The 57,671-nt window shown below is 42.6% G+C and carries 50 protein-coding genes and 1 pseudogene (2 of these 51 cut by a window edge); 32 read left to right on the top strand and 19 right to left on the bottom strand.

What is annotated here, in order from left to right:
• The 4 genes from ACHUFI_RS14930 to ACHUFI_RS14915 all read right to left on the bottom strand — a co-directional run.
• Nucleotides 1-1,727, bottom strand: the 5' portion of a protein-coding gene (locus tag ACHUFI_RS14930; protein WP_394250468.1) for a sensor domain-containing diguanylate cyclase. Its footprint begins 175 nt before the window's first position; only the first 1,727 of its 1,902 coding nucleotides appear in the window; the start codon lies at nt 1,725-1,727; its stop codon lies beyond the left edge, outside the window.
• 171 nt (nt 1,728-1,898) lie between these two features.
• The gene (locus ACHUFI_RS14925; RefSeq protein WP_394250466.1) at nt 1,899-3,647 is read right to left on the bottom strand and encodes a formate--tetrahydrofolate ligase; all 1,749 of its coding nucleotides are present in this window, start codon (nt 3,645-3,647) and stop codon (nt 1,899-1,901) included.
• 212 nt (nt 3,648-3,859) lie between these two features.
• Nucleotides 3,860-5,164: an inosine/guanosine kinase gene (locus ACHUFI_RS14920; RefSeq protein WP_394250464.1), complete on the bottom strand. Its 1,305-nt coding sequence runs from the start codon at nt 5,162-5,164 to the stop codon at nt 3,860-3,862.
• A gap of 123 nt (nt 5,165-5,287) precedes the next feature.
• A complete protein-coding gene (locus tag ACHUFI_RS14915; RefSeq protein WP_394250462.1) occupies nt 5,288-5,764 on the bottom strand; it encodes a CreA family protein in 477 nt (158 codons plus the stop codon).
• Nucleotides 5,765-6,027: 263 nt separating this feature from the next.
• On the opposite strand from ACHUFI_RS14915, the gene ACHUFI_RS14910 reads away from it, so the two are divergent.
• The 3 genes from ACHUFI_RS14910 to ACHUFI_RS14900 all read left to right on the top strand — a co-directional run bounded on the left by ACHUFI_RS14910 (nt 6,028) and on the right by ACHUFI_RS14900 (nt 9,224).
• On the top strand, nt 6,028-6,519 hold the full coding sequence (locus tag ACHUFI_RS14910) for a hypothetical protein (RefSeq protein ID WP_394250460.1): 492 nt from the start codon (nt 6,028-6,030) through the stop codon (nt 6,517-6,519).
• Between the two features lie 65 nt (nt 6,520-6,584).
• Nucleotides 6,585-8,351 carry an HD domain-containing phosphohydrolase gene (locus ACHUFI_RS14905; RefSeq protein ID WP_394250458.1) on the top strand — a complete coding sequence of 589 codons (1,767 nt, stop codon included), beginning with the start codon at nt 6,585-6,587 and terminating at the stop codon, nt 8,349-8,351.
• 168 nt (nt 8,352-8,519) lie between these two features.
• Complete coding sequence (locus tag ACHUFI_RS14900) at nt 8,520-9,224, top strand: HAD-IA family hydrolase (protein ID WP_394250456.1); 705 nt, start codon at nt 8,520-8,522, stop codon at nt 9,222-9,224.
• Here the strand turns inward: ACHUFI_RS14900 and ACHUFI_RS14895 are convergent.
• Entirely contained in the window at nt 9,169-9,378 is a 210-nt protein-coding gene (locus ACHUFI_RS14895; protein ID WP_394250454.1) for a hypothetical protein, read from the bottom strand. The two genes, ACHUFI_RS14900 and ACHUFI_RS14895, sit on opposite strands and share 56 nt — an antisense overlap.
• A 167-nt stretch (nt 9,379-9,545) precedes the next feature.
• Here ACHUFI_RS14895 and ACHUFI_RS14890 point away from each other — a divergent pair, with 167 nt between their 5' ends.
• Both ACHUFI_RS14890 and ACHUFI_RS14885 read left to right on the top strand, forming a co-directional pair.
• The gene (locus ACHUFI_RS14890) at nt 9,546-10,676 is read left to right on the top strand and encodes an efflux RND transporter periplasmic adaptor subunit (protein WP_394250452.1); all 1,131 of its coding nucleotides are present in this window, start codon (nt 9,546-9,548) and stop codon (nt 10,674-10,676) included.
• 11 nt (nt 10,677-10,687) lie between these two features.
• Nucleotides 10,688-13,750, top strand: coding sequence for an efflux RND transporter permease subunit (locus ACHUFI_RS14885; RefSeq protein WP_394250450.1), 3,063 nt, complete (start codon nt 10,688-10,690; stop codon nt 13,748-13,750).
• A 57-nt stretch (nt 13,751-13,807) separates the two neighbouring features.
• Here the strand turns inward: ACHUFI_RS14885 and ACHUFI_RS14880 are convergent, their stop codons facing one another.
• A complete protein-coding gene (locus ACHUFI_RS14880) occupies nt 13,808-15,235 on the bottom strand; it encodes a methyl-accepting chemotaxis protein (RefSeq protein WP_394250448.1) in 1,428 nt (475 codons plus the stop codon).
• A 135-nt stretch (nt 15,236-15,370) separates the two neighbouring features.
• Nucleotides 15,371-16,594, bottom strand: coding sequence for an aromatic amino acid transport family protein (locus ACHUFI_RS14875; RefSeq protein WP_394250446.1), 1,224 nt, complete (start codon nt 16,592-16,594; stop codon nt 15,371-15,373).
• 351 nt (nt 16,595-16,945) lie between these two features.
• On the opposite strand from ACHUFI_RS14875, the gene ACHUFI_RS14870 reads away from it, so the two are divergent.
• The 3 genes from ACHUFI_RS14870 to ACHUFI_RS14860 all read left to right on the top strand — a co-directional run bounded on the left by ACHUFI_RS14870 (nt 16,946) and on the right by ACHUFI_RS14860 (nt 19,079).
• Nucleotides 16,946-17,074, top strand: a complete 129-nt coding sequence (locus ACHUFI_RS14870) for a hypothetical protein (protein ID WP_394250444.1) — start codon at nt 16,946-16,948, stop codon at nt 17,072-17,074.
• A gap of 83 nt (nt 17,075-17,157) precedes the next feature.
• Nucleotides 17,158-17,751, top strand: coding sequence for an acyl carrier protein phosphodiesterase (locus ACHUFI_RS14865; RefSeq protein ID WP_394250442.1), 594 nt, complete (start codon nt 17,158-17,160; stop codon nt 17,749-17,751).
• 53 nt (nt 17,752-17,804) lie between these two features.
• A complete protein-coding gene (locus ACHUFI_RS14860) occupies nt 17,805-19,079 on the top strand; it encodes a DEAD/DEAH box helicase (RefSeq protein ID WP_394250440.1) in 1,275 nt (424 codons plus the stop codon).
• A 15-nt stretch (nt 19,080-19,094) separates the two neighbouring features.
• Here ACHUFI_RS14860 and ACHUFI_RS14855 read toward each other — a convergent pair whose 3' ends face one another.
• Nucleotides 19,095-19,826, bottom strand: a complete 732-nt coding sequence (locus ACHUFI_RS14855; protein WP_394250438.1) for a TetR/AcrR family transcriptional regulator — start codon at nt 19,824-19,826, stop codon at nt 19,095-19,097.
• 163 nt (nt 19,827-19,989) lie between these two features.
• Between ACHUFI_RS14855 and ACHUFI_RS14850 the strand changes: the two genes are divergently transcribed.
• Genes ACHUFI_RS14850 through ACHUFI_RS14840 form a run of 3 tightly spaced genes read left to right on the top strand, consistent with a single transcriptional unit; the run spans nt 19,990 to nt 25,171 of the window.
• Complete coding sequence (locus tag ACHUFI_RS14850) at nt 19,990-21,063, top strand: efflux RND transporter periplasmic adaptor subunit (protein WP_394250436.1); 1,074 nt, start codon at nt 19,990-19,992, stop codon at nt 21,061-21,063.
• Entirely contained in the window at nt 21,063-22,118 is a 1,056-nt protein-coding gene (locus tag ACHUFI_RS14845; protein ID WP_394250434.1) for an efflux RND transporter periplasmic adaptor subunit, read from the top strand. The genes ACHUFI_RS14850 and ACHUFI_RS14845 overlap by 1 nt, the downstream gene beginning before the upstream one ends.
• Nucleotides 22,115-25,171: an efflux RND transporter permease subunit gene (locus ACHUFI_RS14840; RefSeq protein ID WP_394250432.1), complete on the top strand. Its 3,057-nt coding sequence runs from the start codon at nt 22,115-22,117 to the stop codon at nt 25,169-25,171. The genes ACHUFI_RS14845 and ACHUFI_RS14840 overlap by 4 nt, the downstream gene beginning before the upstream one ends.
• Before the next feature lie 99 nt (nt 25,172-25,270).
• Here the strand turns inward: ACHUFI_RS14840 and ACHUFI_RS14835 are convergent, their stop codons facing one another.
• Entirely contained in the window at nt 25,271-26,008 is a 738-nt protein-coding gene (locus tag ACHUFI_RS14835) for an EAL domain-containing protein (protein WP_394250430.1), read from the bottom strand.
• A gap of 580 nt (nt 26,009-26,588) precedes the next feature.
• Nucleotides 26,589-27,221, bottom strand: a complete 633-nt coding sequence (locus ACHUFI_RS14830) for a hypothetical protein (protein ID WP_394250428.1) — start codon at nt 27,219-27,221, stop codon at nt 26,589-26,591.
• Between the two features lie 190 nt (nt 27,222-27,411).
• Here ACHUFI_RS14830 and ACHUFI_RS14825 point away from each other — a divergent pair, with 190 nt between their 5' ends.
• From ACHUFI_RS14825 to ACHUFI_RS14815, 3 genes are all read left to right on the top strand, one after another.
• Entirely contained in the window at nt 27,412-27,657 is a 246-nt protein-coding gene (locus ACHUFI_RS14825; RefSeq protein ID WP_394250426.1) for a DUF2164 domain-containing protein, read from the top strand.
• 167 nt (nt 27,658-27,824) lie between these two features.
• On the top strand, nt 27,825-28,364 hold the full coding sequence (locus tag ACHUFI_RS14820; protein WP_394250424.1) for a cytochrome b: 540 nt from the start codon (nt 27,825-27,827) through the stop codon (nt 28,362-28,364).
• Nucleotides 28,361-28,930: a YceI family protein gene (locus tag ACHUFI_RS14815; protein ID WP_394250422.1), complete on the top strand. Its 570-nt coding sequence runs from the start codon at nt 28,361-28,363 to the stop codon at nt 28,928-28,930. The genes ACHUFI_RS14820 and ACHUFI_RS14815 overlap by 4 nt, the downstream gene beginning before the upstream one ends.
• Nucleotides 28,931-29,743: 813 nt before the next feature.
• Here ACHUFI_RS14815 and focA read toward each other — a convergent pair.
• Nucleotides 29,744-31,195 carry a formate transporter FocA gene (focA, locus tag ACHUFI_RS14810; RefSeq protein WP_394250420.1) on the bottom strand — a complete coding sequence of 484 codons (1,452 nt, stop codon included), beginning with the start codon at nt 31,193-31,195 and terminating at the stop codon, nt 29,744-29,746.
• 249 nt (nt 31,196-31,444) lie between these two features.
• Between focA and ACHUFI_RS14805 the strand changes: the two genes are divergently transcribed.
• Entirely contained in the window at nt 31,445-32,350 is a 906-nt protein-coding gene (locus ACHUFI_RS14805) for a LysR substrate-binding domain-containing protein (protein ID WP_394250418.1), read from the top strand.
• Between the two features lie 179 nt (nt 32,351-32,529).
• Nucleotides 32,530-33,036, top strand: coding sequence for a DUF1097 domain-containing protein (locus tag ACHUFI_RS14800; RefSeq protein ID WP_394250416.1), 507 nt, complete (start codon nt 32,530-32,532; stop codon nt 33,034-33,036).
• Nucleotides 33,037-33,149: 113 nt separating this feature from the next.
• Here the strand turns inward: ACHUFI_RS14800 and ACHUFI_RS14795 are convergent, their stop codons facing one another.
• On the bottom strand, nt 33,150-33,674 hold the full coding sequence (locus ACHUFI_RS14795; protein ID WP_394250519.1) for an ATP-dependent nuclease: 525 nt from the start codon (nt 33,672-33,674) through the stop codon (nt 33,150-33,152).
• A 60-nt stretch (nt 33,675-33,734) separates the two neighbouring features.
• Nucleotides 33,735-34,742: pseudogene (locus ACHUFI_RS14790) on the bottom strand (DUF2813 domain-containing protein); the annotation flags it as partial.
• 295 nt (nt 34,743-35,037) lie between these two features.
• Between ACHUFI_RS14790 and ACHUFI_RS14785 the strand changes: the two are divergent.
• The 6 genes from ACHUFI_RS14785 (at nt 35,038) to ACHUFI_RS14760 (ending at nt 41,569) form a co-directional block, all read left to right on the top strand.
• Nucleotides 35,038-36,780, top strand: a complete 1,743-nt coding sequence (locus ACHUFI_RS14785) for a bifunctional metallophosphatase/5'-nucleotidase (protein WP_394250414.1) — start codon at nt 35,038-35,040, stop codon at nt 36,778-36,780.
• Between the two features lie 479 nt (nt 36,781-37,259).
• Nucleotides 37,260-38,264 carry a TerC/Alx family metal homeostasis membrane protein gene (locus ACHUFI_RS14780; RefSeq protein ID WP_394250516.1) on the top strand — a complete coding sequence of 335 codons (1,005 nt, stop codon included), beginning with the start codon at nt 37,260-37,262 and terminating at the stop codon, nt 38,262-38,264.
• A gap of 314 nt (nt 38,265-38,578) precedes the next feature.
• Nucleotides 38,579-38,770, top strand: coding sequence for a hypothetical protein (locus ACHUFI_RS14775; protein ID WP_137357463.1), 192 nt, complete (start codon nt 38,579-38,581; stop codon nt 38,768-38,770).
• Between the two features lie 165 nt (nt 38,771-38,935).
• Nucleotides 38,936-39,637 (top strand): DUF1223 domain-containing protein, encoded by a 702-nt coding sequence (locus ACHUFI_RS14770; RefSeq protein WP_394250412.1) that lies wholly within the window; start codon nt 38,936-38,938, stop codon nt 39,635-39,637.
• 135 nt (nt 39,638-39,772) lie between these two features.
• The gene (locus tag ACHUFI_RS14765; RefSeq protein WP_394250410.1) at nt 39,773-40,252 is read left to right on the top strand and encodes an aminoacyl-tRNA deacylase; all 480 of its coding nucleotides are present in this window, start codon (nt 39,773-39,775) and stop codon (nt 40,250-40,252) included.
• A gap of 39 nt (nt 40,253-40,291) precedes the next feature.
• The gene (locus ACHUFI_RS14760) at nt 40,292-41,569 is read left to right on the top strand and encodes a monovalent cation:proton antiporter-2 (CPA2) family protein (RefSeq protein ID WP_394250408.1); all 1,278 of its coding nucleotides are present in this window, start codon (nt 40,292-40,294) and stop codon (nt 41,567-41,569) included.
• A 64-nt stretch (nt 41,570-41,633) separates the two neighbouring features.
• Here ACHUFI_RS14760 and ACHUFI_RS14755 read toward each other — a convergent pair whose 3' ends face one another.
• The 3 genes from ACHUFI_RS14755 to ACHUFI_RS14745 form a co-directional block, all read right to left on the bottom strand.
• Nucleotides 41,634-42,191 (bottom strand): PhnA domain-containing protein, encoded by a 558-nt coding sequence (locus ACHUFI_RS14755; RefSeq protein ID WP_394250406.1) that lies wholly within the window; start codon nt 42,189-42,191, stop codon nt 41,634-41,636.
• Nucleotides 42,192-42,413: 222 nt separating this feature from the next.
• Nucleotides 42,414-44,822 carry a VolA/Pla-1 family phospholipase gene (locus ACHUFI_RS14750; RefSeq protein WP_394250404.1) on the bottom strand — a complete coding sequence of 803 codons (2,409 nt, stop codon included), beginning with the start codon at nt 44,820-44,822 and terminating at the stop codon, nt 42,414-42,416.
• 13 nt (nt 44,823-44,835) lie between these two features.
• Entirely contained in the window at nt 44,836-46,092 is a 1,257-nt protein-coding gene (locus ACHUFI_RS14745) for an outer membrane protein transport protein (RefSeq protein WP_394250402.1), read from the bottom strand.
• 358 nt (nt 46,093-46,450) lie between these two features.
• Here ACHUFI_RS14745 and ACHUFI_RS14740 point away from each other — a divergent pair, with 358 nt between their 5' ends.
• On the top strand, nt 46,451-47,533 hold the full coding sequence (locus ACHUFI_RS14740; protein ID WP_394250400.1) for a site-2 protease family protein: 1,083 nt from the start codon (nt 46,451-46,453) through the stop codon (nt 47,531-47,533).
• Nucleotides 47,534-47,607: 74 nt separating this feature from the next.
• On the opposite strand, the gene ACHUFI_RS14735 is transcribed toward ACHUFI_RS14740, so the two are convergent.
• Nucleotides 47,608-48,399 (bottom strand): M48 family metallopeptidase, encoded by a 792-nt coding sequence (locus tag ACHUFI_RS14735; protein WP_394250398.1) that lies wholly within the window; start codon nt 48,397-48,399, stop codon nt 47,608-47,610.
• Between the two features lie 82 nt (nt 48,400-48,481).
• Here ACHUFI_RS14735 and ACHUFI_RS14730 point away from each other — a divergent pair, with 82 nt between their 5' ends.
• From ACHUFI_RS14730 to ACHUFI_RS14710, 5 genes are all read left to right on the top strand, one after another.
• Nucleotides 48,482-48,907 carry a hotdog fold thioesterase gene (locus ACHUFI_RS14730; protein WP_394250396.1) on the top strand — a complete coding sequence of 142 codons (426 nt, stop codon included), beginning with the start codon at nt 48,482-48,484 and terminating at the stop codon, nt 48,905-48,907.
• A gap of 33 nt (nt 48,908-48,940) precedes the next feature.
• Nucleotides 48,941-49,174 carry a DUF3389 domain-containing protein gene (locus ACHUFI_RS14725; protein ID WP_394250394.1) on the top strand — a complete coding sequence of 78 codons (234 nt, stop codon included), beginning with the start codon at nt 48,941-48,943 and terminating at the stop codon, nt 49,172-49,174.
• A 100-nt stretch (nt 49,175-49,274) separates the two neighbouring features.
• Nucleotides 49,275-50,969 carry an SgrR family transcriptional regulator gene (locus tag ACHUFI_RS14720; protein ID WP_394250392.1) on the top strand — a complete coding sequence of 565 codons (1,695 nt, stop codon included), beginning with the start codon at nt 49,275-49,277 and terminating at the stop codon, nt 50,967-50,969.
• Nucleotides 50,966-51,841, top strand: a complete 876-nt coding sequence (locus ACHUFI_RS14715; protein WP_394250390.1) for a DMT family transporter — start codon at nt 50,966-50,968, stop codon at nt 51,839-51,841. The genes ACHUFI_RS14720 and ACHUFI_RS14715 overlap by 4 nt, the downstream gene beginning before the upstream one ends.
• Before the next feature lie 10 nt (nt 51,842-51,851).
• Complete coding sequence (locus tag ACHUFI_RS14710) at nt 51,852-52,103, top strand: hypothetical protein (RefSeq protein WP_394250388.1); 252 nt, start codon at nt 51,852-51,854, stop codon at nt 52,101-52,103.
• A gap of 68 nt (nt 52,104-52,171) precedes the next feature.
• On the opposite strand, the gene ACHUFI_RS14705 is transcribed toward ACHUFI_RS14710, so the two are convergent.
• Nucleotides 52,172-53,809, bottom strand: a complete 1,638-nt coding sequence (locus ACHUFI_RS14705) for a glycoside hydrolase family 13 protein (protein WP_394250386.1) — start codon at nt 53,807-53,809, stop codon at nt 52,172-52,174.
• A gap of 190 nt (nt 53,810-53,999) precedes the next feature.
• On the opposite strand from ACHUFI_RS14705, the gene ACHUFI_RS14700 reads away from it, so the two are divergent.
• The 4 genes from ACHUFI_RS14700 (at nt 54,000) to ACHUFI_RS14685 (ending at nt 57,235) form a co-directional block, all read left to right on the top strand.
• Entirely contained in the window at nt 54,000-54,935 is a 936-nt protein-coding gene (locus tag ACHUFI_RS14700) for a LysR family transcriptional regulator (RefSeq protein WP_394250384.1), read from the top strand.
• Nucleotides 54,928-55,257, top strand: coding sequence for a divalent-cation tolerance protein CutA (gene cutA / locus ACHUFI_RS14695; RefSeq protein WP_394250382.1), 330 nt, complete (start codon nt 54,928-54,930; stop codon nt 55,255-55,257). Before ACHUFI_RS14700 ends, cutA begins: the two co-directional genes overlap by 8 nt.
• Before the next feature lie 371 nt (nt 55,258-55,628).
• Entirely contained in the window at nt 55,629-56,468 is an 840-nt protein-coding gene (locus ACHUFI_RS14690; protein ID WP_394250380.1) for an isopenicillin N synthase family dioxygenase, read from the top strand.
• Between the two features lie 149 nt (nt 56,469-56,617).
• Complete coding sequence (locus ACHUFI_RS14685; RefSeq protein ID WP_394250378.1) at nt 56,618-57,235, top strand: DNA-J related domain-containing protein; 618 nt, start codon at nt 56,618-56,620, stop codon at nt 57,233-57,235.
• A 108-nt stretch (nt 57,236-57,343) separates the two neighbouring features.
• On the opposite strand, the gene mrdA is transcribed toward ACHUFI_RS14685, so the two are convergent.
• Nucleotides 57,344-57,671: the 3' portion of a penicillin-binding protein 2 gene (mrdA, locus tag ACHUFI_RS14680; RefSeq protein WP_394250376.1), read on the bottom strand. The gene runs 1,550 nt beyond the window's last position; 328 of the gene's 1,878 nt are visible here — the last part of the coding sequence; its start codon lies off the right edge, out of view; it ends in the stop codon at nt 57,344-57,346.

Below are 57,671 nucleotides of genomic sequence, written 5' to 3'. Positions count from 1 at the left end.
GTTCTTAAACGGTTAAGAACATAATTTGCTTCGCCAACCGCCGTGTGAGGGAGAATGAGTCCAAACTCTTCACCGCCTATACGAGCCACAAAATCGGTTTCTCGACATTCTCTTAAAAGTACTTGTGCGACTGTTTTAATGACCTTGTCACCGTAGTCGTGACCGTGTTCATCATTAATTCGTTTGAAATGGTCAATGTCGACTATCGCAAGGCAAGAGATCTCTTTATCAGGGTATCGACCACTTAAATTGGATTGTTCTCTAAGCTCAATATCAAATTTACGACGGTTCCAACAACCCGCTAGCGAGTCCTTTTCACTAAGTTCTCTTAGTTGATCTTCTAGCTCTTTACGCTTGGAAATGTCGACAAAGGATGCGACATAAAACTGAATGACTCCATCTTTGTCCATGATGGTTTGTATGCGTAGAATTTCGGTGATCAATGAACCGTCTTTACGTCGGTTTACGACTTCGCCTTCCCAAATCCCATCCTGTTGAATCACCTTCCACATATTGACATAGAATTCTTGGTTGTATCGACCGGAAGCGAAAATGGAAGGTTGTTTGCCTTTTACTTCTTCAAGGGTGTAACCGCTAGCTCTAGTAAATTCTTGATTAACTTGAATGATTCTGTTGTTTCTATCAGTGATAACCAGTGCCGACATGCCATTCATCGCCGCTTTCGCTAACTGGCTTTCAATGCTGTTTTTGTTATGGCGGTAGTTCCACCACACAAATATCACTGATATCCCAACGATTATGATGAATAGTCCAAAGGCTTGTTCGTAAGTGGAAAGCAGTTCTTTATCGTAATTATCTTTTAGTTTGGAATCCGTCACTTTCAAAACCATGTACAGTGGATCATGGAACTGAGAAATAGCGGAACTGACATCTGAGTAAAAGTACCAATAATTACCATCAAAGTAACTTCCAGAATCATTTAAGAGGATGCTTTTCCAGAGGTTAGGATGGGTGACTGATAGGGTGTTAGCACGGCGCTCATCCAGTAAATGGCCAAAAGCGTTATCTAAATTTTCAGACATTACAACGTAACCACGCTCGTTAATCAGAGTGGGCAGTGCGCGGTTACTTCTGTCGTATTTTAATCGGGAATAGATTTCTTGCATATCTAGGTTCGCGACAAAATACCCAAGTCGTCTTCCTCTAGATTCGACTGGTGTGATAATTCTTAGTGCCGGGATAATAGGTTGTACGATCGAGCCATTTTCAATTTCTAGATCTAAACCAAAAGAAACGACCTCACGCGACTTTAGCGTTTTAGCTTTCTGAAAATAGTCTCGATTTGACTTGTCCTGTAACTGACTTGGCGCGATAACCGTCGTGATATTGTCTTCGTGGTTAACGCGAATAACCTCAAAACCATCGTTATTGATAAAGCGCAACTGGGAATAATATTTTTGGCCACGAGCAAGCATGGTCCATAGATCTTGGACCGACTCAAAGTTAACAGGATCAGGATTTTCGATTGCGCGTATGAGTGTTTTAGAGCGAGCAATAGTAGGAACTGAGGTCGAAATTTGGCGTATGATGTTCGATAGTTCATGGTAACTGTATTCAACTTGATTGTAGTGAGTTTGCTGAATACTGTCGTTGTACTGCGTGCCAATGCGTTTAAGTTCAGCTGAAATGTATAAAGCAGGTACGATTCCTAAGGCAAATAACGTACAGACAAATTGTCCAGAAAGCTTAGCAAGTTTAATTTTCATATTTCCCTCATAGAGCTAGGGAAATAGTACAGTTTCATATGGTTTTTTAATGTGATCTTCTCCTCAATAAGTTATTCATCTACTTGTTAGGAGATACTTATGTGCTTCAAAACATGAAGGCAGAGTCGTTTACACTGTAAATAGCCAGATAAACGACTCTGCCAAATGCTATTAGCTTAAGCCAATGATGTTGCCTTGTTCGTCTATATCGAGAGACATAAACGCTGGTTTATCTGGTAAGCCTGGCATGGTCATTACATTTCCGCACAGAGCATAAATGAATCCTGCTCCGGCACACAGCTTGAGCTCTCTTATATGAACCTCAAACCCTTTAGGCGCACCTTTGATATGTCCTTCCGTAGATATTGAAAGCGGCGTTTTTGCGAAGCATACCGCGAGTTCTCCATATCCTTGTTCAGACATCATGGCCAATTGGGATTGTGCCGATTCAGAGAGGGTGATGCTCGAAGCGCCATATCCAATTTCGCTGACTGCCATCAGCTTTTCCGGAAGTGATTGTTCAAGGCGGTATAAGGGATTGAAACAATTTGGTTTTTCACATGCCTTGAGTACCTTTTCTGCGAGCTTGGATACACCATCACCACCGTTGGCAAAGGCTTCACTTATTTCTACTTCCACTTCCGAGTCGTATTGTTTTATCCATTCGGCTAACAATGCAAGCTCTTGGTTTGAATCTTGTGGGAATCGATTAATCGCAACGACTGCTGGGATCCCGTACTTATTCACGTTGTCGATATGCCACTTCAAGTTTTCGAAACCCGCAAGTAGAGCATCATTGTCATCCAGAAATAGGGCTTCAGGCAACGCCATTCCAGGCTTAAGGTCATACAGTCCTGAGTTGGCTTTTAGTCCACGAAGTGTCGTTACGATTACCGCGCAGTCTGGCGCTTTACCTGATGCTTGAGCTTTGATATTACAGGCTTTTTCGAAACCCATATCTGAGCCAAATCCACCTTCAGTGACCACATAATCTGAGAGTTTTAACGCGATTCTATCTGCAATAATAGAGGAATTGCCATGAGCGATGTTTGCAAACGGACCCGCATGAATCAGCGTAGGTACACCTTCAAGGGTTTGCATTAAGGTGGGTTTGATGGATTCTTTCATCGTAACTGCCATCGCACCAGCAACTTGGAGATCTTCTGTTGTAATTGGCGAGTCATCAAAATCGTAACCAATGACTATTTGTCCAATTCGAGTCCTTAAATCTGGCAGATCGTGGGCTAGGGCAAGTATGGCCATGAGCTCTGATGCCGCAGAGATATCGAAACCATCTTGTCGCTCATATCCATTAACCGTTTTCCCCTGGGAATTAAGGCCTACATCAACCATACGTAGGGCGCGGTCATTATGGTCAAGAACACGTTTCCACGTGACGTTATTGGGGTCGATACGTAGTGCCTTAAGTCCAGAGCGCTTTTCAAAGGCTTCATACCCTTGGCGTTGTTCATGGTAGATCCTTGCATCTATCGCTGCGGAAGCGAGGTTATGAGCAGCGGTGACCGCATGGATATCTCCGGTCAAATGCAGATTGAGTTCATCCATTGGTGCGACCTGAGAGTAGCCACCGCCTGCAGCCCCTCCTTTCACACCAAAAACTGGCCCCATTGAAGGCTGACGTATGCATGCCATGACTGAGCGATTTAGTTTTGCTAAGCCTTGAGATAAACCAATGGTAGTGACGGTTTTACCTTCACCTAACGGAGTTGGGGTGATTGCGGTAACAACAATCAGTTTACCGTTTGACTGGTTTTCTAGCCGCTTGAGGCAAGAAAGCGAAACTTTAGCTTTATTCTTTCCGTAAGTTTCAAATTCAGATTCGTTGAGTCCACATGAGTGCGCGATTTGAGAAATTGGCGAGAGTGGTGTGTTACGGCAAATATCAATGTCAGATAGCATAAATACTCCCTATGCAGGCTAACTTAAGTTAGGTAAACGTTTGCTTCGTGATAATACTGGCGAAATTGGCTTTGTAAAGTTAGAAGTGTAGTTAGATGTGCTGTAAGGTAGCAGATCTACGCTTACATTGCGCGAGATCAAATCCGTTATGTGCCGATAGCCACAAAGCAAAAAAGGCTGCATAAAATGCAGCCTTTTGAAGAAGCGTATGATTAACGATCCCAGTAGGTTTCTTCTAAGCTATCTTCTCTTTCAGGTAATGCGCGAGAGAGACGAGGAGAGTGCTGAGTCAACACTTCATAGCTCACGCGGTTCGCGTACTTACAAATTTGCGAAAGTGAAGAGTACGTCAAACACGTCTGTTCATGCTTTTCTGAGTTTGGAACGTTAACTTGATGGTAGCTGTTAGCCGCCATGTCATGCAGGAGCGCAGACAAAGCACCGTCACCCGCACCGTTAGTATTTTTAATCTCTAATGGACCACCAAGGTAAGGGCCGATGTGCGAGTAAACTTTAACTGGGTTCGTGCAATCAGATTTACGCATAGCGCGGCTGAATTCGTACTTGTTGAATTCAGGGATGTTACCAGGAAGAAGGGGTAACGTCGTTTCACGTTTATGTGCTTCTTCCGTGTAACCTGCCATATAAAGGCCAATGGGGCCGGCAGTGCAAAGTACTAAATCAACCCACTCTAACGCTTTATTGGATGCAAGAAGTGGATCCTTTTCGCCTGTTAAAGCTTCACCTTCTTCTTCGTTCATCGCAACTATAGTCACGTTTTCTTTTAAATAGTTTTGCCACCATTCAGCATTGCCTTCGATGACATATTTGGTACCAAGTGTTAATACAACAGGTACATTATGCGACTTAGCGTATTCAATGGCTTTTTGAACGGCTTGTGGCATTGGATCTTCAGGCTTACCACGCATCAAGTATGAAGACACAACTAACGCTGAGGCTTTTTCGAACACTTTTTCTGGAATGCTTTCAGGCTTAAGCTGATTCATTTGACCTTCGTTAATTGCGAAGGTTCGCTCGCCATCTTCAGAGATAAGTGTGTAGCAACGACCAATTGGGCCATCTACTGTCTGAAGGTGATTCAAATTCATGCGCGAAGAAGTACGGCATAAATAGCGGTATCCATAAGATCCGACTTCAATATTCTTAGACATTACGCCTAATAACACTGATTTGCTGTCAGCAAGTACCGAGTAATTGTGAAGGGTATTGCCAATGGTATCACCTGGATACTGGTGAGTAATTAAACCACGCTCTACAAGTTCTTCATATAAAGCATCGGCTTTGCTCTCTTCTAGCACTAAAGAGTGGCCTTTACTCAGTTCATACTTTTCTAAGAACTCATTGTCTACACGAGCTTCGATATCAACAATCGTTTGACCAACACCAACAATGGTAGGGCGGTGCAACATTGGAGTTTGTTGAATCTGATTGACCAATGGATCACGGGCGTGAGTAGGGAAGTAGTGCTTAGATTTACGCTGACCAGGAAACTTCATATGAAAAAAGATAGTGGGAAAATTTTGCCGCATGATATCACAAAATTTCCGACTATCTTTCATTTTTATTACATTTGAGTTCACTTGGGCAGCGAATAACCAAATGAACTCATATTTATGACTTTACTGCTGATTTACTGCCGCTGTTGGCTCGACATATGCTTTAGTTCCCCATAGAGGGACCGTTGATAAGCTATGCTTAAAGCTACCAGAAGTCTCTTTCGTTGAATACGATAGGTACATAAGGGTTTGGTTCGCAGGATCGTATATACGGCGGATCTTCATCGCTTTAAAGAAAACACTTTTCGACTTCTTAAAGACGACTTCGCCGGACTTACTTTTGTCTATGTCGGCAAGCATCTCTGGTGTGATTTCGCCAGTTTGACGGCAAGAAATTGAGCTGTCGCTTGGATCCGCAAGGCTAAAGTCGGCCTCAATACTTGCTACGTGGCAAGTCACGCCAGGAACTTCTGGATCAACGAGTGTGTTAAGTTTGATATCTTTCATCGTGAACATGCCTAGAGACACGTCGCCAACTTCATTGTCTGAACAACCAGTGATTAACGCGATAAGTCCAACAGCAAGTAGCGCTTTTTTCATGAAATAGTTCCTTTATGTGGAAAGTTCTAACGATTGTATGAAAGATTATGCTCAGATGATATGAGTTTGCGTTTATTATCAAAAATTTAATCGAGTGATAATTAAAGTGATTTAGGTTGGGATTTAAAATGAAAAAATTAAAAGGCTTGTTGGTTATCTTGATGGTCTGTATGCTTTTTGGCTGTAGTTCGGCTCCTAAGTCGAACATTTGCCTTCCAAATAATTGCGATATTTGGGGCTAAAATCTAATAGGTAATAAAAGAATGAATAACGAAATACCTGCAATTGCCAAACTAAAAACAGATTGGCTTGTTAGTCATGTTGACGTCGCCTTTCCGGCTAAAGAGACACTCTTAGGCAAGCAGCTCTACCTTGACTCACTAACTCACAAAACACTTCAACCATTTACTCCTAACACCTCCACCGCCCCATCACTCGAAATCTTCCTCGTTGATTTTCATAAAATGACCGTCATGTTTGCACTAAGTCAAAGCTCAATGTTTAAAAATGACGGCGACAAAGCAAACGTCTTAGAGTTCTTTACTCAAATCATCTTGTCAGATGAGCATAACCTTTATTTGGCGATGACAGGAGGGGAGGTGGTTGGCTCTGCAATATCAACTTTCGCTTCAGGTGACTTGTTGGTTTCCGACCTCGTCTATAAAGGCGGTGAAGTGGCTGATCTAGCATCTCGTGTCATTGAAGTTTGGGAGCAAGATCATACTTCAACGCCTAATTATTGGCTTGAGTTATAAAACTAGAGGCACAAGCCGTATTCAATAGAGTAAACTTCGAACTTCTTAATTTCTCGAGTTTACTCATGAAAAAGCTGTGCCGATTCGTTCTACTTTTTGTCAGTGTTATCTCGAATCCTGCAATCGCCGACTCTAATATGTGGAAGATGAAGCGAGTGCTGGTTTTACACTCCTACGAACCTTCTTATCAATGGACCGCTGATTTTCAAAAAGGCATTGACCTTGGTTTTCGCAGTGCAGCTGTCCCTACTAAGCTGTCTATCGAATATCTTGATTCTAAGCGAGTCAATAACGAGAAATATGAAGCTAAATTTAAGCAATACCTAGAAGAGAAATACAAACACTATTCTTTCGATGGCGTTATTGTTACTGACGATAAGGCGATTCAATTTTTAGAACATCTTGCCCCACTGATAAAACGTGATACACCAGTCGTTGCCGCTGGTATCAATGACTCTTCTAAAAACTTAATCCGAATAACTGATAGAGGCACGGTGATTTATGAGAAGGATGACATCGAAAGTAACATCAAGCTGATCACTAAAGTCCAACCAAAGCTCCAAACTCTTTACTATTTGGCTGACCGAAGTTTGACGTCAGAGCTTATCTATAACGAAATAACAAACAAGCTAAAACTATTTCCTCAAATCAATGTAATTGCCCTTAGAGATGAACGCCTATCTGATGTGGCTGACTTACTGTCTCATGCTTCACTAAATGATGCGGTGTTGCTTACTCACTACAATACCGAACTGGCCTTAGGCAACTACTACACCTATCGCCAAATCGCACAAACGATTGGTGAAAAAAGCGCGGCACCTGTATTCACCCTGTGGGAATTCTTTATACAAGGAGGGATTTTAGGTGGGTATGTGAATCGCTCAGAGAATCTTGGTGTCGAAGCGGTTATTGCATTAGGGCAATACATCAATCTAGAGTTAGAGCCGTCATTGTCTGCAGGTAGCAATAAACGCTTAGTATTTGATTATGATGCGCTTCAAAGGTTAGGTATGCGTCAGTCACGCATTCCGAAAGATAGTGTGCTATTGAATGAACCACCTTCCTTTATTAAGGAAAACCTAAGGCTGTTAATTATCGGTGGTGCGGTAATTTTATTTTTAAGCACGATTATTCTGATGCAATCCATCACCTTAAAGCAAAAGAAACAACTCGCGGTTAAAAACAAGAAGATATTACGCCTGCAAAAGCGAACATTAAGCGTACAAAAAGAGATGATTCACGTGCTAGGCGAGGCGATAGAATCACGCTCCGGTGAAACCGGTAATCACGTAAAACGTGTCGCCATGCTGTCGGCTAGATTAGCTAAGTTAAAAGGCTTAAGTCATCGAGATGTCGAACTGATTGAAATCATCAGCCCTATGCATGATGTCGGTAAGATTACTGTTCCTGAATCCATACTTGATAAGCCCGGCCGTCTTACCGAAGAGGAATGGGTTATTATGAAGCAGCATACCACTGCAGGTTATGATCTTTTGAATACCAGTTCTGGTGACATTACTAACTTGGCTGCGGTCATTGCTTACGAACATCATGAGAGATGGGATGGCAAAGGGTACCCTAATGGTAAATCAGGTGAAGATATCCATTTATTTGCGCGAATCACTGCTGTAGCCGATGTATTTGATGCACTACTAAGCGCCCGCTGTTATAAGGCACCGTGGTCACTTGACCAAGTGAAAGCGTTATTTGAGCGAGAAGCTGGCTACCAATTTGACCCTCAATTAAGCCGTATCTTACTGCACAACATTGATGAATTTGTTGCTATCAGAGAAGCCTACCCAGACCATAACAACATTCAGAAAACAGCGTAAGATCTCAGTTTTATTATCGAAATTGTTGATAGAAACTAACCATATTAGTGATCTCGTGCATATTTCGCGAAGATAAATAAGTGTCTATCTAAGAACTGTTACCTTACGCCTACCATTAAAGCATTTATCAATTACTATAAATTCTAAGCTTAATGGTTGAGTGATTGTATGGAATTGGAACAAGTTAAATGCGTTATTTTTGATTGTGATGGCACGCTGGTGGATAGCGAAAAGCTATGTTGCCAAGCACTTGTTCAAGTGTTTTCTACATTCAATTGTGAGTTAACACTTGAAGAATGTATGAGCCATTTCAAAGGTGGCAAACTCGCTGACATTCTGCTGGAAACGCAATCTCGACTAGGGCTATATATTTCATTAGATATTCTTGAGCCTCTTTATCGAGAAAACGTACAAAAACTTTTCCAAAGCCACTTAAAGCCAATGCCTGGCGCAAAAGAGCTTCTTCATTTTCTTGAAGAGGAAGGTATCGAGTTTTGCGTAGCGTCTAATGCGCCAAAAGACCGTATTGAGTTGTCCCTAGAAATGACGGGCTTAGCTGATCATTTTAAAGGTAAGGTTTTTTCTGCATTTGATGCGAATAGTTGGAAGCCTGAGCCGGATTTAATCAACTACACCGCGATGAATATGGGGTTTCTTACTCACGAATGCATCTATATTGATGACACTCCAAAAGGAGTGGAAGCAGGCATTAGAGCTGGAATCAAAACATTTAGGCTGTGCTTAGAAGGAAGAAAAACCGAAGAGGTAGACGCTTCGGTTTTAAATATTAATCGATTAGTTGAGCTTCAAAGTTGGATCAATGACAGGCTCTACTTACCGCGTACATCGAACTCTGTGGTTGAGGCGCTATAGGCGCAACTAACCCTCGAGTGATAAGTGTTAAATGTTCTGTGTGAAAACCGCATGAAGCGCATGTGAACTTCTCGCCACTTTCTGAAATCAAATATTCATCGTGTTGGCATAGCGGACAAGTTAGTGTGTTTGGTGCAGTATTAGTATTTTTCATTATGTCACCTGGCAGCAATAAGATAGAGCGAAATTATATAAGCACTTTAAGATTACCTTCATGCTCGAATGTTAGACAGTTTTCTCAGTTAACATTACGTTTTTTGAGAGTGACTTCACTCATCTCCTGACGAATTAGCGAAATCACATACAGTTTGGTATACTGGAATGATGTACCATAAATTATCTGGTGACAATGTGAAACGCTTAACCTCTTTTATTCTTCTCTTATTAATTGCTGGTTGCGAAAAACAACCTGACGTTTCTGAACCTGCACAAGACCAAGTCGTCCGAAGTGTGAAGTTTTTGGAAGCGGTTTTCGATTCGCACACTCAATACCGTGAGCTCACCGGTGTTGTAAAAAGTGCTCAAACTTCCCCTATTAGTTTCAAAGTGAACGGCACGGTTAGTCACCTTTTAGTTGCTAAAGGGCAGAAAGTCGAAAAAGGCCAAGTTCTTGCTCAACTTGAAACGAATGACTTGACTCTTGCCCTCAAAAAGTCGAACGCATCGTATGGCGCATCGAAGGCGGCTAGGTTACAGGCTGAAGATAAATACCGTCGCTCTGCGACATTAAATGAAAAAGGGTTTGTCTCGGACTCAGAACTCAACAGCATAAAAGCGGATTTTGATGCTAAGCAACAACAAGAAAATTTAGCTCAAACCGACTTAGCGAACGCGGAACTTAATTTAGAGAGGGCTAAGCTCTTTGCACCTTTCGCGGGACAAGTTAGCCAAGTATTCATTGATAACTACACGAAAGTAAACTCAGGCCAAAAGATCATCGAGCTAGTGAATGACTACGCTTATGAAGTCGATTTCTTGGTTCCTGAATCGTTGATCCAAGAGTTTTCGTTTGGTGAAAACGTACAAGTAAAGATCCCTGCGTTAAATAACACAATTTTTCTCGGCCAAATTTCAGAGATAGGTGCCGTAGTTCAGAAAGGGAATGCTTACGCCGTTACTTTATTGCTTGAAGAGCCAACCCCGAGCTTACGAAATGGTATGTCAGCAAACATTCAATTTAACATCGGTTCAACGAGCCAGGATGTGGTTTTGCTTCCTTTAGATGCATTTGACTTTGGTGATCGCTCACACAATCAAAGCTCAAATAGTGCGGCTATCTACATCGTTCGACCAGATACAATGACACTAGAAAAACGTTACGTAGAAACGAAGCGCAACATCAACAGCAAAGTCGTCGTGTTGAACAATTTGAACGAAGGCGAATGGGTTGTGACAGCCGGTGTCCCTTACCTTTATGAAGGTCAGCAAGTCACGTTGTGGCAAGGACTATAAGGCAGTTAGCAATGCATAAAATAACCGAACTTGCCCTCAAACATGAACGATTTACCCAAGTATTTCTCGTGATGTTACTGTTACTTGGGATTAATACATTCAAGAACGCTCCGAGTAAAGAGGACCCTGAGATTCTGATCCGAAGTGCCGTTGTCATCGCTCAGTTTCCGGGAATGTCCCCTGATAGAATCGAAAACTTCATAACTAAGCCGTTAGAAAGAAAAATAAAACAAATACCGGAAGTGACCGAAATTAAATCTTGGTCTCGTACTGGAGTGTCTCAAATTACCGTCACGGTTCATGATAAGTACTTTGATTTACAGCCTATTTGGGATTCGTTGAGAAACCGAATGGATAGCATGAAGTCACAGTTACCTGATGGTACTGTTGGCCCTATGGTCAATGACGAATTTGGTCGCGTTTATTCTGCAACTATCGCTTTGTCTGGTGATGGATTTGAAGAACGGGAATTGAGAAAGACAGCGGAAGAGCTTCAAGACCGATTAAGCAGTGTTGAAACCGTTTCACAGGTAGAACTATATGGTGTTAACCAAGAGCGCATTTGGATTAAGGCCAAGAACGGTGCACTAGAAAACGAGAAATTTCAATTCCGTCAAATTGTCAGTACATTGCAAGCGCGTAATGTCGTTCTTCCTGGCGGCAACATCCAAACTGATACCCTTCAAATTGAAATTGAGCCAACAGGCAACTTTAACACTGTAGAGGAGATCCTCGATCTTGACTTACAAGAAAGAGAATCAGGGAATAGTGTCTACCTAAGAGATCTTGCTGACGTTGAACGAGGTTACGAAGACCCGTTTAATACACCAGTCTATTTCAACGGTGAGCGCAGCATTATTATTGCCGCATCCATGGCTTCAGGGAGTCAAAGTGAACACTTTGGGGAAAAAGTCTTAGATTTTATTGCGCAAAGTGAAGCACAACTCCCAATTGGAATGAATTTGGATCTTGCGACATTCCAACCTCAAAAAGTCAAACAATCGGTAAGTTCAGCAACCTCAAACTTAATGCAAACTATTGCTGTAGTGCTTGCGGTAGTCATGGTGTTTTTAGGGTTACGAATGGGGTTGATCGTTGGAAGTATCGTTCCTCTGACCATTCTGATGACTGTAATTGGCATGTCGATTTGGGGAGTTGAACTTCAGCGAATGTCCATTGCAGCGATCATTATTTCGTTAGGCCTCTTGGTTGATAATGGGATCGTAATTGCTGAGTTTATTAAGAGCAAAGTCAGCGAAGGGGTAACCAGAGTAGACGCTGCGATTATGGCTTCTAAGTCAATGGCAACCCCACTGTTAACGTCATCGCTTACGACCATTTTGGCGTTTATGCCACTGCTACTAGCGCAAGACGTGACAGGGGAATATCTACGTTCACTGTCCCAAGTCATTACAGTTGCACTGCTTTCATCATGGTTCTTGTGTCTGTTTGCAACACCGGTAATGTGTGTGTGGTTCATAAAACCAAGTCCAAAATCCGAATTGAACAAACCAGACTCAGCGTTTAAAAACACCTATCGAAAGGTTATCAGTGCACTACTAGGCGCAAGGTTCATTACGTTGTTAACGGTAGTCTCTATATTTGCGGTCGCACTGTATGGGTTCAAGTTTGTTACTGTTCAATTTATGCCAGGCTCAGAACGAAACCAATTTTTGGTGTTCGTCGACTTACCTGCTGGTACCAGAGTTGAAGAAACCGATCGGGTTACAACAAGGTTGAATCAATGGTTACTAGATAAAGAAGCAAACCCTGAAGTGACTAGCACCGTAAGGTACGTTGGCGACGGTGGACCACGGTTCTTCTTAGCTTTATCTCCTGTAGATCGTGCGCCAAACCGAGCATTTATTGTTGTGAACACCACGGACTTTGATGCGGCGGCTGAAATGGTCAAAAAAACCAATAAATTCATCATTGAACAGTTGCCAGAAGCGAGTGGTCAAGCTAAGCGAATGTGGCTTGGGGGAACCGAACTTGGTTTGGTGGAATATCAAGTGGCGGGTAAAGACATTGACGTAATTAAGAATGTTGCGCGAGAAATTGAAACCGCGCTAAGGAAGGTACCCGGAGCGGTCGGGGTGGCGAACGACTGGGAAAACGATGTACCTAAGTTGATCCTGAATATAGACCAAGCTCAAGCGTTACGTGCTGGTGTGACGAGCCGCGACATAGCAACAAGCTTAGACAGCTACTTACGTGGTAATCAGGTCACCAGTTTCCGAGACGATGAAGATGTTATTCCTGTATTGGTTGGAGCCTCTGATGAAGAAAAAGTACTCGATAAGTTGTTCACGACCCAAATCATCGCGTCTGGTGGTGGTGAGGCGTTACCACTGATCCAATTCGCAACCATTGAGGCAACGAGCGAACCTTCCGTCATTCGCCGCTATAACTTGGAGCGAACGGTGACGGTCAGTGTTAAGCATGAAAGTTTGCAGGCAAGTGAGCTAAACAAACTTGTACAGCCAACATTTGATAGCATTGAAATTCCGCCGGGTTATGAAATTACTTTAGGCGGCGAGCTGAAAGGAGCGAGCAAAGCGAATGGCGCGCTTTTTGGTTACTTGCCGCAATGCTTCGGCGTAATGATTTTGTTACTTTTACTTCAATTTAACTCAATCCGTCGCCCGGCGATTATTTTGCTCACAATACCTTTGTCACTGATTGGCGCTGTAAGTGGTCTATTGATTATGGATGCGTATTTCACGTTCCCTGCAATGTTAGGCATTTTTAGTCTGGCAGGTATTATCATTAATAACGGAATCGTGTTGATTGATTGTATCGAGCAAAACAGGGAGAAGGGCGCTGAGATTAAAGATGCGATTGTTGAAGCTTGTGTGACTCGTTTACGTCCTATTGTGATGACAACACTCACTACAATTCTTGGTTTGATACCGCTTGCTATATCAGGCGGTGAGTTCTGGTATTCAATGTCGATAGTAATGATCTTTGGGATGGCAGTTGGTACGTTACTGACGCTCGGCGTAGTACCAGTACTTTATAGCCTATTCTTTAGAGAGCCAAAAGCTAAGGCACAGTTAGCGACTCAAGTTTAGAATCAAACAAAAAAGAGGACTCATTTGAGTCCTCTTTTTCATTTAAGTACTTAAAGATTACGCAGTGCGATAGCGCTCTAATGTGCTTGATAAAGACTGAGACGCTTTCGTTAGATTAGAAACACCAATTGATGAATCTCTCGCGACATCTCGAATGGTGTTAGATTGATTTCTAATATCGTTAAGCTCTGCTGCAATGCTGTTTGCGACATTACTTTGCTCATCGGCAGACGTCGCTATCTGAATGCTCATATCCATTAACGAGCGTGCAGAATCCGCAATCGAGGTAACATCAGAACCAATGTCAGCAATCAACTCGCTACTTGTTTGCGCTTGATGTACGGTCTCGTTAGTAATGTTGGCAATGGTTTTACTTTCACTCTGCAGCTTTTCAATCATCGACTGAATTTCAACGGTTGCCGCTTGAGTACGACTTGCTAACGTGCGTACTTCATCTGCTACGACAGCAAATCCACGACCTTGCTCACCTGCTCGCGCCGCTTCAATCGCAGCGTTCAAAGCCAATAGGTTTGTTTGCTCTGAGATAGCGTTGATCGTTGTAACGACATCGTTAATTTGGCTGGTGTTTTCATTAAGCGTCGTAACCGAAGTCGACGTTTGCTCAATGTAGGAGGATAGTGTGTTTATCTCTGAAATGGCCTTTTGAACTTTTGCATGGCTTGTATCAATGTGCTGAGTATCTTCCTCGGTTTGAGCCGTTGCACGTTGAGAAATGCCGGACACTTCTTGAGCAGAGGCGGTCATTTGATCCATTGCCGTCGCGACTGAATCTAGAGACGCGTGTTGGCTTGAAATCTGTTGTTCGCTCAACTTCATTTCTTGCTCAAAAGAGGCAGAAGTTTCACTTAATGTACTAGCGTTAGAGTTAACGTTGTTCACTAGCTCACTGAGTGTGTCCATCGACTTATCTAAAGCACAACCGATTGTACCAAACTCGTCACGCCCCGGATGAAAGCCTAAACGAGAAGTAAGATCACCTTCACCGATTTTTTCGGTCGTCGTGTATAGCACCCATAGAGCACCACCTAAGAATGTCGCTACCCAATATACGAATACACCAAACGGAATTGCCCAAAGGTAAGATAATAAGAATGAATACAAGGCCGCTTGTTTTTGCTCGTCAAGATCACTCGGCCTAGTAGATAGGGCGTAGTATTGACCATCTTGACCTTTCGCTGATACCGAAACCGTACCGTTACTAATATTTGAAGGCGTGGAGGTTGCAGCTTTTCTAAGCAGTGGATGATTCTCTGGGGAAACACCTTCAACGCTCAGTATACCTGACAGCTGATATTCGGCGTTTTGGATAGCTTGTTGCTGGATTTGTTCTACTGTACCGAAGTAACGTGACCCAGCAACAAAACTAATAGCGGTAACAAAAAGCAGGAAAATGACCCACATTTTGTCGTTGATAGACATTTTAATGAACAAACGATCTATCGTTCTAAACTCTACTTCTTTCATGTTTACCCCTTGAAAGTTTATATAATGGGTACTTTATATATAGACACTCAATAAAAACGAGACAAGGGGCAATAAAATATGAAAAAGACAGTAACTAAGTTTTAATAAATGTGACAGAGATCGGTAGCAATATCACTAACCGAGCGATGGGATGAGTCCCATTGAAATTAGTACCTGACAACCAATAATCAAGAGCCCAATACCGCCGGTTAAAAACAGTGCTTGGTTACCGCCGCGAACTTGGTAAGCCTGTTGGTCATTCACTTGGTGTACTTCGAAGGACTGGCTTCTCACTTTGTAGACCATCAATGCAGGCAATAATACTGCCAATACGGCTAATGCGATCGCAGCATAACCAAGCGCCATGATGAAACCTTGCGGGTAAAAGAGGGCAAAGCCAAGTGGTGGCAAGAAAGTGATTAAAGCCGTTTTGATTCGTTTCGAAGAACCTAAACGCTCACTAAGTGAATCACCCATAAATTCAAATAACCCCAAGCTCACGCCAATAAAAGAAGTGAGTAGTGCTAGGTCTGCGAACACGCCCACAATATGACTTAAGTTAGAGACTTGAACGGTTTGAGACAGTGAAACTAAAAGCGCCCCTAAGCTTGAGTCCATTAACAATTGCTCTTGGCTAACGACACCCAGTGTCACTGATTGCCAGAACACATAAATGATCAAAGGAAGCGCTGAACCAACGATCATTACTTTACGTAACGAACGTACGTTACCGTCTAGGTATTTAACAATCGATGGGATGCTTCCATGGAAGCCGAAAGAAGTAAAAACAACTGGGATAGCAGAAACAATTAACCCTTGTTGAAGTGGCATGCTCAGTAGGTACTGTGAGGTAATGTTCGGAGCGAGAAAGCTCAAAACCAAAACCATAGCGATTAACTTACAAGTGAAAAGTACGCGGTTAACCTTATCAACGCTATGTGTACCGATCGCAACTATGATTCCGACAATTAATGTAAATGCGATTGTCGTGATCGTACCGTTTAATTCCATTCCTGCGATATCAGCAATTCTCTGATTAAATTGCGCTCCGCCACCTGCTATGTATGCCGCACACAGGGCGTAGAATAGAAACATCACCGCGAAACTCGCGACGAACTTCCCTTTGGGTCCCAATATTTTTTCCGCCAACGTATGTAACGTCGCACTACTATCTGCATATTGGTGTAGCTCGACCATTAATAGTGCGGTAAACGCCATCAGAATCCATAAGCCAAACATAATAAACAATGATGTTGTAAAGCCGATTCCAGCAGACGCGAGGGGCAGAGCGAGCATACCAGCACCAATTGTAGTGCCAGCTATGATCAAAGTACTTCCTAAAACCTTTGATTTAGACATGTGTATATTATTCTTTACGTAGTGAGGTTGACTTAGTGTTATTCGTTACGTTTTGTATTCAATAGTAACCTTTAACACTGGATTTGGAGCATTCTGCTTAATAATAATCTTAAAATCAATCGATTGTTCAATATAATATACATGGTGTGTTTATTTTATTTTACAGTTAGTGTGGAAAAGAAAGAGATTACCCATAGCAAACGTTTACTTATGACGCCGGTCATATATGCGACTTGAACCCCTTTATTTATGACATCAAATTGTCATATACAGTAGGTACTAATGGCATATTACCAATTGGATTTCACACGATTTGGATACTTAGTTTTATAAAGGAATAGAGAGGTCTATATGAGTGACCATTACGCTAACGAAGAAAACCTAGAACTACTCGACGCTATGGAAATCGGTTGCAACTTAGCAGAGTACGAACAATTGGCATCAACAGAAACTCAAGAAATATTTGTGACTAACGAATAACCGAACAGAGTCGTATTACCTATCACATACCTCATTAAAGTAAGCTATTATTCACCGTATTCACGCGACTTTAATGAGGCAAAATGAATTATCTTGCACATTTACATATCGCCCAGCACTGCAACAGTAACCTAGCGGGTAACCTACTGGGCGATTTCGTAAAAGGTGACCCAAACAAACAATTTGCGTCTGATTTAAGTGACGGAATTAAGCTACATCGATATGTAGACCGTTTCACCGATTCTCACCCCGTAGCCAAACACTGCAAATCTTTATTTCCGGACGAAACCCGTCGGTTTTCACCGATAGCGTTAGATGTCTTTTGGGACCACTTTCTTGCAAAGCATTGGAAACAGTTTCACGAATCTGAGCTGGCTGAATTTTGCGTTCGCACTCACCAAGAAATCGACAAACAGATGGAGCCTCATTGGCCCGACAATTTTAAGTTTGTTCATGACAAAATGTGGCAGGGTCGATGGCTCGAAAGTTACCAACACCTCGGGTCAATTGAGCTTGTGCTTTCTAGAATGTCCCAGAGAAGACCAAGGCTTGCCCCACTAGAATCGTGCTACCCAGTGCTAGAACAAAAATATGAATTGCTACAACGTCACTTTTTTGAATTATATCCAGACATTTTGGACAGTGCGCGCCAATTCAACCGACAAAATAGTGCCTGATATAATCAGGTTTGCTACAATCCGCGCCTATTCAAATTTGAGCTTTAAAAACTATGTCAGAATCCATCAAGCCTTTTAATCAACTTGGTTTATCCGATCAGTTACTTGAAACGTTGTCAGAACTAAATTTTACTAAACCGACAAGCGTTCAAGAACAAGCAATACCTCTAGTGTTAGAAGGCAAAGATGTTCTGGCTGGTGCGCAAACCGGCACGGGTAAAACGGCTGCATTTGGCTTACCGATAATACAGCGTCTAATCGAGTCAAAAGACAACGTTATCCCTAACCCAAAACTCGTCAGAGCCTTAGTTCTTGTTCCGACTCGTGAACTCGCACAACAAGTTTTTGATAACTTAGTCAGTTACTCAAATGGAACTGGCTTAAAAATCGTTGTTGCTTATGGTGGAACCAGCATGAAAGTTCAAACTGACAACTTAAAGCAGGGAGCCGATATTTTAGTTGCAACACCTGGTCGCCTCATTGACCACATGTTCACTAAAAACATCATGCTAAGCCAAACTGAAACCTTGGTATTGGATGAAGCCGATCGCATGTTAGACATGGGCTTTATGCCAGACATCAAGCGCATACTTAAGCGCATGAATGAAGCTCGTCAAACTCTGTTCTTTTCTGCTACGTTCGATAACAAGATTAAGTCGATCGCTCATCGTATGATGGAGTCGCCAGAAGAAATTCAAGTAACTCCAACCAATAGCACCGCTGACACCGTTACTCAAGTTGTGTATCCAGTAGATAAAAAGCGCAAAAGCGAATTATTGGCCTATCTCATTGGTTCGAAGAACTGGCAGCAAGTTCTGGTGTTTACAAAAACCAAACAAGGCACTGACGCATTAGTTAAAGAGCTTAAACTTGATGGGATCAAAGCAGCATCAATTAATGGTGATAAGAGCCAAGGCGCCCGTCAGAAGGCGTTAGACGATTTCAAATCAGGAAAAGTTAGGGCACTAATTGCTACCGATGTAGCAGCTCGTGGGCTAGACATTCAGCAACTCGAACAAGTTGTTAATTTTGATATGCCTTACAAAGCAGAAGACTATGTACATCGAATCGGACGTACCGGACGCGCAGGTAACTCTGGTCTTGCGGTATCTTTGATGAGCCGAGATGAAGAATACTTGTTAGAAGCGATCGAAACATTGCTCGATAAGCGCTTACCGCAAGAATGGTTGACGGGTTTTGAGCCTAGTTTGATTGAAGAGGTCGAGAATGACCGTTCGCCAAGACGTAAGGGCCGCTCCGCGGACAAAAGAAAGATGAAAGCAAAGCTTAAAATTCATCAAGGTCGCGGCCAATCCAAAAGAAGATAACCAAGAAAAAGCGGACTAACAGTCCGCTTCTTTATTACATTTCCATTCACACTCGACGTTATAAACTAACTCTTCCAGTGTTTCAGGGTGCAATACCCACTCATCAGAAATCGAAAATACGTGAGTCATTTGGTTATTGAACATTTCCCAATGCTTCATGACGCAGACATCAAGATCATCGGTTTCAGAACTCCACGTGTCTTTTAAGAACGGAGTCATACATACGGCAGCATTGGCATACATGATCACCTGCCACTTAATCTCATAGATGTTGATTGCTTTGTCTGGGTATTCGTTGTTATATCGATCAGCCAACTCAGCAATGATTGCTTCGGTATCGCCAACTTGGTCGATAAAGTAATCAAACAGAGCATCCTCTTGACGAACTGCATCAGCGATAAGTTGCATCGGGCGCTTTGTATAAATCATGTTGGAAAACAAGCGCATTACAAATAAGTAAAGCGATACATTCGGCGTCACGCCTTTAGGTAACTCATTGACGATATGTGCAATATACTTTTGAAAATAAACATGCAGATTATCGCTAATGCTGTGCCATATCTTTTCTTTACTGCCAAAATGGTGACGAATCAAGCTGTGTGAAACACCGGCTTTCTCACTAATGTTTCTGAGAGACACTCTTTCATATCCAAGATCGCAGAACATACCCGCCGCGACGGACAGTATTTGATACTTCGTTTCTTCTGCAGCCTTAGCACTTCGTCTGCCTTGTTTTTTTTCTGTCATATCAACCTTTAAATCAAACCTAGATTGTTTTTACCAGATTCTACACTCTTTTTGTCAGAATAAAAAATACTGTACTCGTGGAAAGTAAATCTTGTGTAAATCTTCAAAATACATATACTGCACGACTGTGTAGTAAATAATAATTACAAATTGGAGATTTGCAATGAAACCTTCGTTGTCTATCAAATGGATATTTTCGGCTGCTGCAGTACTTGCGCTCATAAGTACGCTAAGTGGATGTAATAAAGTGCAGTCGGAAGAAACGGACTTAGTCATTAAGCCTGTAAAAACGATTCAAGTTCCCAAGTTAGGGGATCTTAATTTCGACAGCTTTATCGCAAATATTGATGCGACTGAGCGTGCATCTTTGTCGTTCCAAGTATCAGGAGAGATCGAAGCTATTCCTGTTCGGATGGGGCAGGAAGTTCGTAAAGGTGAGTTGTTAGCTAAGCTAGACCCAACGGACTACCAAGTGGCGGTAGATGCGGCAAAAGCGCAATATGAGTTATCCAAGTCTCAGTATGAACGTTCGAAAGAACTGTATAGCAAAAAGCTAGTTAGCGCGGATAGTTTCGACCAAGCACAAAATGCGTACACGGCAGCAGATGTGGCATATCAACAAGCGGCGACCAATCTTAGCTATACCAAGTTATACGCGCCATATGATGGCGTCGTTTCGATGGTATTCAGTAAAGAGTCTCAAGTAGTCGCGAATAAACAAGCTGTATTAAATATCGTTGATGACAAACAAATGGATGCCACTTTTTCTATTCCTGTTTCCAAGCTCCAAAACCAAAGCCTTAATGAGCTAATTGGTTCAACTATGTGGGTTGTAATGGACAGCCACCAAGACATTCAGATTCCAGCCGTTTTCAAAGAGATTTCTACACAGCCAAACCGAGATACCAATAGCTTTCAAGCCGTTGTTTCAATCGATCAAATCGATGGGATTAACCTGCTACCGGGCATGACAGCGCAGGTAAACATCTTAAAACCTAATCAAGACCTTGGGTTCGAGTTAACCGAATCTGCGTGGATCAATAAGTCAGAAACGGAAGGTGAACTTTGGATGTTACAACCGAATGATTTAACCGTATCAAAAATAAAAGTGTCACTTAACGATAATGGGCGAGTGATCGGAGGCGTGTCAGCGGGAGACCAGTTAGTGGTAGCGGGTGCCGATACATTAGTTGAAGGCCAACAGGTGACGACATGGAAACGCGAGGGCGGAATCTAATGAAACTATCTCGATTATCTCTAGTTCTTGGCTCATTACTCGTATTACAAGCGTGCAATTCAGACATTCAACACCGAGAAGCAAACCCATTGACGGTTTCCACTTATGAGGTTGGCGAGCCGGAAGTTAACCAAATCAGAAAGTTTAATGGGCAAGTGATGCCTGCTGAGCTGACACCCTTATCGTTTCGACTTTCGGGTGAACTCAAACGAGTTTTTGTAGAGTCCGGTGACAGTGTCACTGAAGGGCAGGTTGTCGCGCAATTGGTTGACACTAAGTTGCAGCAAGAATTAGTAGACGCGAAGTCTCGTTATGAATTGGCAACCAAGCAATTGAAACGTGCAAAAGAGCTGTACCAGAACAAGATGGTATCAAAAGCCGAATTGGATGAGTTGAGCGCAAATTTCACTCTTTCAAAAGTCAATTTGAAGAAAGCGTCGCTTGACGTTGAATACACAAAGTTGAAAGCCCCATTTAGTGGAATCGTCTCTGATGTTGATAAGAAAAACTATGAGAACGTAGCACCAGGAGAAACGGTAATTAGCTTATATGACGATTCAAAAGTTTACGTTCGAGTTAATGTTTCAGATTCTGTTTTAGCGAGATTCAATCCCGATATTAAATCCGATCGTTATAAGCCATTAGCGCAGTTTTCGGGTTTGAATGAAGAGTTCCAGCTTGAATATTTAGAGCACACCAGCGAACTTCATCCAGAATCAAAGACTTATGAATTTTGGTTACAGATGGCTCAGAACGATAAACCAATACTTCCAGGTACGAGCGCCACTGTGTATGTCGATATGGCGAAAGCGGGATTAAGTGAAGTTCGCGGTTTCAAGGTGCCAATGACGACATTAGAAGCAGGGCAAGAACAAGGTCAATTCCATGTATGGAAAGTGACGGAAGGCAAGGCGTACAAAACTACGGTCCATGTCGACCAAGTAACCGGAAAAGGGGCATTGGTTTCACTCGGTATCAATCAAGGCGACACGTTAGCAAATTCAAATTTAAGAAAGTTACGTGAAGGTATGGAAATTAACGGAGTTGCACAATGAATATCGCTGAGTACTCAATCAAGAACAAAGTGATCAGCTGGCTGTTTTTAGTCATCTTAACCATCGGGGGAGTCACTTCGTTTGGTGAACTGTCTCGTCTTGAAGACCCAGCTTTCACGATCAAAGATGCGATGATTATCTCCACGTACCCAGGGGCGTCATCAACAGAGGTCGAAGAGGAGTTAACATACCCACTTGAAAAGGAAATTAGGCAGTTACCTTATCTGGACAAAATAACCTCGACATCGTCTGAAGGGATGTCACAGATCATGGTCAGCATGGCAATGGATTACGGCCCTGACGAGTTACCTCAGATCTGGGACGAAATGCGCCGAAAAATTAACGACCTTCAGCCAACATTACCAAGTGGTGTTCAATCGATTCAAATCATCGACGACTTTGGCGATGTATTTGGCGTGATGATTATGGTGACGGGTGATGGCTTCAACTACGTAGAACTGAAGCAATACGCTGACTATCTCACGCGAGAGCTAGAGCTCGTTGATGGCGTAGGCAAAGTGAGTATTGCTGGTGATCAAGATGAACAGCTATTCGTAGAAATGTCTCTTGAAAGGTTAGCGGCATTAAACCTAGACATGAATACCGTCACAAGCTTACTTTCACAGCAAAATAGTGTTGTCACTTCTGGTGAAGTGATGGTGAATGGTCAAAGCCTTACCATTAAACCTAACGGAACATTAAGCTCAGTCGAGGAACTAGAAAACTTAATTATCCACGGCCGTGATACGGGCAACCTTATTCGTCTAAAAGACGTTGCTGAGGTATCTCGTGGAATCAAAGAAAAACCGAGTAACATCATTACTTACAACGGTAAACCAGCCATCAATTTAGCACTCGCTTTTTCTTCTGGTGTTAACGTTGTAGAAATCGGCAAAGTACTAGAAACTGAATTAGAAAGGCTCGAAAGCATCAAGCCTGCCGGTATTGAACTCAATTATTTCTACAATCAAGCACAGGAAGTAGATAAGTCTGTTGCCGATTTCATTGTGAGTTTAATTGAAGCGGTAGCGATTGTAATTGTGGTTTTACTTTTTGCTATGGGTCTGCGTAGCGGAATCATCATTGGTGTGGTCCTACTGCTGACGGTTTTCGGAACGTTCATTCTAATGGATTACAACGGAGTTGAGCTTCACCGAATCTCATTGGGCGCGTTGATCATTGCACTCGGAATGCTCGTCGACAATGCTATTGTCGTTGTTGAAGGTATCATGGTTGGCCTTAAGAAAGGTAAAACTAAGCTTCAAGCATCAATTGATATCGTCAAACAAACCCAATGGCCTCTTCTCGGTGCAACCGTGATTGCAATTACGGCGTTCGCTCCAATCGGGTTGTCTAAGGACGCTACTGGCGAATTCATGGGTTCACTGTTTTGGGTTTTGTGTTACTCGCTGTTTTTGAGTTGGATTACCGCACTCACACTAACGCCATTTTTAGCGAACCTATTACTGAAAGAAAGTGATAAATCCAACGACGACGAAGACCCGTATAAAGGCGTTCTATTCACTGTCTTTGGCGCATTACTCAAATTCTGTTTACGTTTCCGTTGGTTAACTGTCGCCGCTATGGTGGGTTTATTAGCTGTCTCCGTCGTTGGTTTCGGCATGGTCAAACAACAGTTTTTCCCGCCTTCGAATACACCTATGTTTTACGTCGATATGTGGATGCCAGAAGGCACTGATATCCGAGAAACGGCAAAGCAGACTCAACAAGTTGAAGCATTTATCCGTGAACAAGAGGACGTTGAATTTGTAACGACATCGACTGGGCAGGGTATGCAGCGTTTTGCGCTTACTTATCAGCCAGAGAAAAGTTATGAAGCATACAGTCAGCTTCAAGTTCGTACACACGACCGAGAAAGCATGTTTTCGACATTGGCGCTGCTTGATCAAGAATTGTCTGTAAGATTTGATCAGCCTAGCTTCCAATTTAAGTTGATGGAATTCGGACCTTCACCGGCGTCTAAAATTGAAGCTCGAATTATTGGCGCCGATCCGCAAACTCTCAGAGATATTGCAGTACAGGTCGAGGATGTTCTTTTATCCGATCCTGGTTCGCGTAACGTACGACATGATTGGCGTGAACGCACAAAAGAACTCGTGCCACAATTCAACGAGTCTAAGGCTCGTCGCTTGGGCATTTCAAAAACGGATCTATCGAATACATTACAGATGGCGTTTGGTGGCAGCTCAATCGGATTGCTTCGCGATGGTACACACATGTTACCTATTGTGGCGCGTCTGCCGGAAGAAGAGCGATTTGATTTTGAATCATTGAGCAATATTAAGATTTGGAGCCCGACACTTCAGACTTATATCCCAGTAGAACAAGTGATCGATGGCGTTAATCTTGAGTGGACTGAGCCACTTATTCAACGCAAAAACCGTAAGCGCACGCTGACCGTTCTGGCTGACCATGACGTACTTGGTGACGAGACAGCAGCAAGCTTGTTTGCACGAGTGCAGCCAAAGATTGAAGCGATCGCGCTACCAACGGGTTACAGCATTGAATGGGGCGGTGAATACGAATCATCTAAAGATGCGCAACAAGCGTTGTTTGGCTCACTTCCAATGGGCTATCTGTTGATGTTTATCATCACTATGCTTCTGTTCAACTCACTACGTAAGCCGTTAGTCATTTGGTTCACCGTACCACTATCGATTATTGGTGTTTCCATTGGTTTACTGGGGAGTAACATGCCTTTTAGTTTCACCGCATTCCTCGGCCTGTTAAGCCTAAGTGGGATGATTCTGAAAAACGGCATCGTGTTGCTTGACCAGATCAATAGCGAGCTTGAAAGCGGTAAAGACCCATACTTAGCTGTTGTGGACAGTGCGATAAGCCGTGTGAGACCTGTTTCAATGGCAGCCCTAACGACAATACTAGGCATGATTCCTTTAGTATTTGATGCATTTTTTGGCTCGATGGCAATTACAATCATGGCCGGCCTCGGCTTTGCCACGGTACTAACACTGATTGTTGTACCGGTAATGTTCGCTATCTTTTATAGAATCAAACCATCCACTGCCGGATAAAAGGATTTTTAATCTTGTGATTCTTTTGCCAAGCTCAACCTTCGGGTTGAGCTTTTTTACGCATAGAGGGAAACGATGAAACGCAAGCGAGAGTAGAGGCTAAATTGCGAGTTGGGTATTGAGTTCAATTGGTACAGGCATAGCAAGATGGTAGCCTTGATACATATCGAAGCCGAGCGCCTGCATAGCTTCAAGTTGCTCCTGAGTTTCGATACCTTCTATTACCGTTTTAGCATTAATCTGTTTTGCTAAATCTAATGCCAGGTGAATCTGGTCGTGATTACCTTTCTCAAAATCAATCATCAAAGAACGATCAACTTTCAGTATATTCGGGGTGATATGTCTGACGCGTGCTTCTGTTGAAGCGTTCGAACCAAAGTCGTCAATCGCGATTTTAAAGCCATTGTCAGTCAAGGTGTTAGCTGCATGCTTTAATTGAACTTCACAATTCGCATCCAGCTCGACTAATTCCATGATGATTTGGCTATTGCAGATGTTGAGTTCTTTGAGGCGCTTGGTCAGAAGGCTATTAGAAATATTCTCTGTCGCGAACAGTTCACCAACATCCGGTAATACGTTTAGAAACAGCTGAAGATTACGCACGGTAGACTGGGAAAAGTTACGAATATGTATCACACGGCTTAAGCGCTCGACATTGATTTTGTCGCAAGCGTTAGTCTGAGGTGAGTGAAAGAACTCGTCAGGCCTAATGACATCACCTGCAGAGTTGGTAATACGTACTAAAGCTTCAACACCTACTTGAACCATGTTGTGGTCAAATATAGGTTGATAGACGCTCTTAAGTATCAAATCTTTATATCGAGCAATGTATTGCATATCTAGATCTACTGTTATGCAATTAACAAACTCATTTCTGTCAGATAAAATCATATTTAGTACGCTACAAGTAAAACATGACAATAGAACGAATTACTATCGTCTAACCGTGTGTCACAATATTGACACGTGTGGTTATTTTGTCAATTCATAAAAATATATTATATTTGCCCGAAATTTGACCAAATAACATACCCTCAGAAATCTCATTGGAATTAACCGCAATCCAAACTGGGTCGATAAGATAATGATTTATCGATACAAATCATTTTGAACATTCAAACCATTAATAATTATCTTATGTATTTGTTTATCAATTAATCTGCTATTGAGTAAATACTAAGCGTGAAATAAATGGAGAATAATGGCACTTTATAGACGAAGCTCAAATTTATTTGCCTAGGTAATAAGCTATCACATAAAAAAAACAACCTTGTCACACAAAAATACGATGGGCGTATTTCAATACATATAAAAATACTGTGACACAATGTGCTTATAATGCTGACTCATAGTCGAGAGGATGCGTTGCAAGGGGTTGCATTCGAAGTGGGGCGCATATTGAAGTTTATAAATTAAGTTACCACTGTAATACGGCATATAACTGGATATATTTTCTTACTAATTGCTTATTCGTTGAACGTTTTAAAGGGTGACCAAATTTAATAAAACAAGGACTTATATTAAAATCGTCAGTTAAAGAATGCGCCAATTGCGACTCACTCTTATATAATGTGATGCCTTGTTCACTATATTCATTAATTTGGTCTGGTAATTCCCCCATCCACCAGTGTAATAGTTCACGACTATTTTTGCTTCTTCCAATCCAGTGATCACTGATTAAAATCAGTAAGTCATTTGGTTGTATCGCATAGCCATACTCTAGCTGCCATTCTCGAATATCTCCTAACAATTTCTTACGGCAGGTTTTTCCTGCACTCACCATATGGTGTGTAATTATCCAAACCGTTCCGATATCCGAAGTCACACGATAATTATGGGGTAGATCCGGTGCCTCAATCGTTTCAAGTGAATCGATGACACACGCATGACTAAATTGCTTAAACGTATTTTCCATACGTCGGGCAAACGCTTTTCCTATGTGGTGCTCGCTAATCCCGTGGTTATGGACGGTAGGGTAATGTCTTTCGCAAAGCTTAAGGCAGTCGTCCTGGAAGTGATTGAGGCTATGTATGACAAGATCTAATAACAATGAAAATCCTTATGCATGGTTATTAACGCGATAGGAGAGCCATGATAGGCAACGCAACGGTAAAGTCATAGCGTTAAATCCCCACTTATTGATCTGAGCATCAAATTTATATTTTTCCATTATGTATTAATGAATTAGTTCTAACTATGCTACAAAATCAGTCACATAACTTCTTAAAGGCTTTCTTCACATGACCATAGAGCTAGATAAAAAACAGCAGCAATTGATGACTCAAGAATTACAACGTTACCTCCAAGATGAACTAGACGTAGAAATCGGGCAATTTGACGCAGACTTTCTTGTTGAATTTATCAGTAAGAAATTTGGAGCGGTGTACTACAACCAAGGTCTAAAAGACGCACAAAGCGTAATGGAAAGGAAGATGATGGATATCGCCGATGAAATTTATGAGATTGAAAAGATAGTGGAAATCTAACACCTTGATCGACTTCGTCACTTTGTTCGAAATTTTTGAATGACTTGTTTAATTGATGCAGGTCAACAAAGTGTAAAGCTTAGTAAATAATGTGTCTCAAGGAACAGAGCTAAGGTACATTGCAAATAACTAATTATTCTTATTTGCATTTCAAATACGGTTAAAGCATGAAGACTAATGTAAAAAACTACAACGCACTTTCAAGGGCGTTTCACTGGTTGTCCGCTCTTACTATCTTCGGATTGTTTGGAGTAGGGCTGTGGATGGTCGACCTCACTTACTATAGTGAGTGGTACAAAACCGCCCCTGATTGGCACCGCTCGATAGGGATCATTCTTGCTGTCGTTACCGTGGTACGAATTATCTGGAAGAGTGTGACGGCGTCACCGCCTGTTGAAGGGAAAGCTTACGAAATCTTTGCCGCAAAAGCGGTACACGGACTTATGTATTTAACCATGATTCTATTGTTTGTATCGGGCTACCTAATCTCGACGTCAGACGGTAGAGGCATAGACGTATTCACTTGGTTTACCGTACCGAGCGCTGGTGAGCTGTTTGATAATCAATCAGATCTTGCCGGTCAAATTCATTACTACGCAGCTTGGATACTGATTCTTATGGCTTCAGTGCATGCACTCGCTGCAATTAAACACCACATAATCGATAAAGACGATACGCTACGAAAAATGATAGGAGTTTCAAAATGAAAAAATCAATTATTGCTACTGGATTAGCTTTCGCAATGGCGATGCCTTTCGCAGCAAATGCAGCTGACTACGTAATTGACACTAAAGGAGCGCACGCTTCAATCAACTTTAAAGTAAGCCACCTAGGGTACAGCTTCATTAAAGGGCGCTTTAACAAATTTTCTGGTGACTTCTCATTTGATGAAAGTAACGTATCAGCATCAAAAGTTAATGTGACAGTTGATACTCGAAGCTTAGATTCAAACCATGCAGAGCGTGATAAGCATATCCGTAGCGCTGATTTTATCGATGCAGGTAAGTTCTCTAACGCAACTTTCAACAGCACAAAAGTTGTTGATAAAGGCAACGGTAAACTGGATGTAGTGGGCGACCTAACACTTCACGGTGTAACAAAGCCGATTACAATCGAAGCTGAATTCATCGGTGCTGGTCAAGACCCATGGGGTGGCGAACGTGCTGGCTTCAACGGTACAACTCGACTAGAGCTTGCTGATTTTGATATCGCTGTGATGGGTGCATCAAGCTACGTAGACATGGAACTGCATGTAGAAGGCGTTAAGAAGTAAATCTGACGACTTTTTTTAGAGAAAAACCTCTAGCATAGTTAAAGGCGCAAATTTGTTTGCGCCTTTTTTGATCTCTGCAAGGGGCGGGTTGGACACTAGAAATTATCGAGTAACCGTTACTATAGGGCTGATAACTGTACTCAGCGCCCAACTCAGATTCATAGCCGGTATTAAAGATTGAGATATATACACTCGCGCCTAAGCCAAAATAGGGGCGAACTACCATAGTAGTTGTTAACTGACCAGCCTGAACGATCAGAATGGCTATCTAGTCGCTCATTGGTTTCGAAATAATTGATACCCGCTTTCGCGAATGGAAGTAACCAGTACCAAGGTTGCCTAATGATACCGCCAAGTTTATAGGACTTAATTTTGACAGTAGTCATCGTTTCCCAATCAGTAAATTGGCTTTGGGCCTTTTGAGTAACTGGTTTCAACCCCAAAGAATACTGAAGGAAAGTAGCTATAGCCTAGAGTCGAAGGGCGTAAGAAATCGGCAATGCTGTCATTCTAGCTGTCTGAAAATAAACTACTTTTCTCAAAACCTTCTTTATCAATGCGTACGAAATCATACGCCACTGTAAATTGATGCCGATGGTAGGGCCGGCTAGCACAGAATTTGAGGTGATTGCGACTAATACGCTTAGAAGACTTAACCTTCGAATAAACATTGATACCGTAAATAAATATTTTTGAGAACGATATATGGTAATCGTGCGAAGTTCAAGCAGGGATCTATGTGCCACATATAGAAAAATGCGCAAACTAATAGTTAGCGCATTTTCTATTCTTTGTTGTTCTATGTATCGCTTGTTACGCGGTTTCTAAAACCTTAGTATCAACCACGTTTAGACGTTCGCCATAAATTGGACGCAAGGCTTGCATGATTAGGCTACGTGAAATCACGCCAACTAATACGCCATTTTCCAAGACTGGAAGTACATGCGGTTGACTAACCTTCATTGATTTGGCGCGTTCTTCTAGTGAAAGGCTTGTCATTCTTGTTGCGATTCCCATACTTGAAGTTGGGTAAAGCTGCTCTTTATCGATACACAAGAACTCTGCTACATCGACTAACTTATCGTTTGAACCAATCGCGATCACATCACGGCTCATTAGGTCTACTACTTTTTGATCTTTAACGGGTAGATAGTCTTGGCACCAGAGATCAACCATTACATCGTGTACAGAGAAAAATCCAACCAGACGTCCGGCTACGTCCGTCACAGGTGCGCCAGCAATATTTGCGTCTAGTAGAGCATCAATCGCAACGGGAGTTGGCATTTCAACACTAAGTGTTACTGGTTTAGTGTTCATGATTTCTTTTACTAGAGTAGTAGTATTCATAGGATTTTCCTTAGCTGACGTAATGGTTGTTGTTTGTGTAATTGTTGAAATATTTGTAGCTTTAAGAAGAGGGCGACGGTAAATGCTCCAGTTAGCAAGCCCCACAAGAACCGAGCCGCCCACGATGTTTCCTAAAGTCACGGGCACCAGATTCGCTGTTAAAAATTGCACGATATTTAAGTCTGCATAGGCCGATGGAGTGCTGCCGATCTGGACCCAGAAACTTTCAGGTGCAAACGTCTGAATCGTAATCCCTAATGGAACCATGAACATGTTTGCCACACAGTGTTCGAAACCACTGCTTACGAACATCGCAACGGGTAAAACCGTCATCGCTGCTTTTGTCATCGCGTTAGCTGAACTGAACGTCAGCCAAATTGCTAAACACACGAGCAAGTTACAAAGCACACCTAATGCAAAAGCCTGAATTGGACTATGGTGCAGCTTATGTTGAGCAATGTTGAGCGCGTTCAATCCCCATTGCCCGTGATCCATTTGGTAAAGACCAGCAGCACTAACTAGCGCAAGCAAAAACATCGCACCAATGAAGTTACCAACGTAAACTTTTCCCCAAATCGATAGCATCTTTGAAAACGTGATTTGCTTGTTTGCCCAAGAGATACTTGAAAGCACGGAACTGGTGAATAGTTCACCGCCACAAATCACAATCAGTATTAGCCCCATGCTGAATGCGATGCCACCGGCTAAACGGCTCAATCCCCAGCCTGCATCTTGGCTACCTGTCGTGACAGTGATGTAAAACAAAAATGCTAAGCCAATAAATGCCCCCGCCATGATCGCTAAGCTCAATGTCATGCTGCTGGTTTTATTGGCCTTACTGAGTGCAAACTTTTCAGCCTCAGCCATCATTTCTTTGGGAGAAAATAGTTGATGATTTTCAGACGTGCTTGCTGTCATAACTCCTCCTCAAATTGGTATTCATAACAACTCCTAGTGTTATCGGTAATGTGAAAGCAGTCGGTGTGTTTCCTGACTGCCAATCCAGATTAGGGTGGTTGCACCTACAGGTAAAATTGATAATTTTTAGAATCGCTATCAAATTAATTGATATAGTTTTTGTGCGGAGTAGAATGAAATCAATTGCTCATAAAAACCTGATTAAAAGAGTGTTTATTGGTATCAGTTGGATCATCTAGGGAAGAAAATTTGCGTTATTCATTAAAACAACTCACCGTCTTTGACGCGGTCGCGGATTCAGGAAGTGTCAGTGCTGCGGCAGACAAATTAGCCTTAACTCAATCAGCGACCAGTATGTCGTTGGCTCAACTCGAGAAAATGCTTGGCCGTCCTTTATTTGAAAGGCAAGGAAAGCAAATGGCGCTGACCCATTGGGGAATGTGGCTACGACCAAAAGCAAAGCGCTTGTTGCAAGACGCCCAGCAAATAGAAATGGGCTTTTACGAGCAGCATTTATTAAGTGGAGAAATTAGATTAGGAGCGAGTCAGACACCTGCCGAGCACCTAGTGCCCGACCTCATCAGTATTATTGATAATGACTTTCCTGAGATGAGAATTGACTTAGGTGTAAAGAGTACTCAAAGCGTGATCAATGGCGTTTTAGATTACAAATACGATTTAGGCATTATCGAAGGTCGCTGTGACGACAATCGAATCCACCAAGAAGTGTGGTGTCAGGATCACTTAACTGTGGTCGCTTCAGCTCATCATCCATTTGCGAAACGTGACAGAGTGAGTTTAGCTCAACTCGAACAAGCCAAGTGGGTGTTACGTGAACATGGTTCAGGTACTCGAAAAGTTTTTGATAGCTCGATTCACCATTTAATTGCCGATCTCGATGTGTGGCGAGAATACGAACATGTCCCAGTACTTCGTAGCTTGGTTGCAAATGGCCAATACTTAACGTGTTTACCTTATTTAGACGTAGAACGCTTCATTGATGCGGGTTTGCTCGTTGCGCTCAACGTACCTGAGCTAGAGATGGATAGAACCCTTTCCTTTATCTGGCGTGCAGATATGGCTGAAAACCCTTTGGCTGAATGCATTAAGCGAGAAGGGAAGCGTATGATGAAGAGCAAACCATCAATTCTATAAATAACCCTATAACTGTTTCTGTTGATTTATCGATTGCATCACAAAACCATTTATAAAGTGACACTCTTATACATTGCAAATGTGACTATGATCACCTGAATTTTGCGCTCGTTACCTTAGTATACTTCCTTGATTTCTTGTGAGGCTAAGTTCAGTAGTTCTACTGCTTAGAAAAAGTTATGAGTACATTAGTCGCGATTTCGTTAACAACGGGTATTTTGTCTGGCATCTGGGGATGGGTAGCCATTTCTTTTGGTTTACTTTCTTGGGCCGGATTTTTAGGCTGCACCAGTTATTTTGCTTCACCAACCAGTGGAATAAAAGGACTTGCGGGTAGTCTGTTGACGAATATGAGTGGTGTATTCTGGGCCATGGTCATTATTCATGGTTCAACTTATGCGAGTTTAGAAATTCTTGGTTACGTAATCACTGCTATCGTTGCATTCTTTATGTGCATACAAGCAAAACAATCTTGGCTAGCCTACATTCCAGGAACGTTTATCGGCTCGTGTGCAACATTTGCAGCAAATGGAGACTGGCAGCTTGTCATTCCTTCATTAATTGTTGGCGGCGTGTTCGGTTACTTGATGAAAGCGTCTGGACTTTGGCTACACCAGAAATCAACCCAGTCTTCGGAAGATGGTAAGCAATCAATCAAAGTGTCTGCAAAAAAACTGCAAGCATAATTGAAAGCATGTTATTGAATGGAAGATTAACCCCCAATTAATTTGTATAAAGTATTTGTACAGGCACACCGTTTTGGTGTGCCTTTTTTTATTAAAGTACCTATCAAATTTATTTAGGTATTACCGTTGGCCATGGTAATGACGCGCTTGAGTGTCCAGCGAAGTAATAATGGGATACATTCTTGGCCTTGGTTTTCACAGTGGGAAACGATCGCAAGAGCAAGATCCGGTTTGGCGTGCTTCTTGAGCACCCTAGTGACCACTTTTTTAGGTGGAATAGGATGATCGTGTGGGATCTTGACCATATCTTTAAAGAAATTCTCAAACCCATTCGAATACAAAAAGTGTTCGATATCCTTATCAGGTAATTCCGTTAATCGGTGACGTGCTTGATCATTGCCAAGTTGAGAGAGAACCGCAGCGGCGTATTTCTTCCCTGCGGCATCTCCATCTGTGACAACATGCCAATCTATGCCAAATGCCTTAGCAACCTTTATCAATGCTTTTAGCCCTGACTGAGCAAACTCTATGATTTGGACACCTTCAGCGGCCAAATTAAAGCCACACTGATTGGCGAGTTCATTAAACAGCCATACTTCCGTTTCACCTTCAACCAATAACCAACATCGCGCGAACAGCGCTCCTGAACGGTGAAAGCGAATATGGAAGCCAATGCGTCTCAGTTCATCTTTACAAAATTTGTTGGTGCTTAGCTGAGTTGCAATGGTTTTGTCTGACTGTCTGACCAAACGACGAATAGACTGGAGAGGGACTGCTGCGAGCAATTCACCACTATTAGTCGTGAGAATTTTTTGCATCGGCAATTGCTGCAATAAACTCCATGCTCTTGCTAAATGAGTAGGGTGGAGTCGTCCTTCTGGATCTTCGAGGATCAGTAAAGGCCGGGCACAACGGCGTAAATCGGTTGGACCTTTTGCTTGCAAGTAAGCATTGAGCAGCCCCATAAACAATAATCGGGTTTGTTTATTACTGGTTTCTTCAACAATTTGGTGAACGCTTTTATCGTTTGGCGCCACGGAATACAACAAACCATCGCGGGGCTTGCGTGGATTCTTACGAGATTGACTCTTAAATGAAAAGTAGTGGTCCACTAAACTCTGCATTGAATTCAAGCTACTGCGCATTTCACCTTTATTCACGTGTCCAGGAATCGCTAGTAAACGGCGGCATGTGTTATCAATACGCTTTTCTGCACGAGCATTGATACTCGCACCGCTCTGAGCCACTTGAAACGGACGATCAAAATAGCGAGAGTCACGTAAGCGAATAACCGGATGCAGCGTCATTAGCTCTTGCGCGAGTTTTTCTGAATGGTGAAGCTTTAAAGGATTACCTTCTAAGTCAAGAAACGCATAGTGAGTGGTGGTTTCGTATTGCTCTAATGTGGCACTGATACGGTAGTAGATTCGAAACGTACCAAATTCATCTTCAATCCATATCGGTTTGAGTCGACGATAGCGTCCTGCGTTCAATTCACTTTTGTCGTTTGCTTTCAGAGCAAGAATGATCTGCAGGTGTTGAGACTGAGGGTGAGAAATCGAATAATCGACATGAAAATCTTGCATTTCAAACTGATAAGGGACGCCATCGGCAGGCAAGACGACCGACAGTGCATCTAATAAAGAAGACTTACCCCATGTGTTTTCACCGATCAGTGTCGTAAGCTCATCAAAGGCCAAAGACATTCGTTTGATACCACGGAAGCCAGAAATCTCTATTCTTTCTAATTGCATAGGCTGCTCCTTACGGGCTGATCTGCTAATTCATTGAAAGCTAACAGATATATTCAATCATAATAGATAATTGGCAATGGTGTAGGATTCATCGTCACAAATCAGAGCCATTTATGATTGAATTTATGCGCCTATATAATGTGACCGTGGAAAAAGATAACAAATTTCTTTGCATCTAAGTTTCATAAAATTCACGATTCTGTCATGATTCTCAACCTAGTATGGAAGGGTAAAAGAGAGAGAAATTATGACTAAAAAGAATAAGCCAGTGAAAATGCTGCTGGCACATATTAATGATACCCATTCATACTTTGAACCAACGTCATTACAGCTATCACTAAAAGTGAACGAGAGCATCATTGAACCTTATGTGAGTGCTGGTGGATTTGCGAGAATAGCGACCCGATTTAAACAGTTGAAGCAAGACGCAAAAAGGCAAGGCAAGGGCACCTTATTTCTGCATGCCGGTGATTGCTTTCAAGGCACACTTTACTTCTCGCTATTTAAAGGCTTAGCAAACGCCGATCTACTTAATGCTTTGAATATTGATGCGATGACACTCGGCAATCACGAGCTCGATATGGGTAATGAGCCCGTTGCACAATTCGCACAAAAAATTCAGTTTCCTTTGTTGGCGGGGAATTGGGACCTGACAAACGAAGACACTTCGAAACAGTATCGATTAGCGACTAATGACAAAATAAAGCCTTATATCGAAGAGTCGCAAAGCGCTTCGTTCATCATCAAAGAGTTTGACGGTGAACCGGTAGCAGTATTTGGTCTATCGCTCGATAAAATGTCGGACATCGCCAACCCAGACCCAGACACACCATTTATTAATGCCATTCGTACTGCCAACAATACGGTTGCTGAGATCCGTAAAGCAGGGATAAACAAAATTGTCTTACTCAGCCATTTAGGCTACGACGCAGATTTAGACTTAGCCAAACAGGTATCCGGCATTAGCATCATTGTAGGCGGGCACAGTCATAGGTTACAGGGTGACTTTTCTGATTTAGGGTTAGCAAAGGATGACGACTACGGCGTGAGAATCAATGATACCTACGTCGTTCAAGCTGGGTTCCACTCCATGAGCCTAGGTCACTGTGAAGTTGAGTTTTCTGAAAACGGGACCGTCAATCAATTTAAAGGTAAGAATGAACTGCTTCTTGGTCGTCGCCTTTTCTTAGATGCAAACTTAAGTCAAATGGGTAACGATAGTGCCCACGGTTTAGCGTGTGACTATCTCAATCAACATTTGAACGTCTCAGTGTGTAAAAAGGACAAAGACATCCAAAGTATTCTCGTTGACAAATACTTGCCTCGTGTACGTAAACTCCAAAAGCAAATCATCGCTAAAACAGACACGAAACTACGCCACGTCCGTATCCCTGACGAGAAAGGCCCTAGTCAACTGGCTCCACTAGTGGCCAAGTCGTTTGTGCACAGTATGAACAAGAAAGGCTATGCCGCTGACTTTGCGATTCACAACGCAGGGGGAGTACGAAACTCACTTAACGCCGGCGAAGTATCGGTGGCAGATATTGCCGGAAAACTGCTACCTTTTGCCGTTCCTATCGGTGTTTACAAAATAAGCGGCAAAGCGTTGCAACAAACGCTTGAAGGGGCAATTAACAATGCCCTAGATAATGGGGTTGTCGGGACGGGGTCAGGCAGTTTTCCGTATACACATAATTTAAAATACACTTATGTGGCTGATAACCGCATGGGCGAGCGAATTACCAATTTAGAGGTCTTAAACTCTGAATTAGGATGGCAAGCGGTCGCTCCTGAGCAAGAATACCTCGGTACTTCCTCAGCCTATACGATGAAGGGCAAAGAAGGCTACGATTCGATACTAGAAAAAGAAGAAGAGGGCGTCGTGACTAACATGTCAATGGCGGACTGTTTTATTGAATACTTGAAAGACAGTCCTAACGGGTTAGCAGAACCGTTAAGCTTCGATTGCTTACGTTCGTCCTTGGTATAGGATTTGCTATAGAGAACTCACTACCTAGAAAACAATGATGTTGAACTAGGTTAGGGAGTAAGCATGTGGAAACAAGATTGGGTTGATACTGCTGTCGTCGTGGCATGGGTATCAGCATGGTCAGCACTCGTCTACTTTGTACCAATAGCAGGCGTATAGTTAGCATGGGAATATATGCTTTCAATAAATAGTGTTAACCGACTTAAAACATTAAAGGAGCGTTTCGCTCCTTTTTGTTTTTATCGTTCAAATAAAGCTAGACGCACTCAAAATTCAGGAATACTATCCACTTGTTTGGGGAGTAGTTAGCGCAAGTTTACTTATCGTCATCTCGTTAAGCGAAAGCTTATCCGGTAAGTAAAGGTGGATTTTTCGTCCACTTCAACGAGACCAACGCATTCAACACCTTAGTACTATCGTACTGGGGAATTTTTGTATGCGGAAGGTCTAACTAAACAGTTCTTCCGCCCGGAGGAATGATGAACTCAACACAATCCTTATCTGTTATCAGCACAACAGCTGAACAAACAATCCATACTTCTAATACCATCACATACGTTGGGTTTTTCCTGCTGACGCTAGTATTAGTCGCAATCGATATATATCAAACCCGTGGTGGCAACATTACTATCCGAAAAGCTGCAATTTGGAGTGTTTTCTGGTTTTTGCTTGCATTTGTCTTCGCTGGTTCTATCTATCTGTTCTGGGACGTTTACGCACCAAATAGTAGCTATACATCAGAGAAAGCCGTGCTTTCTTTCATTACTGGCTATCTATTAGAAAAGTCGTTAAGCGTTGATAACTTATTTGTATTTGCGATCATTTTTTCGCAATACCAGGTGCCTGAGCACTTACGTCCAAGAGCATTGCTTTGGGGGGTAATTGGTGCGTTGGTGCTAAGAGCAATAATGATAGCGGTTGGTGCGCAGCTACTAGAGCAATACCACTGGATACTTTATGTCTTTGCGGCATTCCTTATTTGGACAGGTATTAAACTCGCATTTGATAGCGAGGGGGAGTCGGTAAGCCCTTATCCAGAAAAGCTAATCCGTAAGTTTGCTAATGTGACGGACACATACCATGGTAACTCGCTCGTAGTAAAACAAGCAGGGCAATGGTTTGTTACTCCAATGGTTCTGGTAATCGGTGTTATCGCAGTTATGGACGTGATGTTCGCATTAGATTCGATACCGGCAATATTCGCGGTGACTAGAGAACCATTCTTAGTATTAGCGGCTAATGTATTCGCCCTACTTGGACTAAGATCTTTGTACTTTGTTTTGCAAGGAATGATGGATAAGTTTGTTTATCTTAAACCAGCGCTATCGTTCATTATGATCTTCATTGGTATCAAAATGACATTGGTGGGAACAGCATGGGAAATCCCAACGGTTATTTCTTTAGGCGTGTTGGTGTCAGTAATGACCTTAGCGGTTATAGCGTCGATTTATAGTAAAAGAAAACCAATTGAAATATCCAATTAATCGCTAGTAAAACTAATCCTAATAACCAAGTAAACCTAAAAATGGCATCACAGTTCAAAATTAATAGTGTTAAAGAATTGTGATGCCAGTCATCTTATAAAGTTTCTTATTTATACAATACTCACCCACTTAGCAGTATTGTGAATTTTTATTCAAGTTAAGCGAGTCGATATGGCGACCCGTTGTTAACACCTTGTTTCATTAGAAAATGTAATGCGAAAGTTCAAATTTTGTCATTTTTTAACCGCCATATTTTCTCTTATTATTCTTACCAACAAAACGAATCACGTTAACAAATTTATAGAGAGGCAATCATGGCTCAAGCAATGCAAATGAATACTATCGCTGTTCCAAACTCTATGGATAAGAAGACCTACTCGGTTAACTTCAAAGGATTGATTGCTCACATTCTAGATGTACTTTTCGTAGATAACAGCGCTCCGCGCAGCTACTACGCAAATGACTTATCTGGTCACATGCAAAAAGATATCGGCCTATACCGTTAATCTAAACGCATTAGAATTATTAAAAACGCTAGCATTTTGCTGGCGTTTTTGTTTTGTACTTAATATTCATTAATACCCTCCATTTACCATTTAAGCTACACGCTCTGAAAGATAATATTTGCAGCAACGGTCTAGCTAGTCACCTCTGTTCATTCTTGGTGATCTATGAAACTACTGTTATTGCTTTCAATTACGTCGCTACCTCTCTATGCGCAGACGTGGATCCATCAAGGCCCACCAGCGCAAATCATCGAGCTATTTACCTCTGAAGGGTGCTCCAGTTGCCCGCCTGCTGATGAGTTTTTAAGTGAATTAAATGACTCAAATGCACTTTGGGAGGACGTCATACCAGTTGCCTTTCACGTTGATTACTGGGATTACCTCGGTTGGCAAGATCCTTATGCTCAGCCATCATTTACGCTAAGACAACAGCTCTACAGAAAATATGGTGTCGTCAATAGCGTTTACACACCAAGTTTCGTCGTCGATGGTCAAGAATGGCGTGGTTTCTTTAACTGGTTAGATAGGGAGCTTCCAGACACCCCCAGCGTCAGCGCTAAACCGTTAGTCATGTCGCTCCACAATAACGAAGTCACGGTTGAGTTTGCCGAGACAGGGACTTTTGACCTCACACTCTTATTGATCGCCAACGAACGAATCAGTTATGTAAAAGCAGGAGAAAACAAAGGAAAGGAGCTGAAACATAATTTCGTTGTATTAGAGCAACACCAACAACGTAGTAATGACAGTTCTTGGAGTTTGGAGCTAACAAATAATGAGTTTGACACGATCGCCGCTTGGGTTACGACGACAAGCTCATTTAAACCAGTGCAAACCGTTGCTGGCAATGTTTCTAAAGAGCAATAGGTTTCTAAAGAACAATGGCTTTCTAAAGAAAAATAGCGCACTGAGTATGCTAAAGATCCCGCTATACTTACTCTGTTAAAGACATTGCAGCTCAGATGATAAGGACACTTTCACTCAATGAGCTAAGGAGGGTCTATGACAATTTCCACAAAACTTAATCGGTATTTACAAGAACACGATATCGATTATCAGACAATCGAACATGTTCACACCAACGGTTCATTAAGTACAGCCGTGGCGTCTAGAGTACCGCTAAACCAGGTCGCTAAAGCTGTCGTCCTACAAGATCATGATGGACACAATATGATGGCGGTGCTACAGGCCGATAAGAAGATCAGCATGTCAGCGTTAAACGCAAAATTTAATGCGAAGTTCCACCTAAGCCGTGAAAAAGAAGTATATAAGATGTTTTCCGATTGCGACGAAGGCGCTATACCTCCCATTGGAGAAGCATACAACATGATGATGGTTTGCGATCAGCTACTCGATAACTTAGACGAAGTTTACATTGAAGCTGGTGACCACCAAACGCTCCTCAAAATCGACCGACAAGACTTCAAAAAAATCACATCACATGCGAAGCACACGCGTTTCGGTAAAGAGGTTTATCATTAATACTTCTGTGTTCTATAAAAGGCGCCGGTGAGCGCCTTTTTGAGCATCGCCACCCAGCGCATTCCGTTTAATAATCCCTATGAACTACTATTAGAAGGTGCCTCTTTTAGACAAATACAATTTGTCAGCACTAACACGGGTTACTCCCTTGAGATGAATACAGATTATTTGACCGACATTATCATCTTACTTTCCGCTGCCATCATTATTGTCCCCATTTTTCAATCTTTAGGGTTTGGGTCAATAACCGGCTACTTAATGGCGGGGATTATTCTTGGGCCGTCCGGCTTATCTTTGATCGATGGGCTAACAGAAATATCCCACTACGCTGAATTGGGCGTTATCTTTCTATTGTTTGTCATCGGAATTGAGATTAGCCCCTCGCGATTATGGCGGATGCGAGAATTAGTGTTAGGGCTCGGGGTTTTGCAGGTACTGGTTACTGGTGGTGCTTTAACACTTGCCATTAAGTTGGCATTTTTGACTTCTTGGAAAATCTCGTTACTTCTTGGACTCGCCCTAGCGCTATCTTCCACAGCAATAATATTGCAATTACTCACGGATAAAGAGGCGCTTTCAAGCGAATACGGGAGGCCTGCGCTAGGAGTCTTGTTATTTCAAGATATCGCGGTTGTGCCGTTACTCGCACTCGTATCATTCATAGCAACGCCTGAATTCACCATTGTTCAAGATGTCTCTTACGCTCTATTGGAAGCCTTTGTCATACTGACACTGATTGTCATTTTAGCGAGGTACATTCTCAACCCCTTGCTCGCACTCATCGTAAAAGTTCGCTCACCCGAAATATTCACTGCATCAGCGCTTTTACTCGTTCTTGGGGCGGGGCAGGCTGTTCAAAGTGTCGGGTTGTCGATGGCAATGGGGGCATTTATTGCAGGTCTATTGATTGCCGACTCTCACTACCGATCACAAATAATCTCCGAGATTCAGCCGTTTAGAGGCCTGTTGTTAGGGTTATTTTTTATATCGATGGGGATGTCGCTAAGTATCGAAACATTTTTGGAACAACCTTGGGTTGTGATTGGCGCTACGGCCGGGTTAGTCACCATAAAGCTAATAGCACTATGGCCATTGTGTCGACTATTCAAAATAGAGAAGAAGGCATCCATCGCTGTAAGCTTTTTATTGGCACAAAGCGGGGAGTTTGCTTTGGTTATTTTTGGCTTGGCAAAAGGGCTCGATCTTATAGAACTAGACTTGTATCAAACATTACTTACTGTCGTACTATTAAGTATGTTTGCGACACCGCTATTAGAGCGCATAGCGCACAAAGTATTTACGAGTAACATCCATTGATATTCTCAACCGCTAGATACAAAAAAGGCGCTAGACAGCGCCTTTTTTACAGTAAGAATGTTTTCTACTTCTTACGACAGAACTCTGCAATAACGTACATTGACTGACCACCATTCGTCTTGCCCGACACAAGCTTCGGATCGTCACCAACGCTGATACCACGAATCACGGTACCTTGTTTAATAACTTGGTTCGTACCTTTAACTGGAAGGTCTTTGATTACCGTTACGTCGTCACCTTTTTTCAGCTCAACGCCATTTACGTCCAGTGGCTTGTCGTCAGCTGACATGCCAATTTGTGCCCAAACCGATGTTTCTTCTTCCATGTACATCATGTCTAGCGCGTCTTGAGCCCAGCTTTCAGTGTTAAGGCGAGTCAGTTGGCGCCAAGCGGTAACTTGCACTGGAACTTCTTGACTCCACATGCTGTCAGTTAGGCAACGCCAGTGGTTAATATCTTTAGGATCATCGATCTCACCTAAACACTTATCACATACCATAATCCCGTGGTCCACAGTAACGTGGCTATGTGGCGGTACTGCGTATGCAGTAAGAGAAGAATCAGAACCACATAGTTCGCATTTAGATTGGCAGCGTTCAAGCATAGTTGCTTCAGAAGACATAATGAACTCACATTTTATAGGTATTAATAACGGGGCTATTATGCACTTTATGAAAGAGATTGAAAGAGGTCGTACGGTATTCTGTCTTGATTAATTTTGATTGGAGAGGTTTTTAGGTGATGACAGAATCAAAGTACCCATATTTATCCGAATTGGCACTAAAAATAGGACGAAAACGCCAGCAAAAAAAGCTGGCGTTTGAATTATCTTAGATCTCGCTGATTATTCTAAGATAGAACTACTGTTATCTACTGAACCCAAATCGTTATCAAGCATAAAATCAACCAATTGAGTTTGCATTCCAGTGTGGTGAGCAAAATCTAATGGCAGTGGTGTACTGTCATCTTGTGGAGCCACAAATGTACTGTGTTCCGCAACCTCACTAAACTTAACAAAATCCTTTACACCATTAGGGCTAGTGCTTGATGAATCGACTACCGTAAGCTCGAGCTTCGTCGCTAAAGGTGTAGTCCCTGCAAACGGTGCACCATCGACAGTGTTTGGTACAGTCTCGTCACCCTGCGCTTGACCCATATAGATAGGTAACACCGGTTCGCCAGAACTCAGCAAATGGCTGGCGTTAGTATATGGATCAATTGTATCCAGTACTGTCTGCGCTGCGTAAGCAAACTGTTGGAACGCTGAGTCCATCACTGCTAATTGCTCTGTCGTGGCTAAACCTTCGAAGGTTTCGTAGCACGTCTTATCATCCAGACTACCACAGTTGTCAGATGCAAAGCTTGCATATTGGCTTGATGCGCTCGATGCGATGCTATGTTTAACCTCAGGGCCAAATTCCGTCGAACCTAGTAATAAATTAGATATCTGCCCACCAGAATTCTGGATTGAAGCCGCAGCAAATGTATAAAGCGCATCAGCTTGATCGCTGCCTAGCGTACGATTTGCTGTTGCTACCGCTGTGGTACCCACTATTCCGCCCAATGAGTGGCCTAGTAATTTGACTTCAGATGCTGGAGTAAAACCTTTTAAAGGTGATGCGGCTAGCAGGTTGGCGCTATAAGAAGCAGTAAGGGAAGTTCTTAGCCCCATAACATCCAATACACTTTGGCGAACATTGTCACGGGCAACAGGAAGATAAGTCAGGTTCAAATACGCCGACGTATTACTATTGGCTGAGCGAGTATCGTCTAAGCTACGCGTACCGTGGATAGGTAAGTCAATAGCAAGAACGGCAAGGCCTGCGTTAGCCATGTTATAGGCAAACGCATACGCATTCTCTTTAGCTGAAGTAATACCGTGTTGGTATATCACCACGTCGGTAGGATCTGAGCCATTTGGTGTAAATAGCAAAAACTCTACAGTTTCTAAAGACTTAACTTGGGGAACAGGTGAATATCTAGTGATAACTCTTTCACTATCTAGCGCTGTACCATCCACTAGAGTCAAATTTAAACCAATCAGCTTCAATTGCTCTGTTTGACTTGTGGCTAATAAAGTCGGATCTATTCCCGCTGTCACTAACTGAGTCGCCATATGTGTTGCTTCTGCAGGATCCGATAACGCGCTGCTTACTTTTGCAAGGCTTGGCATTGCAGACTCAAATGGCTGAGAATTCCAACTACTTTCACTTTTCTCGAGGTAATGAGGAAGCTGAACGAAACCTTGTGTCACATCAATAGTCGCGCCAGAGCCACCATATAAAGCGTTTATCGATGCTTTCAAAGTCGCCGTTTTAGCTGCGTCACCCTCGCCTATGTACTTGTCAAAATCTTCATCAGTATTTAACGCTGCTGAAAACTCTTGCGTCGCACCGAACTGCATCGCGTAGGCAGTACTCAAATCCACGTCATTTGGATTAGCGCTATCTTTCCAAACATCGTTTAGACCAGTCCCACCAAGCCCTGTCGCTGTCGCCGCTTTTGTCGCATATAATGAGTCACCAACGGATTGTGTGCTAAACCAGCTTGAGTAAATAATTGTTGTAGGATCGCCGACTACACCCGAAAGGCCAAAAATGCCTTCGACTCCTTGTGTAACTTGCTGCGCTTGAGCAAGGCTACCTTCAGAATACATGGTTGATGTAGATTTCAATGCCGCATAACTCGAAGACATACCTACAGCATCACCATTTGCATCTACAACATCGTTAGTCACAGCAAAAATATATTCGCTCGACGCGTTCAAATCTTTTGTAAAACTAATCACTAAAGATGTACCGCTACTAACCACTGAAAAATCAGTACCATTGGTTAGTACTCGTTCGACACCAGGAGACCCAGTCATACTTTCCGTTAACTCAATAACGTACACACCATTGGAGACCGCTGCTGTTGCAAAACCTGCGCCCTCAAAGGTTAAAATGATTGGCATAGTTGTCGAGTAACCATCAGCGGTATTCATAGCAGCCAGAGGGTTAGTTAATGCATCGTCGCCACTTGTTGGTATACCTAATGTCCCATCGGTTGAATCCATTAGCGCAAAGCTTGGTAATGGAACCGAAGCGTCAGACCCACTAAGGTTGAATTTAATGTTAGTTGGTTGGCTTAACGACTCTTGAATGTGGGCTTCATACTTAGAAGTAGATGTAGCACCTGTAGATTCCGTTTCATCACCACAACCAGCTAAGAAAATCGCAGTAGTTAAAACTGAAAGTTTGAAAATATGCTTCATAATTATGTCCTAACTAGTTAAATGTGTAATTCAGCTGAACTGCAGAAATGTACGCGATGCCTTCTGCATCGAACTCAAGCTCCGGGTCTCCTGGAACTTTATTTTCTTCAGTAAACGACCCCGATTTACTTTGAACGATTGCAAAACCAGCATCCATAGTTAGGTTAGGTGTCATTACGTAAGTTAAGCCGGCGCTATACCAAAAACGATCACTATCAGGAATACTCAAAGTAGCTTCGCCAGCTTGCTCGTCATAGGCAAGACCTGCACGAAGAGTCCAGTCAGCATTAAGTTGGTAGGTGGCACCGAGAGATAAACGATCATTGTCATCGTATTTTTCTGACTTGTAGAAACATTGCCCAGCAGTGCCATCATTACACTCGGAGCTTGTCGCTTTTAACTCTTGGAATGTGCTCCAATCAGTTCGCTGCCACCCATAATGGATTGCCCACTGATCATTAAGTTGATGGAACGCTGATATCTCAAAGATAGACGGCAGGCTAATTTGTAGGCGTCCGGTCGTTTCGTTACTCGGGCCTTGTACTATACCGTTTCCGTAGTCATTAAATTTACCTTCATCGAAATCCAGATCTACGCTAGAGCGGTAAGCAAAAGAAAATCGATTCGATTCGTTGTATTCGTACAATGCGCCAACATTCCAACCGAATGCAATTGTTTCACCTGTCATGCTGACTAATTTTGTTGAGTAAGGATGGCCGCTTATATCGCCAATTCCGCCTTCATGCCTATTGAGTTCAGCTTCTGCGTACACAAGGTTTACGCCTGCGCCAATACTAAATTTATCGTTAACACGATATGCAAGGTTAGGGTTCAGGTTTACCGATAACAAAGAGGTATCACCAGCTACATCGCCAGCATAAATATCATCAGGGTAGTCAGTCGCAACGCCATAATTTGTAAACATGCCGATACCCCAAGCCCATTGGTCATTGATCGGGCTAATGTAATAAGCTGCAGGTACAACCTGCATAGGAGCGACATCATTTGATTTTTGATCATTGGTCTTGTCGTAGACATTAACCTCAGGATCGACGATCGATAGGGCACCGGAAAACTGTGCTGTATCAAACAGAGTCATCGCAGCAGGGTTACGTGCTAGCACACTTGCGTTATCGGCTACTGCGCCTTCACCAGAGAAAGCACGTCCTAAACCAGATGCTGAATGCTCAGCTACTTGGAAGCCTGCAGCCTGAATATTACAAGCAAACAGGATTGAAACGGACAGTAGAGAGCGTTGTACTGTTTTCATCCTTGACCCTCCTAGGGCATCAAATCTCATTATTATTTTGGAAAACCACTCTGAGCATTTAGAGTAAATACTGCTCAAATGTAAAAAACATGTTAATTCTATGTTTATTTAAAAGTCAAAGAATCAGATTGCATTTTGTGAACTTATATTTCGAAAGCGCGCGACTCTACCACCAATATTATAAATACTATCAATGGTTTATTTGTGGTTGGAGGTGTGACCAGAATTTTTTCTAACCAGTTAGATTAAATATGCATCTAACTGGTTATTTTTTAACATCTTAGTTTCTGTTTTAAAATATGTAGCAAATCGGCATAATGTGACGTCATTTTCTACGTCACTCAATTGGTAATAAAACTTGGAATTACTGGCTATAGAATTTCTGGGAAAACCTCTTCGCTTAGAAGGGTCGATGGCAGGTTGGCAACAACTATTTTGGGATAATACTTTAGTTTCTCAAATCGACGCAGACTCAGACGAAAACGCGCAACGGACTCACAACTTCAAACTATTGCATGGGGAGCAGGAGCTTCACTGTGAAGTATCTTCAAAGGTTCAGTGGCAGCCTTTCGAGATGGAATATTCCGCTTTGGTAAACGATCAGGTTATCGCGCAAGGCACGAGAAATACGAAAGATATCGAACAACAAACACCGGTTGTTGCGCCAGTGGCTGAGAAACGCTTTAGCTTAATTGGGTTGATCTCGTTAGGTATGAAAGCACTCAAAAGTGCCAAGCTCATCAAAGTCGTCCTAGCCTCGGCGAGTTTAGCCGCATATTCCTGGCTCTTTTCTATCCAATTCGCCCTCGCACTGATCGCTTGTTTAATGTTTCATGAATATGGACATATTCGTGCGATGAAATACTTTGGTATGAAAACCAAAGGCATTTATCTCATTCCGTTTTTGGGCGGGTTAGCCCTGTCAGATGAGAAAATAAACACTCGCTGGCAAGATGTGGTGATCTCTATCATGGGCCCATTTTTTGGTCTGATTTTGTCCGTCATTTTCCTAGTATTGTACTGGGCGACAGGAGAAATGTTTTTTGCCGGGCTTGCCGTTTTCAATGCACTGTTAAATCTATTTAACTTACTACCGATTCTGCCATTAGATGGAGGACATGTACTGAAAAGTATTAGCTTCTCTATGAATAGTACTTTGGGTATTTTGTTATGTGTTATCGCGGCAATTGGTGGGGTAATACTGAGCTATCAATTGAACCTCACATTGTTTGGGTTCTTACTGATAATGGGTAGTATTGAGATCTTAATTGAATGGCGCGGCCGTCATCATAGCCATTTACTGCCACTAGATAGATATGGTCAAATTATTTCGACTCTTTGGTATGTCAGTTTGGTCTCTGGCCTTATTGGGATCATTTGGTATTTCGCTTCCACAGGCGATGCGCTGCTTAGCTTACCAATGCAAATATTGGGTACGTAGCACCAAGCTTTCGAGTACAAGGTTTAACGAAAAAGCCCAGATTAAGAATCTGGGCTTTTTTCTTTGCTGTATCACTATGCCTTGCAGTTTGGTCGCTGCGTTCCATAGTTAGGCAGAGTTTTAATCGTGGCCTGTAAATCTTTAATACGAGTATTGTGAGAAGGGTGTGTCGACAATAGCTCCGGAGGCGCGCTACCACCTGAGGCTTTTGCCATATTTTTCCACAGATCGACACTTTGATTTGGGTTGAACCCCGCTTTCGCCATGTAATCTAACCCGACAATATCCGCTTCAGACTCTTGAGTTCTACCATATGGGAGGATAACGCCATACTGCACGCCAAGCCCAAGAGCAGCCATCGTCACCCCTTGGTATTGCTTGTATTCTGAAGCACCAACCGCAATGCTGGTTAATTGTAGGCCAGTATTGGCAATCTGAGATTGCGACAAGCGTTCATTACTGTGATCCGCAAGAACGTGAGCCACTTCATGCCCAATCACCGTCGCCAGTTGATCTTGATTCACTGCAACTTTCAGTAGGCCGGTATAGACACCAATCTTACCGCCAGGAAGGGCAAACGCGTTGACTTGATCGCTATCGAAGACGACAACTTCCCATTCACTGAATCCTTTCTGCTTAGGAATGTGCTGAGTGATGCTGTTTGCCACACACTGAACATAGGCGTTGGTTTTTGCATCTTTGCTAATAGGTTGCTCTTTCTTCATCTGCTCGAAAGAAGTCGCCCCTAATTGAGACATATCTTGGTCAGAAAAAAGTAAGAGTTGGTTGCGTCCTGTTGGAGAGGCACTACAGGCGGTTAGGCCAACGACGGCAAGCAAGGTAGATGCTTTTATCCATGTCGTCATACAATATCCTCATATATTACGATAGGTAGCCATGTTAACATCAACTGGCGTGATAACTAAAACAACGATTAAGGATTCATACGTGAGTATTTGGAAAAAACCTTTAGATTTAGAGTCGCTTAACGCTACTTCCAAAAATACTTTGATAGAGCACCTCAATATTGTTTATACCCAAATTACAGAAGATTCACTGGTCGCAACCATGCCCGTCTGCCATTTTACTCATCAACCTCTTGGCATGTTACATGGCGGCGCATCGGTGGTACTCGCTGAAACCCTAGGCTCGTTAGCCGCCAATTATTGTGTTCCGGAAGACTCGTTTTGTGTGGGCTTAGACATCAATGCCAATCACGTAAGAGCAATGCGCGAAGGGCATGTGATAGGGGAGGCGAAGCCAATTCATTTGGGTGTCTCAACTCAAGTATGGCAAATCAATATTACTGATGAGCGTGGACGTTTAGTCTGCACTAGCCGACTGACCATCGCAGTAAAAAAGCATAAAAGATAACTTATCAAATACTTATTTAGAGAAGGCAACTCCTTGGTTATAGATTTTAAAAGCGGAAAAATTATCGCTACCCCTCACGAAATTGTGGTTCGATTAGACGGAGAACATCGCGTGACCTTACAAGCCCAAACCGATGCTATTCAGCTAATCGGAAATGGTGCGAATGTTATTTCTGTCAATGGTGCAGAATGTAAGTGGTCAATCAAGCTCGACAATCAAGAACAGCTCACTGTACTGGCGGACGCCATCGGCATAGCGATTCTGTAATTCCCTTTCTTTCTGAACTCTAATTTTCGTTCCCACCTTGCTAAAATTCATAAAAATGAGGAAACTATAATATTCTTCTCTCGATTATGATTTCCTCTTTATGAGTAGCCCAAGACTTAGAGTTCAGTTTGAAACCTTATTTGAACATTTCGACGGAAAAGATACCGGCATCCAGCTTGAAGATATTACGGATATCTTGTGCTGCACTCGCCGTAACGCTCGGATAGTCTTAAACAAGCTCGCCGAAGAAGGGTGGATAGAGTGGCTCCCAGCCGCTGGGCGAGGAAAGCTTTCTCAACTGAAATTCAAACGTAACCGAAACGATGTCAGTGAGAACCTTGCTCGACGCTACCTTGAAGAAGGAAAAATTGGCCAAGCGCTTACGGTACTTGACCGTGATGCTGCTAAACTAACTCAGGTCATTCAGGGCTATTTAGGGGTTCAATATCAAGAGGGCGAACAAGTCGTTCGATTGCCTTATTATCGCCCGCTATCCATGCTTGATCCGCTAAAGTCGATGCGTCGTTCTGAGCAACATATCGCGTGCCAAGTTTTTAGTGGACTCACAAAACTAGACGATAACGACCAACTTCAGCCCGATCTTGCTCATTCATGGCAATCTTTGAGTGACACTCACTGGCGTTTCTATTTAAGACCTGGCGTTCGTTTTCATAATGGCGAGCCGCTCATTACTGAACATGTCGTTGAGTGCCTAGAGAAATTAGAATCTCTAAACATGTTTTCGCATATCAGGGAAGTCACATCACCTGCGGTTTGGGTGGTCGATGTTTTCCTTACAAGGCCCGACAAATACTTCCCATTAGCGCTCACTGAATCTAACGCCAAAATCACTCTACCTTACAGTTTAAGAAGTGATGATTACGACACTAAACCAGTCGGAACTGGGCCATATAAAGTCGAAGTCAATAACGAAAAACGGCTTATTTTGCATGCCTTCGATGGGTACTTTGGCTTTCGGCCTCTAATGGACAGAGTCGAAGTGTGGGTGGTTGATGAAGCGTATTCTTCGATGGTTTTTCCTAGCCTGACTAAGCCCACCATTTCAGACCGCGGTTCTAGCGATGAGGTTGGACTTGATCCTGGATGTACTTATCTGCTGCTAAATAGGCGCAGTGGCATAGCTAAACAAAAGGAGTGGGCAGAGTTTCTATCTAATGCATTAAATGCGTCGAATCTATTTGCTCATATTCCACAATCGACCGTCATTGAACTTGGGATTTTGCATGCCTACGGATTAAAACCTGGCTGGTATGACGTAATGCCCAACAATGCTGTATTTGTTCCACAAACGGACAAAAAAATATCAGTCGCGTATCAGCCACAGCATCCGATGTTTCCGACGCTTGCCAAGGCGATTGCGACGATATTAAAGACTTACTCAATTGAGGTTGAATTCATCACCTATGATCATACACACCCAAAACCAGAAGATGTGGACGTGTGGATCAAACCAATGGGTATTGCAAACAACCGAAATGATGCGCTAGCCGGATGGCTTTTAGATTACAGCGATGTTCAAAACCTGAGCCCACTCGACGATTTCGATCAGTGGTGCCAACTTGTGGATCGATGGAGGTCCGGAGAGTTTGAGCAGTTCCCAGCTAGAGAAATAGGCAAAGAACTGGTTAGCAGTAATCAAATTGTACCTATGTTCCACTGTTGGTTAGGCGTCAATAAAGACCAATGCGGAACGCTGCAAAATGCCAAATGTAATGCACTAGGCTGGTTCGATTTCAGCCAAGTGTGGGTTAAACCGGAAATCAATAACTCATGAATAAAACGCTCATCTACACGCTCGTCGCGCTTATCGCATTCGCTGCGAATTCCGTTCTGTGCAGATGGGCGCTAGCAGATCAAACCATCGATGCTTACAGCTTTACTTTAATACGGATTGTATCGGGCGCTGCGACACTATTATTCCTAATCAGTGTCATGAGACCTAAAATCGAAGAAAGCCAAACTATATCTTCCTATTTCAACCCGATATCGACACTCGCATTACTCGTGTATATGTTTGGGTTTTCCTACGCCTATATTGCATTGGGAGCTGGGCTAGGGGCGTTGATTCTGTTTGTCACCGTCCAATTTACGATGATCACTTATCACGTACTGAAAGGTAATCGCCTTTCAATGTTAGAATCGATAGGAATAGCCAGCTCAGTTATAGGCTTGAACTATCTGCTTCTGCCAAGTACTACTGATAAAAGCTCAGGTGTATTGCCTTTAATTTCGATGACATTGGCAGGAATAAGTTGGGGCGTTTATACGTTAAAAGGCAAAGAGAGCTCACAGCCACTCTTATCAACAACCATCAATTTTGTGCTAGCCACTCCAGCGGCATTGATACTGTTCCCTGTATTTTCGAGTACAAGTTTTCTCACGACTGAAGGGGTTATCTACGCCGTTTTATCAGGTAGCGTCGCCTCTGGTATCGGATATGCAATTTGGTACTGGGTGATGGGGCGAATCAAGACCGTTGTTGCCTCAGTATCACAGCTTTCTGTGCCAGTATTCGCGACCGTCGGAGGAATGGTTTTCTTAGCTGAACCATTAACGCTGCACTTTACAATTTCAGCAGCCATCATTTTAGTTGGTATCGCTATTGTGATACTCGCGCCTACCATTCAAAACCGAAACTCAAAATAACCAAACGAACATGGCAAAACCAAATAAGAAGCAACCGACAAAGACAGTTCAAGTATTATGTGCGAAATGCAAAACTCAACTGTTTAAATACCGAAAAGGCGGGAAGGGAGCATTAGTCAAATGCTTTAAAGAAAGGATCGTCGAAGATTATACTCAGACATCTTGCCATTGCCCTAGCTGTGAGCAGGAGTTTGCACGAGACACGTTAGTTCGCGGTACACCTGCCTACAAAATGATAGGCGGAAAGGTCACCATGAAATAATGACCTTTCCTTGAAGTTTACTGCAGTGTTATATAAGAGTTGAGCGACCTATCTTTAACGCACCACCCTTAAACTACAGCCTTTAAAGCGAGCGTTTCGTAAGGATTAAGTGACAATGTCACACTTGTTTCATCAATAGCTTTATAGTTACTAGACAGACATTTCACCGTACGATTCTGTAACAACTCAGGTAACGTGACTATTTGTTTCTTTTCAGAAAAATTACTGAATACGTAAATTCTATCGCGTTCATCGTGTCTGATATAAGCCAGAACCTCTTCATGACTTTCAAGTAACGGCATAAAGCCGCCATCAACGATACACGGCTCAGTTTTTCTCAATGCCACTAAATTCTGATAATGATAGAAAATCGAATTAGGGTCGTCTAATGCACTTTCAACATTAATCGACACATGATTTTTATTCACGCCTAACCACGGGTTACCATCGGAAAAACCACCGTTTCGAGCCGATGTCCACTGCATTGGTGTACGCGCGTTATCCCGGCTATTTTCGTGAATAGCCTCAAGCATAGAGTCATGGCTCTTTCCGGCTTCTGTTTTCACTTTATAGAAATTTAATGTTTCGATATCTTTATAGTCGCTAAGATCATCAAAACTGACGTTCGTCATACCAATCTCTTCGCCCTGATAAATGTATGGCGTGCCTTTCATAAAATGGAGTGTCGTAGCAAGCATCTTCGCTGATTCGACCCGATACTGAGTGTCATTACCATACTTAGATACAACACGAGGTAAATCGTGATTATTCCAAAACAGTGAATTCCAGCCCGTATGTTCGAGTTCAGATTGCCACTTAAATAACACACGCTTTAACTCGGAAACATTGAAAGGTGAAGGGGTCCACTTATCTCCGTTTTCCCACGTTAACGTGATGTGCTCAAACTGAAAAACCATCGAAAGCTCGTTACGGTTTGGCGCGCTATACAGTTTTGCAATGTCTGGAGTTGCCCCCCAAGTTTCACCAACCGTGAGTAAGTCTTTATCACCAAATGTCGCTTGGTTCATTTGTTGAAGCAGTGGATGCAACCTAGGTCCATTGCCCGTGATCCCTTTATCAATTTCTTTGCCGATTAAATCAATCACGTCTAATCGAAAACCACCAATACCTAACTCAATCCACCAGTTCATCATGTTGTGAACTTCGGTTTGAACTTTAGGGTTTTCCCAATTCAAATCAGGCTGTTTTTTTGAAAACAAATGGAAATAGTATTGCTGAGTATGTTCATCCCATTGCCAAGCACTACCACCAAAAATGGAACCCTGATCATCAGGAGGGCTGCCATCTTCTTTAGCATCACGCCAAATATAAAAGTCGCGGTACGGGTTATCCTTACTTCTACGAGCCTCCTCAAACCAAGTATGTTCATCTGACGTATGATTAACCACCAAGTCCATGATGACACGAATGCCTCGATCCTTTGCTTCATTCAGTAAGCGCTTCATGTCCTCTAACGTACCGAACTCTTCAGCAATCGCCTGATAGTCGGAAATGTCATAGCCATTGTCATCCATTGGCGACTTATAAACAGGTGATAGCCAGATTACGTCGACACCTAAAAGCGCAAGGTAATCGAGTTTGGATATCACACCAGCGATATCGCCAATTCCATCCCCGTTTGAATCGTAGAAGCTTCTTGGGTAAATCTGATAGACAACCGCGTTTTTCCACCAAGTTGAGTTCATCTTCTTTTCCATCGTTCATGCACTGATAAGCATCATAGACGTTGTTAATTGGGCAATAAAATAGAATTAAGAAGGATTGTTATAGTTTAAATCTATATCTACCGTATATAACCCCCGATAATTTTCTAACCATTATGATTTAATCTGTATTAAAATCTATATCCAGCCTAACAAAGGAATCCCCATCATTGTGAAAAAGTCTGAGCTCTATTTTTTATCCGTTGCTGAACTAGGCACTCTAAAATCCGCAGCCGATAAGCTAGGTATCGCGCAACCATCGCTAACGAGTGCCATCAAAAAGCTTGAAACTGAACTTGGGGTGGAGCTATTCGTTCGCCATCCGCGTGGCGTTGAACTCAGCGAATATGGTAAGCACTATCACCAACATGTATTGAAGCAGAAGCGAGAGCACGATCACTTAATTCACCATCTTTCAGAAATGAAAGCGAGGGAACTAGGAAAGCTTAAACTTGGGGTAGGTGAAGCATGGTGGGAGCTATTTGTTCGAGATTCACTTATTAATCTTCAAAACACTTCAAACCCTCAATCTTTGCATATCGAATTTGGTAATAACTTAAGTTTGATGAACGCTTTGGCGTGTGGCGATATCGACATGTTTATTGGGCACGAGATTCAGGGGCTCAATCAGCAATACAGCGTTAGGTTTCATCCAATGTTTCAGGAGTTTGAAGCGCTTTATGTTCGTGACGGTCACCCCTTACTGAATCAAGTTCCCGACAAGTTCAAGTCTTTCACCAAGAGCGGTCAAGACGATTGGATAGCAGCACAAAGTCAACCGTACCCACTTTTAAGGGTAACGTCAGATCATGCAAGACATGAAGCGATGATTAAAAGCAGCAATGGGCAACCTAAAGATAACAGGGTGACCTTTGATATTGACTCACTCAATGCTGCCATTGATGTTTTAAGCTCGACTGATGCGATCATGCCTTACACGTCCAAACTCAAAAACTGGTTAGGGACCAAAGGCATTAAGATGTTGGTGTTAGAACGATACAAAATAGGAAATGTAGGTATTTACACGCAGGATTCAATACTCTCGGAACCGATTAAAGAATGTATTGAATCATTCAAGCAAAGCTATAGGAACACACTAAATGGTTAAGCAAGCAATAACCGAGTACAGTGCCATTCTAACGACAGCACCGAACTCAGATCAGGCGAAGCGTATTATCGACGCATTACTTAGCGAGAAATTAGCGGCGTGTATTCAAACCATCCCAATTGAAAGTCATTACGTATGGGAAGGGGAAGTGTGCAACGACAATGAAATACTGCTAGTGATAAAAACGACCAACGCTTTATTCAGAGAAGTAGAACAATCGATTTGTGAGCAACATGAATATGACATTCCACAAATTGTTCAACTACCGATCACAGACGGTTTTAACCCTTATCTTAGTTGGATTAGTCAACTAACCCGTTAGTCCATTGACGAAAACGCCCTTGTACTTGCATCAGCAATAAAGAGGCTAGGGCGCCGGAATGATTTCAGCAATCTAAACCGCTCTTGATGCTGGCTCCAATGCTGAAAAGCAAGAATGGCGCTATATATCGCCATTAAATAGAGAAGAACAGTATTTTTACTTGATATTAATTTAGCCCTTACTTTGTTTTGGCCACTATTGCATGGTTTTGTACGTCGTTCAATTGTGATAGACATTACCAATTGTGTTGAAAAGCCAACCAAACGCGCACAATTTCATCTAACAAAACTTCACATTTCATTAAAGTTTGATTTACCCAATGAGCAACTCTAAAATCACCGCACAATTACTACAAAACAAGAAAGAAAGTCATGAAACTGGAAACTGTCGATTATCTTGCTGACGACGCAGCAGAACAATTTGTAAAGTCACTTCGCGAAACTGGATTTGGTGTTTTAAAGAACCACCCGATCCCGAAAGAGCTAGTGGAATCTATTTATGAAAATTGGTACCAATTTTTCATCTCTGAGCAGAAAAATGACTTTCACTACAATGTAGAAACACAAGATGGCTACTTCCCACCATCTGTTTCTGAAGTAGCAAAAGGTCACACTGTTAAAGACATTAAAGAGTATTTTCACGTTTACCCGTGGGGTCAAATTCCAGAGCAGCTGAAAGAGCAGATTTTGGATTACTACCAACGTGCAAATGCTTTTGCTCAAGAACTATTAGGTTGGGTTGAAGCGCACGCTCCTAAAGACGTTCAAGAGAAATTCTCTATCGCATTATCTGAAATGATCAATGGCAGTGAGCAAACTCTATTACGTGTTCTTCACTACCCGCCAATGCAAGGTGATGAAGAGCCAGGCGCAATCCGCGCTGCTGCTCACGAAGATATTAACCTGCTTACTGTGCTTCCAGCGGCGAATGAGCCAGGGCTACAAGTTAAATCTCAAGAGGGCGATTGGTTAGACGTACCTTGCGATTTCGGTAACTTAATCATCAACATCGGTGACATGCTACAAGAAGCGTCAGGTGGTTACTTCCCATCGACAACTCACCGAGTAATCAATCCGACAGGCGCACGCCAAGAGAAGTCTCGTATTTCACTTCCTTTGTTCTTGCACCCAAAACCTGAAGTTGTGTTATCTGAAAAGTACACCGCGAACGAATACTTGATGGAGCGCCTAAGAGAACTTGGCGTTATCTAATTCAACCTATGAGTTATCTAAAAGGTCAGCATTTGCTGGCCTTTTTTGTTGCTTGGTTCAAGAAAAAGAAAGCTAATTCGAATCCTACTCGACAAACCCGAAACAATAGATTTCAATTAAAAGAGCCCATCTCCAAGGTATCACTAGGTATGTCTGAAAATCTTAATGTAAGTGCAACTTTTCAAACTTATATGGAAAACCCATTGCTGTGGCCCATATTAGAAGTATTGCGTAAGCAGCCAAGTGGTTGGAAAGTGCATACCTTATCCGCGCATCTCAATGAACTTGGACTCGTTCCTATATTGGATGTCGTGCCAGAAAAAGACCTATTCAAACGCAACTTCCTTATCATGAACGCGTTATACCAATTACAGGAAACACTTTACCCAGACAACTGGTTACAAGTCTGCGCGATGGACATTGTCTTGATGCCTAGTCACCAAGCCTCAACTCATGCTGTTGACCATGAAGATCCTCTGCGCGATTACTATGTCCATTGGCATAACTATGAAGCGGAAGAAGGGGAAGTGAAACGCTTACTCAACGAGTTTTGGAGTCGCTACCGTAAGTTTGTTGGTAGTACGAATGGCGTCGATATGGATAGAGCCAAAGCCTTGAGCCTATTTGAATTGCCTCATGATGCGACTCAGCCAGATATTCGTAAGCGATGGAGAAAGCTCGCTCTCAAATGGCACCCAGATAGAGATAACGGTAATACTGCTAAGTTTCGTACCTTGTGCGAAGCTTGGAATGTGTTAAGACACTAGCAAGTCATATTTGTATTAACTAAGAGCCTCTTCACTACGATGAGGCTCTTTTTACTGGAACATCTAAACCAAACAAACGACTTTGTGGTTTGAACAACGCAGGCTTTGCTAACTCGAATGTGAAAATGCGTAGTCCAGCACCTTTCGTATATAAGGAGCGCCGACCTTCGAGCCACCATTACCATGTTCAATCACGACTGTCGCGACATATTTGGGATCATTATACGGTGCAAATGCCGTGTACAGTGCATGGTCGAGCAGATGCTTTGACAGCTCCTTCGAGTTATATACCTGATCTTTACCCAAATCGAACACTTGAGCAGTACCAGATTTCCCACCACTAACATAGTCTGCGCCTTTAAATGCTCTTCTACCGCTTCCATGAGAGCCATGATTCACAAGCCTCATTGCATTAATAGGAATATCCCAGACCTTA

Origin of the sequence: Vibrio profundi, assembly GCF_043642225.1 — a bacterium.
In the GTDB taxonomy this organism is placed as follows: domain Bacteria; phylum Pseudomonadota; class Gammaproteobacteria; order Enterobacterales; family Vibrionaceae; genus Vibrio; species Vibrio profundi_A.
Note: the sequence above shows the minus strand (reverse complement) of the source record. Positions and strands in the feature narration are given on the sequence as shown.

Coding starts and splice junctions, on each gene's coding strand:
- ACHUFI_RS14925 (WP_394250466.1), bottom strand. CDS start 3,647: ATGCTATCTGACATTGATATTTGCCGTAACACACCACTCTCGCCAATT.
- ACHUFI_RS14920 (WP_394250464.1), bottom strand. CDS start 5,164: ATGAAGTTTCCTGGTCAGCGTAAATCTAAGCACTACTTCCCTACTCAC.
- ACHUFI_RS14915 (WP_394250462.1), bottom strand. CDS start 5,764: ATGAAAAAAGCGCTACTTGCTGTTGGACTTATCGCGTTAATCACTGGT.
- ACHUFI_RS14910 (WP_394250460.1), top strand. CDS start 6,028: ATGAATAACGAAATACCTGCAATTGCCAAACTAAAAACAGATTGGCTT.
- ACHUFI_RS14905 (WP_394250458.1), top strand. CDS start 6,585: ATGAAAAAGCTGTGCCGATTCGTTCTACTTTTTGTCAGTGTTATCTCG.
- ACHUFI_RS14900 (WP_394250456.1), top strand. CDS start 8,520: ATGGAATTGGAACAAGTTAAATGCGTTATTTTTGATTGTGATGGCACG.
- ACHUFI_RS14895 (WP_394250454.1), bottom strand. CDS start 9,378: ATGAAAAATACTAATACTGCACCAAACACACTAACTTGTCCGCTATGC.
- ACHUFI_RS14890 (WP_394250452.1), top strand. CDS start 9,546: ATGATGTACCATAAATTATCTGGTGACAATGTGAAACGCTTAACCTCT.
- ACHUFI_RS14885 (WP_394250450.1), top strand. CDS start 10,688: ATGCATAAAATAACCGAACTTGCCCTCAAACATGAACGATTTACCCAA.
- ACHUFI_RS14880 (WP_394250448.1), bottom strand. CDS start 15,235: ATGAAAGAAGTAGAGTTTAGAACGATAGATCGTTTGTTCATTAAAATG.
- ACHUFI_RS14875 (WP_394250446.1), bottom strand. CDS start 16,594: ATGTCTAAATCAAAGGTTTTAGGAAGTACTTTGATCATAGCTGGCACT.
- ACHUFI_RS14870 (WP_394250444.1), top strand. CDS start 16,946: ATGAGTGACCATTACGCTAACGAAGAAAACCTAGAACTACTCGACGCT.
- ACHUFI_RS14865 (WP_394250442.1), top strand. CDS start 17,158: ATGAATTATCTTGCACATTTACATATCGCCCAGCACTGCAACAGTAAC.
- ACHUFI_RS14860 (WP_394250440.1), top strand. CDS start 17,805: ATGTCAGAATCCATCAAGCCTTTTAATCAACTTGGTTTATCCGATCAG.
- ACHUFI_RS14855 (WP_394250438.1), bottom strand. CDS start 19,826: ATGACAGAAAAAAAACAAGGCAGACGAAGTGCTAAGGCTGCAGAAGAA.
- ACHUFI_RS14850 (WP_394250436.1), top strand. CDS start 19,990: ATGAAACCTTCGTTGTCTATCAAATGGATATTTTCGGCTGCTGCAGTA.
- ACHUFI_RS14845 (WP_394250434.1), top strand. CDS start 21,063: ATGAAACTATCTCGATTATCTCTAGTTCTTGGCTCATTACTCGTATTA.
- ACHUFI_RS14840 (WP_394250432.1), top strand. CDS start 22,115: ATGAATATCGCTGAGTACTCAATCAAGAACAAAGTGATCAGCTGGCTG.
- ACHUFI_RS14835 (WP_394250430.1), bottom strand. CDS start 26,008: ATGCAATACATTGCTCGATATAAAGATTTGATACTTAAGAGCGTCTAT.
- ACHUFI_RS14825 (WP_394250426.1), top strand. CDS start 27,412: ATGACCATAGAGCTAGATAAAAAACAGCAGCAATTGATGACTCAAGAA.
- ACHUFI_RS14820 (WP_394250424.1), top strand. CDS start 27,825: ATGAAGACTAATGTAAAAAACTACAACGCACTTTCAAGGGCGTTTCAC.
- ACHUFI_RS14815 (WP_394250422.1), top strand. CDS start 28,361: ATGAAAAAATCAATTATTGCTACTGGATTAGCTTTCGCAATGGCGATG.
- focA (WP_394250420.1), bottom strand. CDS start 31,195: ATGACAGCAAGCACGTCTGAAAATCATCAACTATTTTCTCCCAAAGAA.
- ACHUFI_RS14800 (WP_394250416.1), top strand. CDS start 32,530: ATGAGTACATTAGTCGCGATTTCGTTAACAACGGGTATTTTGTCTGGC.
- ACHUFI_RS14785 (WP_394250414.1), top strand. CDS start 35,038: ATGACTAAAAAGAATAAGCCAGTGAAAATGCTGCTGGCACATATTAAT.
- ACHUFI_RS14780 (WP_394250516.1), top strand. CDS start 37,260: ATGAACTCAACACAATCCTTATCTGTTATCAGCACAACAGCTGAACAA.
- ACHUFI_RS14775 (WP_137357463.1), top strand. CDS start 38,579: ATGGCTCAAGCAATGCAAATGAATACTATCGCTGTTCCAAACTCTATG.
- ACHUFI_RS14770 (WP_394250412.1), top strand. CDS start 38,936: ATGAAACTACTGTTATTGCTTTCAATTACGTCGCTACCTCTCTATGCG.
- ACHUFI_RS14765 (WP_394250410.1), top strand. CDS start 39,773: ATGACAATTTCCACAAAACTTAATCGGTATTTACAAGAACACGATATC.
- ACHUFI_RS14755 (WP_394250406.1), bottom strand. CDS start 42,191: ATGTCTTCTGAAGCAACTATGCTTGAACGCTGCCAATCTAAATGCGAA.
- ACHUFI_RS14750 (WP_394250404.1), bottom strand. CDS start 44,822: ATGAAGCATATTTTCAAACTTTCAGTTTTAACTACTGCGATTTTCTTA.
- ACHUFI_RS14745 (WP_394250402.1), bottom strand. CDS start 46,092: ATGAAAACAGTACAACGCTCTCTACTGTCCGTTTCAATCCTGTTTGCT.
- ACHUFI_RS14735 (WP_394250398.1), bottom strand. CDS start 48,399: ATGACGACATGGATAAAAGCATCTACCTTGCTTGCCGTCGTTGGCCTA.
- ACHUFI_RS14720 (WP_394250392.1), top strand. CDS start 49,275: ATGAGTAGCCCAAGACTTAGAGTTCAGTTTGAAACCTTATTTGAACAT.
- ACHUFI_RS14715 (WP_394250390.1), top strand. CDS start 50,966: ATGAATAAAACGCTCATCTACACGCTCGTCGCGCTTATCGCATTCGCT.
- ACHUFI_RS14710 (WP_394250388.1), top strand. CDS start 51,852: ATGGCAAAACCAAATAAGAAGCAACCGACAAAGACAGTTCAAGTATTA.
- ACHUFI_RS14705 (WP_394250386.1), bottom strand. CDS start 53,809: ATGAACTCAACTTGGTGGAAAAACGCGGTTGTCTATCAGATTTACCCA.
- cutA (WP_394250382.1), top strand. CDS start 54,928: ATGGTTAAGCAAGCAATAACCGAGTACAGTGCCATTCTAACGACAGCA.
- ACHUFI_RS14690 (WP_394250380.1), top strand. CDS start 55,629: ATGAAACTGGAAACTGTCGATTATCTTGCTGACGACGCAGCAGAACAA.
- ACHUFI_RS14685 (WP_394250378.1), top strand. CDS start 56,618: ATGTCTGAAAATCTTAATGTAAGTGCAACTTTTCAAACTTATATGGAA.